This window comes from Streptomyces sp. NPDC053560, from assembly GCF_044544605.1.
Classification (GTDB): Bacteria; Actinomycetota; Actinomycetes; order Streptomycetales; family Streptomycetaceae; genus Streptomyces.
The window spans coordinates 223,456-278,339 of record NZ_JBITXI010000005.1 but is presented as its reverse complement, the minus strand read 5'-3'; the positions used below and the strand labels follow the sequence as shown (position 1 = coordinate 278,339).

Genomic DNA, 54,884 nt, shown 5'->3' with positions numbered 1-54,884 from the left:
GACCATCCCGCACGAGGCGAAGGCGGGTACGAAGGTCGGCGTCCTGACGGCGGGCAGCGGGCCCGGCCAGGTGAAGGTGCCCGTGGAACTCCAGGAGGGCCTGACCGAACCGACCTTCGGCGCCAAGCTCACCCGCGTGAGCTGACGGGTCGGAACCGGCCGGGAGGGGCCGCTCGCACCAAATGCGAGCGGCCCCTCCCGCGTTCGGGGACGTTCGGGATGTCCGGGACGTTGGGGGGAACAGGGGTGATTCATCCCGGTACGGCAGCCGGGCGGTAATGTGAAGCGGCGCTGCCGGGCCCGAGGGTCCCTCCAGAGCTCGTAGTCCCGGGGCGCGAGCCCCGGTCCCCGCACTCAGGTCGCTAAGGCCGCTAAGGCCATCAAGGTCACTCAGGAGCCCGTCATAGGTACCGCGTTGAACGCCCGGCCGGCCGCGGGCCTCCCACGTGCCGAAGCGGCGCCCTGGGTGAGGATCGTGGCGGCTCCGTGTGCGCTGGCGCTCGTGCTCGGGCTGTGGGGCATCCGCCGCGGGGGCAGCATCTGGCGGGACGAGGTCGTCACGTACGACATGGCCCACCGCAGCCTCCCCGACCTGTGGCACACGCTGCAGCACGTCGACGCCGTACACGGCCTCTACTACCTCTTCATGCACGGCCTGTTCGCCGTGTTCGGCGGCGGTGTGACGACCCTGCGACTGCCGTCCGCGCTGGCGATGACCGCGGCGGCGGCCGGGGTCGCGCTCCTGGGGGCGCGGGTGGCCGGGCGTCGCGCCGGTGTCGCGGCGGGGCTGGTCTTCCCGGTGCTGCCGCTGGTCCAGGAGTACGGGCAGGAGGGCCGCTCGTACGCGCTCGTCTGCGCGCTGGTCACCTGGTCCACGTACCTCCTCGTCCGCGCGCTCGACGCGAGCGCTGCCGTGGGGCCCGTCGCGCCCTCGTGGCTCGGCCTGTTCCGCGTGCCCGGGGCCGCGCGGCGCCGGTGGGCGGGGTACGCGGTCGTGACGCTCGTCGCCTGTCTGCTGCACGAGTTCGCGGTGCTGGTGCTCGCGGCACACGGCGTGACCGTCGTACTGGCCGGCGTACCGGGTGCCGCGCGCGCCGCGGTCCGCCGCACCTGGCTCGTCGCCGGCGGCGTGGTGGTCGTCGGGCTGGCGCCGCCGGCGCTGTTCAGCGCGGGCCAGTCGGCCCAGCTCAGCTGGATCCTGTGGCCCGACCCCGTGCAGCTGGTGACCTTCGCGGTGCTGGCGGTCGTGGGCGTGCTCTGCGCGCGCGTACCGGTACGGACCCGAGGGCCGGTGCGGCTGCGGCCGCTCGCCGTACCGCTGCTGCTCGTTCCGCAGGCCGCGCTGATGCTGCTCTCGCAGCTCAAGCCGGTGTACGTAGACCGCTACGTCCTCTACTACGTCATCGGCTTCGCCCTCCTGGCGGGCGCCGCGCTTGACCGGGCGCTACGGCCGCTGAGGGGCGGCGGCGTGCGGGACGCCGCGGGCGGTGGCGTGGACGGCATGGACGATGGCGCCGGGGTCGGCCCGGAGGACAGCGCGGGCGGCGGAGCGGGGGACGGCGTGGGGGACGCCGCGGGCGGCGGTGCGGGGGGTGGATCGGAGGTCGCCCGGGCGGCGGTGCGGGTGCGCCGGCGGACGGTGTGGACGCTGGTGGCCGTACTGGCCGGGTTGCTGCCCGTCTCCGTCCACCTGCGCGACCCGGAGAGCCGCAAGGACGACGCCACCGCCGTCGTCCGGGCCGTGCGGGAGGTGGCGAAGCCCGGCGACGGACTGCTCTTCATGCCGGCCCGGCGGCGGGTGTGGACGCTGTCCGAGCCGGAGCAGTTCCGCGGCCTGACCGACCTGGCGCTGTCCCGGTCACCGGCGGCCTCCGGATCCCTGTACGGCACGGAGGTGTCCGCCGACCGCATCGAGGCCCGGATGCGCGCCGGCGAGCGCATCGTCGTACTCGGCGACCCCCGTGGCGAGCCGGAGGACGAGAACTCCCGGGAGATCACCAAGCGCACGGTCCTCCGCGACGCCTTCGAGCGCTGTGCCAGCCGCGACGTCACCGGCGCCCGCGTCTCCGTCTACGCCCGCCCGGGCCACTGCAACGGCTGAAGCCCCCGGCCCGCCTCATCGACGGGGGCTCCTCCAGAGCGGCTCACCCATAGGCGCCCTCGCGGTCCTCTTCCGCGGGCGGCTCTTCCATGTCCCAGTCCCAGTCGGCCTCCGGGGCGGCGGGCTGCCCGGCGCCCGCCGCAGCCGTACCTGAGGAAACCGCCCCCGGACCGCCGGCGCCCCGGCCACCACCGGACTGACCGCCACCGGCCCGACCGCTGTCGGCCGCCCGCTCGGCGCTCGCCCCCATCCCGCTCGCCCCCGTGGCGCTCGGCCCGTCGGCCAGTACCTCCAGGATGGCCTCGCCGTACTTGGCGAGCTTGTTCTCGCCGACGCCGTTGACCGTGCCCAGCTCGGCGACGGTGGACGGCCGGGCCGTGGCGATCTCGCGGAGCGTGGCGTCGTGGAAGATCACGTACGCCGGGACGCCCTGCTCCTTCGCGGTCTGCCCGCGCCAGGCCCGCAGCGCCTCGAAGACAGGCACCAACTCCGCCGGCAGGTCCACCGCCGCCCGCTTGCCCTTCGCGGTCTTCGGCCGCGCCGCGCGCGCGGGCTTCTCCGGCTCCCGCCGCATCGGGACCTGGCGCTCGCCGCGCAGCACCTCGCCGCTCGTCCCGGTGAGTACCAGCGTGCCGTAGTCACCCTCGACGGCCAGCAGCTGCTGCGCCAGCAACTGCCGTACGACGCCTCGCCAGTCCGCCTCCCGCAGGTCGGCGCCGATTCCGAACACGCTGAGCGCGTCATGGTCGAACTGGATGACCTTGGCGGTCTTGCGGCCCATCAGGATGTCGACGATCTGGCCCGTGCCGAACTTCTGGCCGCGCTCGCGCTGGAGCCGGACGACCGTGGAGAGCAGCTTCTGGGCCGGCACCGTGCCGTCCCAGGACTGCGGCGGCGCCAGGCACGTGTCGCAGTTGCCGCACGGCTTGCTCTCCTGGCCGAAGTAGGCGAGCAGCCGCACCCGCCGGCACTCCACCGTCTCGCACAGCGCGAGCATCGCGTCGAGGTGGGACGCCAGCCGCCGCCGGTGCGCCTCGTCGCCCTCCGAGCTGTCGATCATCTTCCGCTGCTGGACCACGTCCTGCAGGCCGTAGGCCAGCCAGGCCGTGGACGGCAGGCCGTCCCGCCCGGCGCGGCCGGTCTCCTGGTAGTACCCCTCCACCGACTTGGGCAGGTCCAGGTGCGCCACGAAGCGCACGTCCGGCTTGTCGATGCCCATGCCGAACGCGATCGTCGCGACGACCACGAGGCCGTCCTCTCGGAGGAAGCGCGACTGGTGGCGCGCGCGGACCTGCGCGTCCAGCCCGGCGTGGTACGGCACCGCGTCGATGCCGTTCTGCACCAGGAACTGGGCGGTCTTCTCCACCGAGGCGCGGGAGAGGCAGTACACGATGCCGGCGTCCCCGGGGTGCTCCGTGCGCAACAGCTCCAGCAGCTGCTTCTTCGGCTCGCTCTTGGCCGCGATGCGGTACTGGATGTTGGGCCGGTCGAAGCTGGCCACGAAGTGCCGGGCCCGCTCCATGCGCAGCCGCGAGGTGATCTCGGTGTGGGTGGCTTCGGTGGCCGTGGCGGTGAGCGCGATCCGCGGCACGTCGGGCCAGCGCTCGTGGAGCATCGACAGGGCGAGGTAGTCGGGGCGGAAGTCGTGGCCCCACTGGGCGACGCAGTGCGCCTCGTCGATGGCGAAGAGGGAGATCTTCCCGCGCTCCAGCAGGCCGAGGGTCTGCTCCACGCGCAGCCGCTCCGGCGCGAGGTAGAGGAGGTCCAGCTCGCCGGCGAGGAACTCCGCCTCGACCAGGCGGCGCTCCTCCAGGTCCTGTGTGGAATTGAGGAATCCGGCGCGGACGCCGACCGCCCGCAGCGCGTCGACCTGGTCCTGCATCAGCGCGATCAGGGGAGAAATGACGACGCCCGTGCCGGGGCGCACGAGCGACGGGATCTGGTAGCAGAGCGATTTGCCGCCGCCGGTCGGCATGAGTACGACCGCGTCGCCGCCGCCGATGACGTGATCGACGATCTCCTGCTGGCTGCCGCGGAACGCGTCGTAGCCGAAGACCCGGTGCAGGACCTCCAGCGCCTCTCCGCCCGGCGCCCCACCGGTCCGCGCACCCTCGCCTCCGCCCGGGCCGGCGCCTGCGCCCGCGCCCCCCGGAGCTTCGTCCAGTCCACCGTCCACGTCGTTCATGTCTGGCAGCTTACGAGCCATGACCACCCCGCCGCTGAGCCTGTGGATAACTCCCGCCGAGCACACCGGGCGTTGGCCAAAGCCCCGTGAGCGAGGTCATAACCGGCGAGGTCATACCGGCCCAGGCCGACGGGCCCCGAACGAACCGAGGCGAGCGAACGTCCCGGTCACGGAACGCGGTCGCCCGACTCGCACTGGGTGGTAGCCACACTGGGCGGCGCGGTACGGCCCCCCGCGCCGTACCCCGCCGCCCTGTGTGTCCGCGGGGTCAGTGCCGCGGGTGGCGGGTGGCCCACTTGCGGTGGACCACCGTGTAGACGGTCAGGAGGCCGAAGGTCGACAGCTGCATCAGGCCCGAGAGGCCGGTGGCCGCGTCGACCGGAAGCAGGTAGATCATCGGGAGCCTGACGACGGCCTCGGCCAGCATGCCGATGCCCCAGACGCAGGTCATGACCGTGAGCGTGCGCCGGAAGGCCGGTTCGGTGGCCCAGCGTCGTTCCAGGTCGGCGAGCGCGCGCTGCGTGCGTCCCTGGGTGCGCCGTACGACCGCGTAGATCATCGGGCGTCCGGCCACCGCCGTACCGAGGAAGATCAGCCCGGCCAGGCCGGTCGGCACCGAGTCCTTGGCCAGGACGAAGCGCGCGTCACCGCTCACGAAGGACAGCAGCAGGCCGACGCCCCACACGCAAAGCATGAACGCCGCGAACACATCGAAGCGGCGGGGGAGGACCGCCACGTAGACCACGCGGAGCGCGGCGGCGACCGTCGCGCCCAGCATCGAGGGGTACACGTCGACGCCGCACGCCCGCAGGAGGTAGTACACGGCGATCGACAGGCCGATGTCCCAGAAGAGCGTGGAGAACATCTCCCCGAGACCGCTCCACCACCGCTCGCCCCCACGCGCGGCGGTCGCGGTCTCCTCCGTGCCGGGACCCTCGGGTGCCTCCGCTGCCGTGTTCGGATCCATGGTCTTCGCCCCCGTGTGCACTGTTCCGGCTCCTCGCTGCCTGTCGTGGTGAAGGGATGTGTTCATCGTCCGGCTTCGTTCCCGGGTCGGCCTTCGTGCCCGTTTCCGGCCTCGTCCGCGTCGCCGTGCCCGTGCCCGTCCGCGTGCCCGTCATCGTCGGCGATCCAGGAGCCGTGGAAGCCCGCGGGGACCGCGCGGGGCAGCCGGATCGAGGCGACCGGAGGTGCGGTGACGTGGGTGGCGTCCAGGACGAGCAGCTCGGAGCCGGTACCCGCGCGGTCGGTGACGATCGTCAGGAGCCAGCCCTCGTCCTCGGCGCGTGCGTCCCGGGCCGGGACGAACACCGCCTCGCCGGCCGCCCGGTCCGGGCCGACGTCGTGCGTGTGCCGTTCCCCGGTGGTCACGTCGTACCGCACCACCGCGCCGCTCGGGGCGTCCGAGGCCAGGTACAGGTACCGGTGGGCGCGCCCCACGTACCCGGCGTGCAGCGTCGGGAACTCGACCGAGAGGTCGTCCAGAGCCCCCTCGCCGACCGTCCCGGTCGCTGGGTCGAGCGTCCACCGGTAGAGCACCGATCCCGCCGTCCCCGAAACGGTCGGCAGGCCCGTCCCGGAGACAGGGGGCGCCTGGCCGGCGCTCTCGCCGCCGATCGCTGCCCACAGGCTGGTGAACGTGGCGCGGTCGTACCGCACGGCGTCCAGCACGATCCGTCCCGCCGCGTCCTCCCGGGCGTTGCCGACGTGGAACACGTAGCAGGGTTCGATGTCGAACCACCGCACCGCACCTTCGCCGGACCGCTCCATCACGCCCAGCCGGGCGCCGTACGCCTCGTTCCAGCGCATCGGCATGCCCTTGCCGCGCAGCGCCGCGTCGAAGGTGACGGGCAGGTCGAGCCAGATCACGTACCGCTCGGTGAGCGCGAAGTCGTGCATCATCGTCGGCGCCGGAACGTCGATCACGCGGCTGTGTTCCAGCTCCCCGGCGGCCGACATCCGGTGGTACGTGACGTACGGGGGCGTCGGCGCGTAGCCGAAGAAGTGCAGCTCTCCGGTGGCCGGGTCCTCCTTCGGGTGCGCCGTCATGGCGGTGCGCAGCCGGCCCCCGAAGTCCTCCGGCCCGAGCGTGTCGAGATCGGGCGTCACCCGGTGCGGCAGGCCGCTCTCGCACAGGGCGAGCAGCCGGCCGCCGTGCTCGATGACGTGCGTGTTGGCCGGGTTGGTCGCCAGGTCGCGGGTGCCGTCGGGGCGGGTGGCCGGGATGCCGGCGAGGTGGGTCGTGCGCACCCAGCGGTTCCGGTACCACTCGGCGCGGCCATCGGCGATCCGTATGCCGTGCAGCATTCCGTACCCGAGGAACCAGTGCCCGACGCCCCTATCGGGCAGCGGGTTCGGGCCGTTACGGAGGTAGCGGCCGCGCAACTCCGGGGGCAGCGTGCCGCTGACCGGAAGGTCGTACGCGTCGATCTCGTCCGGTACGGGTGTGAGGTGGCCCGAGAGGGTCAGTGGGCGGGCCTCAGCCCCCGAGGGTGCGCTCTCCGCCCCGTATCCGGCGGTGCCGGTTATCCGTGTCGTCCTGTCGGTCATCGCGTCGTCCATCCCCGTGGGCAGTCCCTCCGTGCGCGTGCCATCCGTGACTGTCGCCGCCTTCTGGCGCGTACCGCCGGCTGACGCTGCCTGCGCTCAACTTCGACATGTAGAAAGTGACATGTCGGATGGCACGTGTCAACTTCTATATGTCGCTGAGCTAGGATGATCGAGGCAAGGAAAAGGGCGGAGAGGCGCGATGTCGCTGCGGTACGCACTGCTGGGGCTGCTGGCCGATGAGGCGGGCAGCGGGTACGAGCTGACCAAGAAGTTCGAGCGGAGCCTGGACCGCTATGCCTGGCACGCCAAGCACAACCAGGTCTACCAGGAGCTCAACCGGCTGGCCGCCGACGGTCTCGCCGAGGTCGTCGAGGAGGGCGCGCGCGGCCGCAAGACGTACGCGATCACCGAGGCGGGCCGTGCGGACCTGCGGCAGTGGCTGCTGAACCCGCCCCGCACCCCCGTGGTCCGCAACGAGTTCGTGCTGCGGCTCTTTCTCCTCTTCGCGCTCGATCCGAAGGAGGCGCGCAGCGTGCTCGCGGACTACGCCGCGGCGGTCCAGCGCGACCTCGATGCCCTGACCGCGCTGGTCGAGTCCACGGGCGCCGATGTGCACGACGGCGTCCTGCCCGACCCGCTCGCCTTTGGGCACCTGGCCGCCGGCTTCGGCCTCCACATGCTCCCCGCGTCCCGCGACTGGGCCCGGTGGGCCATCACGCAGATCGACAACCAGGAGGGCGAGGGCGCCGGTCAGGGGGGCGAGAGCGGCCCGGAGGAGGGTGGCGGCGGGCGGTGAGCCGACGTTCGCGATGCTGGAGATCGCCACCGGCCACGAAGTGACCGCGCAGGACAGGGAACGGCCGGCCGTCCGCGCGCTCACCGAGATGGCCATCATGGTCGCCGCGCTGGACAACGACCGCCACTCCCTGTGCAAGGAGCTGGCCCGCGGGCAGACCGATCAGAACGTCTACAGCGTGCTGATGCACGACCAGGGGCTGCCGCTCCAGGAAGCGGTCACCGCCGCCACCCGTCTTCGGGACCGGGTGCTGCTGCGCTTCATGGAGGTGCACGACAAGGTGCGCCCGGGGGGCCGGACTGGAGCTGGCCACCTACTTGCAGGGGCTGCGGTACGGCATCAGGGGCAACGCGGAGTGGGGCCTCCGGGTGCCGCGCTACCCGAGTCCGGGGCACGTACCGGACCCGATGGACGAGGCTCCCCTGGAGTGGGCCGAGAAGCCGGCGGACGACGACCGCTCGGCACCAGGCGGACTGCCGACGGTGGCGTGGTGGTGGGACGACGCGCTGCTGGGGCTGTGAGGGCGTACGGCGGTCGGTGAACGGCTGACGCCCCCAAGGGCCAAGGACTGCCGGGGAACCGCCGGGGGGAGTTCCGGGGAGGACCCTGGGCGCGGTTCCTGGCGTCCGCCGCGCCTAGCGACGGCTCGCGAGCAGGACCGTCCACCACGGCCCCTCCCGGCCGCCGCCGGTGACGCCCACGCCGGCGTGCTCGTACGCGCACGTGAGCAGGGTCCGGCGGTGTCCGGGGCTGCGCATCCACTCCCGTACGACCGTGGCCGCGTCCGGCTGCCCCTGCGCCAGGTCTTCGCCGACGCGGCTCCAGCGGTACCCCGCTGCCGCGAGCCGGCCGCCGGGCCGGCGCCCGCCCGGGCCACTGTGCGTGAGGGTCTCCGTGCGGGCCATGTGCGCGCTCTGCCGCTGCGCCGCCCGCGTCAGCGCGGGGTGCTCGCGGACCGGGCGGCAGCCGGCCTGCGTGCGCCCGTCGTTGACGAGCCGCAGGACGGCCGACGAGGAACGGCCGCGGTCCGGAAGGGACGTGCGGTCCGCGGGTGCCGCGTGCCCGGTGCGGTCCGCGGCGCCGGCCGGGTACGGAGCGGCGCCTGCCGGATACGGAAAGGGCGCACCGGCGGCCGCCGGTGCGGTCATTGCCAGCAACAGCACCGCGAGGGGCAGGACCCGTTCGCGCCGCGAGGTGTTTCCTCGTCTTTCCGGCTGCCCGACCATTCGCTGCCGCTCCCGCTCCCACTCGTGCGCGTCACCGTCGTATTCGCCTCACAGCGTCACCCGCCGGTGCGGACTTCGCCACCGGACACACGCGAAAACGAAGAGTGGGTGAATTCCCGTGCTTTCACGAAAAGCGATTTTCGGTTGTCGGGTCATCGGTCCGGCGTGCTCGCCTCCTTCGAGGAAAGAAACACGGAAAAGAGAGGAACCGCATGAATGGTGTCGTCGCCACTAATGCGAAAATCCCAGCCGCTCATCCGTTTCCGCAGCTCATGCGGCCTCATCTGTCTGGAGGGTGACTTGGTAACCGAGCTGGTTGAGCTGGCTCACCAGGCGTCGGCTCTGCCGGGTCCGGCCGGTGCGTTCGAGGAAGTACTGGCCACCGAGGTCGGTGTACGGAATGTCGTGGATCAGCATGTGCCACATCGCAATCAGCACCGAGTGTTCCAGTGCTACCAGGGCGCGCCTCTTGCCACGGCGGGCGGCGATGCGTCGGTACCGGGCGGCAAGGTAAGTGTTCTTGGCTCGGGCTGCGGAGACTGCGGTCTGGCCCAGCACCGCCTTGAGCCACGGGTTACCGTGCCGGGTCCGCCCGGTGGGCTGCTTGCCGGCCGATTCGTGGTTGCCGGGGCAGACCCCGGCCCACGAGGCCAGGTGGGCGGCGCTGGCGAAGCGGGACATGTCGGCCCCGGTCTCGGCGAGGATCACCGGACGGTGCGCGCTCACGCCGGGAATGGTCGCCAGCAGGGCGAGTTCGCGGTGAAAGGGCTCCACCTGCGCGTCGATCCGCTCGGTCAGCCGGGCTTCGGTGGCGGTGCAGGCGTCGACCCGGTCCAGCATGGTCCGGGCGAGGAAGGCGTGATGGTCCCCGAAGCGGTCGGTCAGCGCCTCGACCAGGACGGACCGTTTGCCGCGCATGCTGCCCCGGGCCAGCTCCGCCAGGACCTTCGGGTCGCGCTGCCCGGTGACCAGCGCCTCCAGCATCGCCCGGCCGGACACGCCGAGGATGTCGGAGACCACAGACGACAGCTTGATCCCTGCGTCTTCCAGGAGCTTCTCCAGCCGCTGGGCCTCCCTGGTGCGTTCGCGGATCACTTCGGTGCGATACCGCGTCAGGCCGCGCAGCTGACGGATCGGCTCCGGCGGCACGAACGACGGGCGGACCAGGCCGTGCTCGACCAGCTCGGCAATCCACTCGGCGTCCTTGACATCGGTCTTGCGGCCCGGCACCGCCTTCATGTGGCGAGCGTTGAGCAGCCAGCACTCGATGTCGTGTTCCAGCAGGTAGAAGATCGGCTTCCAGCAGATGCCGGTGGCCTCCATGCCGGCCAGGGCGACACCCTCGGACTACAGCCAGTCCCGCATTGCCAGCAGGTCGCGAGTCATGGTGGAGAAGGTCCGGGTCTCCTTGCGGCGCCGCTTGCCGGGGCCGGGTACGCGGATCGTGACCTTCACGTCCGCCTTGCTGATGTCGATCCCCGCACAGCGTTCGTGCAGTACTTCCATTGCCCCGGCACCCCCTTCCGGCCACGGCCGCGAGCACGTGACCGCCCGGCAGGGGTCCGGCAGACGGGAGAATCTAATACGCCTGCTCGGAGCAACACTTCCGGGTGCCTGTCGAAGGGCCCCCAGCGTCCTACTAACCCTCGGGTTCGATCACGCCATTGTGGCTCGGCGTCCGCCGGACGGCCACGCACCCGATCCCCGCCGGACTGGGGTATTCGCCCGCGGCTTGCCCGCTCCCGGCAAGATCGCTGGAGCAGCGTAAGAACTCCCGTTCCATAGAGCGGATCCACCGGAACGACGCCCCAACCACCCATAGCGCCAAAGGCGGTTGCCAAAACGTTCCGTCGGCCACCCACGCCGAAGGCCCCGACCGGACGGGTCGGGGCCTTCGCGCTGGTGCCCCCGGCAGGATTCGAACCTGCGACACCCGCTTTAGGAGTTCACCCAAGTGGGTGCCGGGGCCTCTGTGTCGGACCGCTTCGGGGCCGCAGTGAACCGCCGGGGTTTGCCGTCGTCCGCCGCTGTTGATGTCACCGGGTGATGTCAGCCGTCACCATTCACATGGAACGCCGAACGCCGTTGGGCTCAGCTCGGCGCTGCCCCTCCCGCGTAGCCGACCAGCAGGTCTGCGATGACGTCGAGGGCGGTTGATGCCCATCTCTTCATCGTGCTTCTGGTCGTACTCATACGGTTTCCCTCCGAGCCAATCTCATCGTTTGCGGGGCCAGATAGAACGGCTGCCACGTACTTGAGGCTGACGGCGGCGGAGAGGAGCAGGACGAGACTCGGCAGAGCCGAGCTCAGCCCAACGACGTGTCGCCACGAGAATACAGCGCGGCAACCAGCTCGTCTGCTGACCAGAGCGATTACCTTCACGATGGTGCGGGCGGGGAGGTAGCTTTACCGGATGGACTGGGGCCCCTTTGCAAGCGTCGCTGTCGCCGTGGTGGGTGTAGGCGGTGTCATGATCGAACGTCGCCGTAGTGAACCTCACGGACGAGAACGAGTGAAAGCCGACCTCGAACTTCTGGCCCTTCTTCCTGAAGACAGTGAGATGGCCCCCGCCCTGCGCAGGCATATCGAGGAAAGCCTGCAGAAGATGATTGAAGTCGAAGACCGGAAGCGTCGTGAACCAGTCGGCGTCGTTCTCGGGCTACTCTTCATCGCGATCGCAATCGGGCTTCTTGTCGTTGGCTACGTTAACGGCGGCGCTTATTGGTGGCTAGCTGCTCCGGCTGCGGTCATCGGCACTTTTGGATCCGCTGGCTTGGCGCAAGATGTCACCAAACAAACGAGAGATGAGCGGGGAAGACCGACGTCACAGTAGCTCGGTGGTAGGTGACGGTCGCTCGCGGGTCAGTTCAGGAAGCTGTCGTGGCGGCAACCCACCGTGGGTTTGAACCCCACAGTGGCTATGGGCCAGCGTAGTCGCCAACGCTCGCTGAATGGGGCACGGTGACTAGTCAAGCTCTTCTAGTTCATCTAGCCAGCTTTGAGCGACCCCAACGAACCGCCCAACGATGACGCCATAGGTCACCACCTCCGATACCACCTCAACCATTGTGAGCTCACCATGGTTGGCTTCCTTCGCGACAGACTGTAGTCGGAAGGCCCCATCGAGAATGTCCCGAGACGCGGGGACAACGACATCTGGCCCTTCAAGCTCGACGAGCAGCTGAGCGCGCATCAGCTCGGTTACGTGTTCTCCAAGGATGCGGGCCAGCTCGGTCCGTCGACTTTCATCGTCTGGAGCTGTGCTGCTGTTCTTACACGCTTCGGACAAGTTGTGAGCGGCATGAATGAGGTCGGCGAACGCTTCTCGTCTAGCCTGGCGCCGCCACTGGGCGTGTTGCGCTCTGTGCTGAGCCCTCACCTGCCAGCGGGTTTGACGGCCTGACCAGACGGCAGCGAACCCTGCTCCTAGCGCGCCGACTAGAGCGCCGAGTAGCGCCGATATAACCGATTCCATGAGGGCATTGTCGTGTGATCGCGACTCTCTTGTTTGCCCCTTCCTGTGTTGAACTGAGGCGGTTCACTGGACAGAGTGCCCACGAAGGGCTCAGTTACGTAGCGGCAGCAGATACTCCGTCGGCCCCGCATCGGATATACCCCGCTTGCGTGTGGGGAGTGACGCCCGCGGCGGGGTGACGCTAGAGGCTTAGGCGCGACACGCTCCTTTGCCACGACGGTGCCGCGTCGAGTGGAACGTCTACGGGCCTTCGCCACATCGCGGCAGCAGGTGCTCCCCTTCAGCCACGTATCGGGGTGCGGTCCGCTCACGCTGGTGCATCCGTGACGGTGGCGGTACGGCGGCCCGCCCCCTGCCGGCGTTTTCGTTCGGACTGCTGAGCCGCCCCGCCCCCACCCCTCCCGTAGCTGGCCTTCTTCAGGACTAGGGCCTATGCGGCAGTCGGCAGTGCGCCTGTCACGTAAACCGCTCACCGGTTCCGCTCCTGCCCTTCATCACTTCCCACTTGCACTCTTCTCGCCGCCCCCGGGGCTCCTCGATGGGCATGCCCTGAGCACGGGCCGTGCTTTGGCGGCTCCCCCTGGGCTGGTGGCGGTTGCCTGCGATGGCCCTGGGGCCCGTTGGTGGAGGCGTTGGCCGGTGGGGATGATTGCTCGTTCCGGCGCTGCTTTGGGCGGGACAAAGCGTGAAGCGAATTACCCCGTGGCATCTTCGGTGGCGCGGGGCCGGGGGCCGGGCGGAGCGGGCCGGAGGCAGGAGCGGCGCCCGAGTCCCCGTGCCCGCGTCGGCCCGTGTGACGGGCCGGTGGGGTGTGATTCGTAGCGGCGGCTGGTCAAGCCGTTGGCCTGCGCGCCGGATGCCGAAGGCAAGAGCCCCCGCAAGGCCAGAGCCGCAAGCCGGGCGGTTCCCGGAGGGACTTCGCGGAGCTCCGGGCCGGCAAGGTTCATACGGCGGATGCTGGCCTTGATCGACGCCCATGGGCTTCAACGGCGAACCTCAGTGATCGGCGCCAGGTAGGCCCGGCAGGGAGCGGCACCCCCTAGCGAGAGCCCCTGAAGTGACCTCCAACCCCTCCTCCCCGCCCGCAGGGTGGGGAGCTTGATGAGGTAGAGAAACGTGTAACAGCTCCCCTCCCTCACCGTTCAACGCCGTCTTGTCGTGGCGGCGTACGCATGCTGCTCTAACTGCCGTAACTGATCAGCAGGAAGGCAGGGATGATGCACGAAGATCTGGCCTTGAATAAGCCGGGTGCGGCCGTACGCCAGAAGATCCTGGACCTGGAGCCCAACGGCTTCAAGCGGATGATCGCCAGATTGTCCCCCAAGTCTGAGATCCGCTCCTGGAGGGACGGACTGATCGGAGAGCGGGCAACAGCACGACGGCTCAGCAAGTTACGTTCGCGCGAGTGGCATGTCCTACACGCCATCCAATGGGCGAGCGGATCCGACATAGATCACTTGGCCATCGGCCCGGCCGGCGTCTTCACGATCAACGCGAAGCGGCACAAGGGCAAGACGGTCTGGTACGGAGATCACGCCATCACCGTGAACCGTGCTCCCACTCGGCACATCGCGATCAGCCAGCACGAGGCACGGCGCGTGGAAAAGGTTCTTGGTCGGCATTGTGCGATCCCTGTGCCCGTCCGCCCTGTTGTCGCGGTGGTGGACGCTGCCAAGGTCACCGTGAAGAACTCCGCTCCACCCGTGCTCGTCGTCGACGTTGCCGAGCTGGACCGCCTGCTGTCAGGAATGACGCCTGTACTGCCCCGGGAGGCCGTTGAGCGCATCTTCGAGGTGGCGCGCCAGCCCGGCACCTGGTCGTCGCATTGATCGGCTACGCGTCGAAGTCGTACTCAAGCACGTAGGAAGCGGAGTCGAGAGTCATCTCGTTGACCTCGACAGGTCGGCCTCCGTCGGCAAAGGCGGTCCGGCAGATGAGCATCACCGGTGTGCCCATTGAGAGGTTGAGCCGCTTCGCTTCGTCCTGGGAGGGCATGCGGGACCGCACTTCTTCGCGGAAGTGGACCGGCTTGGCTCCGAGCTCCGCTAGGCGGGCGTACGTACCGCCTGGTCCCGTGTCCTCCTGGGTAATAGCCGAGCCCGCGACCAGCTCCGCCGGCAGGTAGCTCGTCGCTAGTAGGACCGGTTTTCCCTCCAGGACGAATCGCCGGTTGCGGACGCAGACTGCCGACTCCGGGGTGATGTCCAGGACGCTCGCGATCCGCTCGGGCGTCGGCTCCTCAGTGACGGTGACCTGATCCACGGTGAGCTGTCGGCCTTCGGTGTCGGCCGACCAGATCGAGCGGCCTGAGCCCCACTGCTCTTGGGAGAGGCGCTGGATGCCGCGTCGTCGCAGAGGTCGGAACGCCCGAACGAATACGCCGGCGCCCTTGCGTGACTCGGCGAGCCCCTCGTTCTGCAGGACTCCAAGAGCCTGCCGGGCCGTCATCCGGGCCACGTCGTACTTAGCCATGAGGTCGTTCTCACCTGGCAAGCGATCACCAGGGCCGTACTCACCTGCCGTGATTGCCTCCCGAAGCGCGTCAGCAATGCGCTGGTACTTCGGCTGTCGAGCGCCGTTATTCGCGGTCATTGCGTCTCCCTCCTTTCATCCTCTCTAGACAGCCTAGGACATGCCTGCGTCGCTGCATCCGGGCCTGGTGCCCCTTCCCGCCACACGTGAACCTCTCTAGAGAGCTCTATTGACGTCTCTAGAGATCTGCGCTTCACTCGTAGATGTCTAGAGAGGCCGCCGGACGGGGTGGCCTCCCAGCAACAAGGGGTGTTCTATGCCTTCGTTCAAGATCGACACGTCGACCGCTGTGGTGTTCGTTGCGACCGCGCCGACCCCGAAGGTCGCCAACCGGAAGACGGGTGAGATCGCCAAGGACCGCGAGACCGGCGCCGACCTGATGACGGTGGGCCTGCTGGTCTCGGATGAGGGGGAGGGCAACCTCTACCAGGTCTCGGTGCCGCAGACGGGTGTCCCGGAGGGCCTGACGCCGGGTATGCCGGTCTCAGTGGTCGGGCTGAAGGCGCGGGACTGGGAGAACGAGTTCAATGGCGAGAAGCGGCACGGTATCGCCTTCCGCGCGGCGGCCCTCGCGGCGGGTGCCTGATCATGGCGGACCTGACCACGGTGCTGGAGGCCACTGGTGCTCTCGCCGGTGTCGGTGGCCTCGGCTACGCCAAGGGCCACGCTCCCCGCGTGTACTGGTCGCTGGTTGGGCTGCCGGTCACGATGGGCCGGTTCACCTTCAGCTACGGCACCACGATGGACGTGTGCGGGCTGACGGTGCAGCCCTCGAAGCTGCGGGCGTTCATGGTCCGCAACGTCGCACGCCGTGAGGTCCAGCCCGTACCACCGAAGGTCCGCCGGGTACGCGGCACTTCCACCGGCCTGATCGCCTCTCTCCGGCTCCCGGCCGGGCTGGAGCCTTCGGACGTGGCGGCGGCCTCCGAACGGCTCCGGCACGCCTGGGGCGTCCACTCCGTCACCGTGGTGGAGACCAAGCCCGGTGTGGTGGAACTGCGGATGACCGGCTACGACGTGCTGCGCCGGGTGAAGATGCCGCGCCGGATGCGGTCTACCGGGCCCATGGTGGTGCCGGTGGCTCTGCGGGAGGACGGCAGCACGTTCGTCCGGGATTACCGCAAGGTCCCGCACGCGCTGACTCTGGGGGCCAACCAGTCGGGCAAGTCGATGTATCAGCGGAACCTGATCACGGGCCTGGCGAAGCTGCCGGTGGGTCTGCTGGGCATCGACTGCAAGCGCGGGGTGGAACAGTCCGCCTACGTCCACCGGCTCTCGGCCCTGGCCACCACGCCGGATGATGCTGACCGGCTGCTGGAGGTCTTGATCACGGAGATGGAAGAGCGCTTCGACGTGCTCAGTGCTCATCACGTCTCGGACCTGTGGGGCCTGCCGGAGGAGGTGCGGCCGGATCCGCTGGTGCTGCTGGTCGATGAGGTGGCCGAGCTGTTCCTGACCGCCGCGAAGAAGGATGAGGAACGTCGGGACCGGATGGTCAAGCGGATGGTGCGGCTGGCTCAGATGGCGCGGGCGGTCGGCATCTACCTGGAGGTCTGCGGTCAGCGGTTCGGCTCGGAGTTGGGCAAGGGCGCCACCATGCTCCGCGCCCAGCTCACCGGCCGGGTCGTCCACCGGGTCAACGACAAGCAGACCGGCGAGATGGGCCTGGGGGATGTGTCTCCGGACGCGGTCATGGCCGCAACCGCCATCGCCGCTGACCGGCCCGGTGTCGCGGTGGCCGGGGACTCCTCTGGCGGTTGGTCCCGCATCCGTACTCCCGAAACTACTCCCGCCGAGGCTGCGGCCGTCTGCCGGGAGTACGCACACCTCGCCCCGCACCCGTCGTACCTGACCCCGTTCCGCCCGGTGCTGCCGGCCGAGTACGAGCCGACCGACGCGCCCTCGCTGATCAAGCCGCAGCCCGTCACCGAGTAGCACCCTCCTGATCTCTCCGGTTGGCGTGACTGTCTCGCGCCAGGTCCCTACCCCTCCATGCCTGAAACCGAGTCGAGAGGACCACGGCCATGGCCGCATCCCGACGCACGACCCGCAGCAAGGCTCCGAAGAAGTGCACCGACTGCGGCGGCAAGGGCGAGACCAGCGCCGCCGTCCGAGTCGGCCCGCGCGGCAAGAAGACCACCGACCATCAGCAGGCCGCGCTGTGCATGACCTGCTGGGGGTCCGGCACCGCCCCCAACTGACCACCCTGATCGGGCGGCACCGCACCGATCCGCCGCCCGGCCCCCGCTCTCCTGGAAGGAGGACGCGATGACCAAGCCACAGGCCGAACGCAGCGCGATCCTCGTTGCCGGTGCCGTGATCATGGCCTTGACGATCGCCGCGTTCTGGCTCTCCTACGCCCACCTCGCCTCGGTCGCCGAGTCCCACGGCCTCGCCGCCTCTCCGGTACGCCGCTGGGCCTGGCCGGGCACGATCGACCTGTTCATCCTGGCCGGTGAGGTCCTGATGTTCCGCGCCGCGCTACGGCACATGACCGACTGGTGGGCCATCGGCCTCACGGTCGCCGGATCGCTCGGCAGCATCGGGCTCAACGTCGCCGGAGTTGGCACCGACGCCCCGCTCCTGGACTACGTCGTGGCCGCCGTGCCGCCGTCCGCCGCGCTCCTGGCCTTCGGCGCCCTCATGCGGCAGGTCCACACCCTCGTCACCGACCCCGCCCCGGCGGCCGAGCCGATCCCAGAGCCGGTCACCGTCGAACGGACCCCGGAACCCATGCCGGCCGAACTGGTCGCGCCCGGACCGGAGCCTGCCACCGAAGAGGTGCCCCAACCCGAGCCAATGCCCGAACCGCTTCCCGAGCCTGCTCCGGTCGCGCCGTCGCCCCGACCCGCAGCCGCGGGCCCGACAGTTCCCCCAGCGCTGCTCGATCACGCCCGCAAGGTCGCCGACACCCACCAGGCCGCCACCGGCACCCCGATCGACTCCGCCACCCTCCGCACTCGGCTCGGTATCCCGCCGGTTCTCGCCGAAGCCATCTCCGCGCAACTCGCCTGAAAGGACGCCTGACATGCCCCGTCCGAACCGCTTCTACAACGTGCTCCGCTTAGGCCCGGTCAAGGTCGGCTCCCACTACGACGGCCGTGGACGTACCAAGCACACCGCCGCGTGCACCGTGCCCCGCTGCGGCTTCTCCGTCGACTACGACGACCGCGCCGCCGCCGAACTCGCCGCCCGCACCCACCGCTGCAACCCCTGACCCCGGACGGAGGCAAGGCCCATGCGCTTCCCAGACGCCCAGCTCCGCGCCAACCACCGCCCGGCCGACCTGATCCCGCCCGGCGTCCGCCCCGGTGAGGTGGTGGTCATCCAGGCCCCTCCGCGCTCCTACGCGGGCCCGATCCTGCTGACCATCACGCTCGCCCTCGGCGCGTCCGTGGTCATCGTCGTCCTCGCGATCGCGTTCCAGATCGCGGCCGCAGCCGCCGCAGCCGCCGTCCCCACCGTGGGCGGCGCCGGTATCTCGCTCAAGCTCGCTCGCAAGCGTTAAGCGGCCCCCGGGGCGGCCTCAACCGCCAAGTTTCCGCCGCCCCGGGCGCCTGACCCCTTCCAGATCCGCTGACCCGAAAGGGAGTCCTCATGATGCCCGAGACCCGCCCCGCCAGCACCCGGCTCTGCCCTGACTGCGACGGCTTCCCCACCGTGGCCATCACCACCGGCCAGCGCCGCCCCGACGGCTCCCGTCAGACGCTCACCGTCGTCTGCCGCACCTGCCAGGGCACCGGCACCGTGGCCCGTCGCGCAGCTGCTCGTGAGGTGGCCGCGTGAGTGACGCCGCCACCCTGGCGGGCCTGGACCCGACCACCTTGGGGGATCTCCTCCGGGTGGCCGGGTCCCCCGGTTTCGACCGGTGGGAAGAACAGATCCGCCGCACCGGCGGCTGCTCCGACCCGATTCACCTCACGGGGGCCACGAAGACGATCGACCGGGCTACCGGCACGGTCCTGCACGCCTACTCGACCGACGTCGAGCCCGGTGGGCGGCTCCGGGTGGCCTGTGGCAACCGCCGGGCCTCCCGCTGCCCGTCGTGCGCCTGGACCTACGCGGGCGATACCTACCACCTCATCCGCGCGGGTCTGACCGGTGACGAAGCCAAGGGCACCCCGGAGACCGTCCGCGACCACCCGCGGGTCTTCGCCACCCTCACCGCCCCGTCCTTTGGACCGGTGCACAACCGCCCCGACAACGGCCGCCGTCCCTGCCGCTGCGGCGTTCACCACCAGGCCGACGCCCCCGAACTCGGGACTGCGCTGGATCCGGAGCGCTACGACTACGCGGGTGCGGTGCTGTGGAACAACCACGCCGGTCACCTGTGGCGGTACGTCACCATCTACCTGCCCCGCGAGCTGGCCCGCCGTGCCGGCATCACACAGAAGGCGCTCAAGGAGCAGCTCCGGGTCTCCTACGGCAAGGTCGCCGAGTACCAAAAGCGCGGCGCGATCCATTTCCACGCCGTGATCCGCTTCGACGGACCCGACGGCCCCGACACCGCGCCCCCGGCCTGGGCCACCATCGACCTGCTCACCGACGCGCTCCGTGCCGCTGCCGCTCGCGCCGAGATCGTCCTCGCCCCTGTCTGCGACCAGCCGGAGCGTGTCCTGCGATGGGGCGCCCAGCTCGACGTCCGCCCCATCGGTGCCTTCGGCGACGGCGAAGACCTCACCGAGCAGGCCGTGGCCTCCTACGTGGCCAAGTACGCCACCAAAGCCGCCGAGACCACCGGCAGCGTCGACCGCCGCATCGGCGAAATGCACGAGTTGGACAAGCACCCCGACCTGCCCGATCACACCCGCCGCCTGATCCGAGCCTGCCGCGACCTGGATGAGCTCTACCCAGACCGGAAGCTGTGGCAGTGGGCGCACATGCTCGGCTTTCGCGGTCACTTCTCCACCAAGTCCCGCCGCTACTCCACCACCCTCGGCGCTCTCCGACAGGTCCGCGCCGACTACCGCGCCGCCCAGCAACGCGCCGCCCTCGGCCTGCCCGACCCCGATGACCACCCGGAGGCGACCACCCGCGTCCTCGCCCACTGGGCCTACGCCGGACACGGCCACACGCCCGGCGAATCCTGGCTCGCCGCCAACATCGCCCGCGAAATCCAAGCCAACCGCGACATCGCCCGCGAAGTACGCGCCCAACTCGACACCGAAGGAGACAACTGGTCATGACCACCGCCACTGACGAACTGCTGACGGTGCCAGAGGTCATGGCCCGGCTCAGGCTCGGCCGCTCGACCGTCTACGACCTGATCCGCTCGCATCGCCTGGTTTCCATCAAGGTCGGCCGCGCTCGCCGTATCCCCCGCTCGTCCCTCCGCGACTTCATCGCCGACCAGATTGCCGAGGCCGCCTGATGGCACAGCAGCGCAAGCGCAACCCCAACGGTGCTGGCACGATCACCAAGCGCAAGGACGGCCGCTACCAGGCCGCCGTGTACGTCCTCCAGCCGGACGGTACGCGCGCTCGGAAGTTCGCCTACGGCAAGACCTGGGCTGAGTGCGACGAGAAGCGGCGCAAGCTGCTCGACAAGGTCGCTAACGGCATCCCCGTGCCGACCCGTTCGGCGAAGCTCGCCGAGTGGCTTCCGTACTGGCTGGAGAACGTGATCAAGCCGCGCCGCAAGCTCAGTACTTACGACAAGTACGAGTCGCACGTGCGCCTGTACCTGGTGCCGATGATCGGTGCGAAGCGGCTGGAGTCGCTGGGCGTCGCGGACGTACGGCGCCTCCTGGTTCAGCTGGAGAAGAAGACCACGGCGGCTACGGCCAAGGAGGCGCATCGGGTGCTGCGGACCGCCCTGACGGCCGCCTGTCGCGAGGAGCTGATCACGCGGAATGTGGCCAGCCTGGTCGAGCCGCCACGCTCCAAGCCCCGCGAGCTGAGCCCGTGGACGCTCGATGAGACGCTGGACTTCCTCGGCGCCGCTCGGAAGGACCCGCTCTACGCAGCCTTCGTCCTGGCCGTCACGATGGGCCTGCGGCGGGGTGAGATCGTCGGGCTTCGCTGGACTGACGTGGACCTGGAGAAGCGCGTTCTCTATGTCCGTCAGCAGACTCAGCGGCGGCGCGGTGTGCTTTACGACGATGACCCCAAGGGCCGTCGTCGGCGTGCTGTTCCGCTGCCCGCTATGTGCGTCGCGCCCTTGCGGTGGCATCGGCTGCGGCAGGCGGCGGCGAAGGAACGTGCGGGGGAGAGCTGGGAAGAAGGTGGATACGTCTTCGCCACGCGCAATGGTCGGCAGGTCGAGCCGCGCAACATCTACCGGTCGTTCACTCGCGTCGCCCAGTCCGCCGGCCTTCGGGTGATCCGGCTGCACGATGCACGGCATGGGTGCGCAACTCTACTGACAGCGGCCGGAGTCGCGCCGCGAGTCGTGATGGAGATTTTGGGACACAGTCAGATCAGCATCACGATGGACGTGTACACACACGTTGTGCAGGACACCCAGCGGGAAGCCATCAGTCACATGGACCGATTGCTCAAGAGACGGCCTAGCGGTGACTGAGTACTGCTCTCTATGGCGATTGAAGCCCCCAGCCACGCATGGCTGGGGGCTTCAACCTATCTCTGCCGGAGAGACCGTTGACGCAGTGCAAGAAGCCAAACGTGTCCGCTTCGGAAACTCAGTGGGCGATCCAAGGCATGGCTCCAAGCATGCCGGTTGTTGTGACGCCGATCAGAGCGATCAGCTTGTACGGAACGTGGTCGACGATCAAACGGATGCCGCCGCAGCGGAGGTAGAAGATGGGGCCCGGCGTGGCTGGCTTGTCGAGTGGGAGCTGCTGAAGGTCAGCGGATGTGAGTTGGTGGTCGTCCTCGTGCCTGTTCATCAAGTCCCCTTTGTTGAGCGCGCCAGTGACGTCTTGCGCGCAGTGAGTGGTCTGCGTGTCTGACAGCGCGCTCACCATGAGGGAAGGAGTAGTTAGCCGCGCAAGTCTGTTGGTGTTCCAGTTCCTCTGTCTCGCGTAATGGCGGGGACCTGTGAACACCTGTTTCCTCCTGACCTGCGGGTTCTTCTGAGAAGCGGTCTCCGAGGGGCGGAGAGATTGCAAGGCACGGTGGTTATGCACGGCAGCCTCTCTCCGCCTTGTGACAACCTCAGTTGTCGGTTGAGCGGGAGCGGCTGGCTCAGCGACAACTAGAGTTGTCGCCGTGGATCAATGGGGATCGTCTAGTGGTGACAAGTCGGAAGCCGATGCCGAGGTCGTACGCAACCCGGCTTGGCATGAACCAAATGACCTAGAAATCGCGGATATAAAGGATCAACTGCGTACGTTGGCGCTTGCTTTGGCGAGGCGCATATCTGAGCGCAGTCAGGAGTGCATGGACAATGGCCATACGGCTCCGACTCAGGTGCAGCATTACGCTGACTACCACCTTGCCTGCCTGCACGGGCTCCGGTACATGCAAGATGCGGTTCAGGAGCTAGCTGCTGAGGCTGCGCGCATCAGTGGGGGGCTGGGCGCTACTTTTGGGCAACTTGGAGCGGCATGGGGCGTGTCCAAGCAGGCAGCTCGCAAGAAGTGGCCGGAAGCTGGTGAGGCGGGGTCGGCCGTGCCGGAGAGGCTCGCCGTGGAGATGTACGGCGGGAGCGCCGAGGTCGGCTGCTACATCAGGCCGTCTGTCTGGCGGTGGGTAGGCCATGGCTGCGACGGCAGCGATCACGTAAGTGAATACGTGTATGGCAACCCATGGGCGGCCCTGGCGGCGGCGCAGTCTTTCCTGCGGAGCCGCTTCGTAGGACTTGGGTGGCGCGATGGTGTTGACGTCCCGGATGCTCTTGGCCCCACCGGTCGTGAGTCTTGTTGGTGCGCCGGCCTCGACGACTGGCCCCTCTGAGAATCTGAGGCTGTCGACATGGTGGCGATCCGGTGGTGGCGTACTGACAGGCGGGCTGATGGCGCGTCCGTCGCAGCCTGTCAGGCGTGAATGCTCGTGGGAGTGCGCAATCGGCTGCAGGTGGCAGAGGGCGCGTCGTAAGGCGTCAGCAGTCTGCGCTGATGAGCCGCTTCCCGGTCGAGTGTCGCCGTTGATGTCAGATCTGGATGTCAAAGGGCTCCTACCGAGATCGGTAGGAGCCCTTTTCGCTGGTGCCCCCGGCAGGATTCGAACCTGCGACACCCGCTTTAGGAGAGCGGTGCTCTATCCCCTGAGCTACGGAGGCGGGCGGTCAGTGGTGGTGCGGTGCGCCCCGGACGTGGGTCGCGGCGGGCGGTGTACGCACCATCGGCTGGCCGTGAACAGGGTAGCGGATGGGGTCGCGCCCGGTCTCGCCGCTGGGTGGTCGGGGGTTTCTCCCGTTCCCGTGGCGGCGTGGCGCGGCCCCGTGGAGAGCCCGGGTCACACGGGGAAGTTCCAGCTGACCGTGCCGTCGACGGTGACGATGGCGGCCAGGACGACGAGGTCCGCGGCGCCGAGGGCCATGCCGAGGAGAGCGCGGCCGCGCCGGCCGGTGCCCCGGTGGAGGGCCACGGCGCCCAGCACCAGGGACAGCGGGCCCAGGACGAGGTTCATGACCAGCAGGCCGACGAGGCCGAGGATGAAGGAGGCCACGGCCATGCCGTCGGCCTGAGTTCCCTTGCGGCGGGCGCCGGACGAGACGTCGGCCGTGGTGGCGTCGGTGGTCGTCGCGGTGTCGGCCGTCGCCTTGTCGGTCGTGGTGGTGTCCGTGTCCGAGGCCGTGGTGGTGCCGGACTCGGGGCCGGTCTTGTCGGCGTCGGTGCGGGTCCCTGCGGACTCGGTGCCGGCGCGGTGGATGAGGGTGGTCATCGACGGGCCTCCTTCGCGCGGTGCTCGCGGACGGCGAAGATCAGCAGCCAGGCGGCGATCGCCGCGGCCGCGGTGAGCGTCGCGGCGAGCGGGAGGTGTGCCGCGGTGCCCACGAGCACTCCCAGGAGGAGCAAGGCTGCGACAAGGAAGATCATTTCTGGCCCTTCCGGGTGAGGTGAGTGGCCTTGATCGTTCGGTTGGGTGAACAATTGGTGTCACACTTGTTCACTGACTCACCAGTCTAGCGCGCCCCCGGGGTGGATCGCATCGGAGAACGGATGTTTACTGAATGGCATGAGTCACACCACCGGCGTCCGCCAGGCCCAGAAGCAGAAGACCCGACAGGCGCTCCTCGACGCCGGGCTGCGGCTGCTGGCCGACCAGAGCCTCAGCAGCATCGGGCTGCGCGAGGTGACGCGGATGGTGGGGGTGGCCCCCGCGGCGTTCTACCGGCACTTCCGGGACCTCCCCGACCTGGGTGTCGCGCTGGTCGAGGAGTCGCTCGGCAGCCTGCACGACGTGGTCCGCGCGATCCTCGCCGAGCAGCCGGACGCCGAGGAGCGGATCGACCGTACGGTCGCGGTCGTCGAACGCTTCGTCCGGGAGAACCCCGCGCACATCCGCTTCATCGCGCGGGAGCGGCACGGCGGCGTACGGGCGGTGCGCCGGGCCATAGCCGCCGAACTGGCCCGATTTGCCGCCGAGGTGGCGTCCGCGCTGCGGGCGCAGCCGGTGTCGGACGGCTGGAGCGACGACGATCTGCTGATGCTCGCCGAGTTGTACGTCGACCACCTCGTGATGACCGCTTCGGCGATCCTGGATGCCGCGGACGACGGCGACACGGCCGCCTGTGACCGGCTCGCCGAACGGGCCTGCAGGCAGCTGCGGCTCATCAGTCTGGGGCGACGGCACTGGCAGGACTGAGCCCCGAGCCCCGCTCCGCCTGGGGCTCAGCCCCCTAGGAAGGGCCCCAAGGCCGGGCCTTCCTGGGTTGTGGCGCCTACGCCCCTCCCTGGCGCAGGTGGTCAACTCCCTGGGTCAGGTGGTCAACTCCCTGGCTCAGGTGGTCAACTCCCTGGCCCAGGTGGTCAGCCGCGTCCGGGTGTCGTGATGCGCACCCGGAAGGTGTCCGCTGGGGCGTCGGCTCCGGCCACCGGTTGGCCGTCCTGGAGGACCGCGACGGAGACGCCGTCGGCGCGGAAGGTCTGGCCGGGGCGGTACGTGGCGTCCGTCAGGCCCGCGCGGACGTTCGGGTCCTTGCGGTAGCAGCCGGCGCTCTTCGGGGTGGCGTCGGAGACCCGGACCGGGCCCTTGCCCGACGGGATGTCGGTGGCCACGCGGTAGACCAGGACGCCGGGCCGGCACGCCGTGGGGTCGAGCGGGCCGGTGCGGCGTGCCTCGACGACGTAGGCGCGGTGCCGGGAGACGGGGACGACGGCGATCTTCGTTCCGCCGGGGGCGGCGGCCGCGGTGAGCCGGTGGGTGGTGACCGAGCCGGGGCGGTGCACGCAGTCCACCTGGCCCGGTGCCAGCCAGCCCAGCTTCCACTTGTGCCAGCCCAGGAAGTCGTTCTCGGGGCCCCAGTCCACGTCCATCGGGTCCCAGTGGCCCACCGGGTGCGGGTCGGCGCGCCGGTCCGTGAAGTACAGGTCGGGCAGGCCGAAGGAGTGCGCGTTCTCGTGGTTGAGGACCCGGTACGCGCTTCGGCCGGTCTGCCGGCTCCAGATGAACGACACGTTCCTGAGCTGCGTCCCGTCGCCCGTCTTCAGGCCCAGCGGGCCGCCGCTGAAGGTGACGGACCAGACGTTCTCGGTCGCCGGCGGGCCCGCCTCCGGCGTGACCAGCACGTTCACCAGGTCGTACGCGCGGAAGTCCACTTGGCGGTCGACGGCCCGCACGATTTCCTTGGCCAGCGCGTAATAGCCGTTGTTCGAAGCGGGGCTGAAGGAGGTGCCGCGCCCGATGCGGTACGAGGCGAGCGGGCGCGACATCCGGATCCACTTCAGGACGGGGGTCGAGCGGTAGTCGAGCCTGCCGTAGGAGCTGCCGCGGAAGAAGCGGGGGACGGCGGGGAAGAACTCGCCGTAGCGCTTGCGGGGGCTGATCCCGGCGCGTACGTCGGGGAAGTCGATGAGCACCGTGAGGGCCCGTACGCGGCCGGTGGCGCGGACGAAACCGGGCGGGGTGGCCGCCGCCTCGGACACCCCGGTCGCGGAGCCGGGGAGGGCGCAGCGGCCGGCGGGAAGGGCCGCGGCGGCGCCTCGGGGGCCCCGGGGAGGGCTCGGGCGGGTGACGGCTCCGGGCGCGTGCGGCTCGTCCGTGCGGTCGTCGGGGGTTCGGGGTCGGCCGTCAGGGGCTCTTCGTATGCCGTCCCCGTCGCCGTCCTCGTGCCGTGCGTCGCCCCGCCCCCGTAGGGCCGTACCGCGCCGCGCCTCCGGAGGCGGTGAAGCGGCCGGGCGGCCGTCGCCGTGCCGGCCGGCGCCACCGGGGCGGGTTCCCGTCGTGTCGAGGGCCGGCACGACCAGCGCGACCGCGACGGCCGTGGCGGCGAGCAGGGCGGACGGTATCTGCCTCATGTGCTCACCCTGGGGCGGCGAGCGGCCGCCTGCCCGCCGGGTTACGTCATCCGGTGCCGGCGGGTGTTCCCGGGTGGCGCGCACGCGTGGGGCAGGTCACACTCGGCGCGGGAAATAACCGGGGACGCTGTCCCCGTTTAACCAGTCGTCCGCACGAAGCGGGGACCCGCTCCCCGTTTTCGTCCGCGGGCCTGCGTGCCGCAGCACCTCAAGGCGATCCGCGCAGCACCTCAAGACGACGCCGTACGCCGTACCCGAAAGGAGTGAGCCGACGTGACCACCGCCTCCACCGCCGCCACGAAGACGTCCCAGCCCCGTATGCGGGCCGACGCGCAGCGCAACCGGGAGCGGATCGTGGCGGCCGCTCGCGAGATCATGGTCGAGCACGGGGCCGACGTCCCGCTCGACGAGGTCGCGCGCCGGGCCGGCGTCGGCAATGCCACCCTCTACCGGCACTTCCCGGACCGCGCCGACCTGATCCACCACGTCACGCTCTCCGTCATGGACCGCACGGCGGACCGTGCGGAGCGCGCGCTCGCAGCGGAGGACGACGCGTTCCAGGCGCTCCGGACCTTCGTGCACGCCGCCGTCGAGGAGCGCATCGGGGCGCTCTGTCCGCTCCTCTCCGACGGCGTCGACAAGGACCACCCCGACCTGCTCGCCGCGCGGGACCGCCTGGAGGGGGCCGTCGAGGCCCTCATGGGCGCCGCGCGCGAGAGCGGCCTGCTGCGCGCCGACATCGCCGTCGGTGACCTGATGGTCGCGATCACCCAGCTCACGCGGCCGTTGCCGGGCAACCGCTGCGCCGACTTCGACAGGTTCGTACACCGCCACCTTCAGCTGTTCCTGGACGGCCTGATGGCTCCGGCGAGGTCCGAACTGCCCGGCTCCGCGGCCACCTTGGACGGCCTCCGGCAGCAATGCCGGCGGTGACGAAGGCCGTCCGCTCCCCGTTCCGCAAGGCCGGTCACCGGTGACCCGGCACCCGTAGGCGGTACCCGCGTGGTGCACGCCGCTCCCACAGCTCACGCAACACCCGTTTCACGCCACGCCGTTGTGCGGCAGCGACACACGACCCCTTTCTTCCTTCTTCGCACCCTAGGTGGACCCACCCATGTCCAAAACCGTCCAGAACGTGGACCCGAGGCGCTGGAAAGCGCTCATATTCATCGCCCTCGCCCAGCTCATGGTCGTGCTCGACGCGACGATCGTGAACATCGCGCTGCCCTCCGCCCAGGCGGACCTCGGGATCTCCGACGGCAACCGGCAGTGGGTCATCACCGCGTACGCCCTCGCCTTCGGCGGACTGCTGCTCTTCGGGGGCCGCATCGCCGACCTGTGGGGCCGCCGCCGCACCTTCGTCATCGGCCTCGTCGGCTTCGCGCTCGCCTCCGCGCTCGGCGGCGCGGCGGGCAGCACCGCGATGCTGCTCGGCGCCCGCGCGCTGCAGGGCGTGTTCGGCGCGCTGCTGGCGCCGGCCGCGCTGTCGCTGCTCGCGGTGACCTTCACCGAGGCGCGCGAGCGGGCCAAGGCGTTCGGCATCTTCGGTGCCATCGCCGGTGGTGGCGGCGCCGTCGGCCTGATCCTCGGCGGCGTGCTGACCGAGTACCTCGACTGGCGCTGGACGTTCTTCGTGAACATCCCGTTCGCCGTGGTCGCGGCGGCCGGCGCGCTGCTGGTCATCCGGGAGCCCGCCGAGGGCCGCAACCCCTCCCGGCTCGACGTCCCCGGCGTCCTCCTGGCGACCGCCGGACTGGTCTCGCTGGTCTACGGCTTCACGCGCGCCGAGTCCGACGGCTGGAGCTCCGGCGCGACCGTCGGCCTCTTCGTGGCGGCCGGTGTGCTGCTGGTGGCCTTCGCGGTCGTGGAGTCGCGGGTGAAGTCCCCGCTGCTGCCGCTGCGGGTGGTCACCGACCGCAACCGCGGGGGCGTCTACGCCTCCCTCGGCCTCGCCGTGATCGGCATGTTCGGTCTCTTCCTCTTCCTGACCTACTACCTGCAGGTCGTGAAGGGATACACGCCGGTCACGACCGGTCTTGCCTTCCTTCCGATGATCGCGGGCATGATCACCGGCTCGACGCAGATCGGCGCGCGGCTGATGACCCGGGTCCGGCCGCGGCTGCTGATGGCTCCCGGCTTCCTGTTCGCCGCGCTCGGCATGCTGGCCCTGACCCGGATCGACCTGGACACGTCCTACCCGGCGCTGATCCTCCCCGCGTTCCTGCTGCTCGGCCTCGGCATGGGCACCGCCTTCATGCCGGCCATGTCGCTCGCCACGCACGGGGTGCGGCCGCAGGACGCCGGTGTCGCCTCGGCGATGGTCAACACCTCGCAGCAGGTGGGCGGTGCGATCGGTACGGCCCTGCTGAACACGATCGCGGCCGGCGCGACCACGGCGTACGCGACCGCCCACGCGGCCGGTGCGCGCTCCGCCGACGTCCTCCGGCTCCAGTCGATGGTGCACGGCTACACGACCGCCATCTGGTGGGCGGCGGGCATCCTGGTCCTCGCCTCGGCCATCGCGTTCGTCTTCGTCAACACCGGGCGGCCCGGGGCCGGTACGCCGGCCGCGAGCTCGGCGGACGGCGTGGACGCCGCGGAGGAGGTGCCGGTGCCGGTGCTGGCGCACTGAGGCAGTCGTGAAGAAGCACGCGTGAAGAAGGGGCGCCCCTCGGGGCGCCTCTTTCGCTGTGCGTGGTGCGTGCTTCGGTACGCGGCGTGCGCTGCGCTTCGGGGGCGAAGTTCAGCGCAGCCCGGGGGCGGCGTTCAGCGCAGCCAGGGGAGGTCGGCGCCGTGCGGCTGCAGACCGTCCGCCACGGAGCGGCAGATCTCGGCGAGCTGCCGTACCTGCTCGGGGGAGAGCCGGTCGAAGAGGGCGGCCCGTACGGTCGCGACATGGCCGGGGGCGGCCTCCTGGAGGACCTTCAGGCCCTCGTCCGTGAGGACGGCGTTCTGGCCGCGCTTGTCCGACGGGCAGTTCTCCCGCCGGACCCAGCCGTTCTTCTCCAGGCGGGCGATGGCGTGCGAGAGCCGGGACCGGGTGATCTTGGCGTTCTGGGCCAGCTCGGTCATCCGCAGCCGCCGGCGCGGCGCCCGGGAGAGCTGGACGAGCAGGCCGTAGTAGACATGCGGCAGACCGGCGTCACGCTGCAGCTGACGGTCGAGGTGATCTTCCAGGAGGATGGTGGCGTGCAGGTACGACTGCCAGGCGTACTGCTCCTCGTCGTTGAGCCAGCGCGGCTCACCCGCCATGTCGTTGCTCATACCATCCACTGTCTCATTGCTCCCGTACTTCTTGAAGATTTAACAAGAGTGACCGGGGGTGAAAGGGGCGACGGAGTGCGCCCTTCGGGGCCCGCGGGGACGCTTCTCCGGAGGGCTGCGGGGGCGGCTCTCCCGAGCCGGAAAACTCAGCCCTTCGGAGCCCGGGGGCCTCAGCTCTCCGAAGGAATCAGCGTGACCGCCTGATCCGCCGCCCACAGGGCTTCAGGGAGACCGGTGGCGGCGGCCACGTCCAGTGCGGTGTCCGTCAGCTTGATCGCGTGCGCGTCGCCGTGCGCGGCCGCCCGCTCGAAGGCGTCGGCCGGCTCGTCGGGCCGGGGAGGACTCAAAGCCGCGGTCGAGGTGCTCTGCGCCGCGCTCTGCGGGCGGCCGGTGCGACGGGGTGCGTAGGCCGCCGTCACCGCCGCGCTCGCGGCCCAGGCAGCGTGCAGGCTCGGGACCCACAGGTGCTCGGGCAGCGCCGGGAGCGTCCGCAGGACGGCGTTCGGGGCGGTCGCCGCGTGCACCAGCATCACCGGCTCGGCGGCCGCGTCCACCGCGTACCGGAAGGTGGCCGCCGCGACGACCTCGGAGAGCAGCGCACGCGCGTCCGCCGGCCCGGCCGCGGGGCGCAGCGCCGCCGCCGCGGCGGGCCAGCCCGGCGTCTCCGCCAGCTGGGTCAGCCGCTGCCGGATGCCGCCCTCCTGCTCCGGTACCGGCGGCACGTCCCACAGCGCGGTCTCCGGGCCCTCCTGGCCCGCGGGGGCCGGTACGTCGCCGAGGCGGAGGTGGCGTGCTGCCCAGTAGCCGAGCGCGTGGGCCAGCTCCGCCACGCGCGGCTCCTCCTCGCCGTCCTCGGTGAGCGTGCGGACGGCGTGCCCGACCCGGATGACCGGGTGCGTGGCGGCGCCCGCGATGCCCGGGAGCAGCCGCGGCCACCACTCGGCGAGCACCTCGCGCCACGGACGGCCGTCGAGCTGCCGGCCCATGTAGGCGGTCCAGTCGGTGACCCGGCGCGGGTCGCCCAGCGCCTCCCGCCAGTTCGTGTCGGTGATGGCGCTGTCGGCGCGCGGACGGTCCTCCAACCGCTCCTCGTAGGCGTCGAGCCAGCGGTGCACGGAGCCGGCCCGGCCGTGCCGGACCAGCGCCTCGACCGCCATCGGGCCATGGTTGCTGAGGTACCCGTGGAACTCCGGGCCGCGTGCGTGCAGCCGCTCCAGGGCCTCGTCGAGAGTGCCGTCGGTGGGGTGCGCGGAACCGCTTGTGGTGTCCATGTGCCGAGGCTAGGGAGGCGGGGGTGCGGTCGTAACGGACCACGGTCCCGATGCCCCTCGAACGGCCGCCCTACGTCGGCCGCCCTATGCCGCGGGGCGTACGCCTTCGTGGGGCGGGGCCGGCGCGGCACGAGGAATAGGCCCGCGGCGGCCCTTCGTTGAGCAGTGGTACGAGGTCGTACGGGGCGCACGCCGGCCCCTCCACCGCACATCGACGCCCCAGGAGGCGCAGCGATGCCGCTCACCGTGGAAGAACGTGACCAGTTGCTCGCCGAGCCGCACGTCGCCGTGCTGGCGGTGGACTCCGGGAGCGCACGCGCGCCGCTGGCCGTGCCGGTCTGGTACAGCTACCGCCCCGGCGGCGACTTCCTGATCTTCACCGGCCGGTCGTCGCGCAAGGCGCGGCTCATCGAGGCGGCGGGGCGCTTCTCGCTGGCCGTGCAGCGCGTCGCGCCGACGTACCGGTACGTCACGGCGGAGGGGCCGGCCCGGCTGGCGGCGGTCACCGCCGAAGAGGTCAAGCAGGTGGCCGAGCGGTACGTGCCCCCGGAGCGGGTCGAGGACTACGTCCGCCAAGCGCTCTCGGAGGGGCCCGAAGCCGTCGCCGTCCGCCTCACGCCGGAGCACTGGGTCTCGGCGGACGCCGGGCCGGCCTGACGGCGTACCGCCCCCTGGAGACCGCGGCCGGCTGCCAGTCCGTTCCGGGATCACTCGGATCACCCGGATCAGCCGTGAAATATCGAAATACCCGACAGAAGGCGTCGGGTATCGCCTTCAGGGTGGAGCCATGACGCATACGGCGCACGAGGCGCGGCGCGCGCAGGGACAGAAGAAGGCGGTCGGCTGGTCGGAGTTCGCGGCGGCGGAGCCCGCACTCGCGGAGTGGACCGAGCGGCGGTTCGGTGCGTACGCGCACCACGTGCTCGCGACCCTGCGGGCGGACGGCTCCCCGAGGCTGACCGGCCTGGAGGCCGACTTCCGCGGCGGCGAGCTGTGGCTCGGCATGATGCCGGGCTCCTGGAAGGCACGGGACCTGTGGCACGATCCGCGGTTCGCGCTGCACGCCAACCCGGGTCCGGGCGCGGACGCGGCGGACGGGGACGTGCGGATCGCGGGGCGGGCGGTGGAGGTCGGGGACGCCGAGGCGCTCGCGCGGTACGCGGCGGAGGTGGAGATGCCGCTGCCCTTCCACCTCTTCCGGGCGGAGCTCACCGAGGTGGTGCGCACGCACGTCGAGGACCCGCACATCGTGCTGGAGACCTGGCGCCCGGGCCGTTCTGTGCGGACCGTCCGGCGCGGGAACGACGACGCCCCGCCGACCGTGGACTGAACGCGGTCCGAGGGCCGGCGGGGCGGGCTGCACGAAGGACGGGGCTACCGCCGGGCCCCCGGGGAGCCGTGGGTGCGGAAGAGGTACATGGCGACGACGAACATGATCACGCCGAAGACCGCGCCCACACCGGAGGCCCTCAACGTGGTCGATGTCCCCGCCAGGCTGTAGAGGAAGCCCATCGTGGCCCCGAAGAGCACGCCGTACGCGAGCGCCCGCGCTTCGGTGATCATGCGGGACTGGCTGTGCATCAGGGCCAGCCCGAGGCCGGCGGTCACCACGGTGGCGATCAGGCCGAGCAGGAAGGCGTGCACGGCGCTCGATCCGGTGCTGTGGTCGAGCAGCCCCGCGTAGATGCCGTAGGCGACGCCGCCCACGAGGGGCACGCCGGTGGAGGCGGACAGGTGATGCCCGCGCGGGGCGGCGGCCGTGGTGGCTGTGGTGCGGGTGCGAGCGTGCGTCTGCATGACGGCTCCTCTCTCTCGCCCTCCTACCAGGAGGCACCCGGCCGTGGCCCCCGTCAACCGGAACAGCGGGGCCCGGGGCCGGAGCCTTTTGCAGCCCGCGGACGCGGCCCCTCAGTGCCCGCCGAGCCGGGTGCCCGCCGAGCCCATGCCCGTCGAGCCGGCGCTCGCGAAGTCAGCGCGCGCGAAGTCAGCGCTCGCCGAGCTCCTTCTCGTACCAGGCGACGTCCCAGTAGCGGCCGAATTTGTGGCCCACCTCGCCGTACGTGCCGACGTGGCGGAAGCCGAAGCGGGCGTGCAGAGCGGTCGAGCCGGGGTTGGGGAGCGCGATGCCCGCGTACGCGCGGTGCACGTCCTCGCCCTCCAGGGCCTCGAAGAGCGCCTTGTAGAGCAGCGTGCCGATGCCCCGGCCGGTCGCCTCGGGGGCAAGGTAGACCGTGGTCTCGACGGAGGTGCGGTACGCGGGCTTCGGGCGGAAGGGGCTGGTGGTCGCGTACCCGAGGAGCCGGCCCTGTCCCTCCGGCGCGGCCTCCCGGGCAACCAGAAGGCGGTGAGGACCGTCTTGGGGGTGGGAGAGCAGCCAAGGACGGCGCTCTTCGGGGGTGAACGGCTCGGTGTCGAATGTGATCGCCGTCTCACGGACGTAGTGATTGTAGAGGCCCGTGAGGGCATTCAGGTCGGCCTCGACGCCCGGCCTGACCTGCACTTCCCCGCATCCTGACATGCTCTGGCCCCCCTCGGTGGGACCGCAGGGTACTGCATGATCAGAAAAACGAGGGGTTGTCGTGGGAATTCTGTCCGGTTTCCAGCCGTTGTTTCCATCAGACGGGGGCACCCGGCCCGCAGACAGCAGGGATCAGGTGTCCCGGCCGCCACCATCCCGCGACCGACTCATCGCAGAGGGAGCACTCGCATGGCAACCCGTGCCGTCGCCCGTCGTCAGCCCACCAAGAGCGGTGCTGACGGGGCTAACAGCGTTCGCGCCGTAGGCGGGGAGATCGCCGACCGCGACCTGGTCGGCATGTACCTCGACGAGATCGCGCGCACACCCCTGCTCGACGCCGCCAGAGAGGTCGAGCTGTCACAGACGATCGAGGCGGGTGTCTACGCCCGGCAGATCCTGGACGGCGAGGTGAGCGACGGGAACGCCGCCGGCGCGACGCCCGAGGAGCTGCAGGCACTGGTCGACGAGGCCGAGAAGGCCAAGGACGTCTTCATCCGTTCCAACCTCCGCCTGGTCGTAGCGGTCGCCCGCCGCTACCCGCGCAGCGGTCTGCCGCTGCTGGACCTGATCCAGGAGGGGAACGCCGGCCTGGTCCGCGCGGTCGAGAAGTTCGACTACGCCAAGGGCTTCAAGTTCTCCACGTACGCGACGTGGTGGATCCGCCAGGCGATCACGCGGTCCATCGCGGACCAGTCCCGTACGATCCGGCTGCCCGTCCACCTGGTCGAGGAGCTGGGCCGGATCCGGCGCGTGCAGCGCGAGTTCAACCGCGAGCACGGCCGCGACCCGGAGCACGCGGAGATCGCCGCGGAGCTGGGCGCCAAGACGGAGCGGGTCAGCGACGTCCTGGACTGGGCCCGTGACCCCGTCAGCCTGAACATGTCCGTGGACGACGAGGGCGAGACGCAGTTCGGCGACCTGCTGGAGGACACCTCGGCGGCCTCGCCCGAGCAGTCCGTGCTCACGCTGCTGCGCAGCGAGGAGCTGGAGGACCTGATCGACCGCCTCGACGGCCGCACCGCCTCGATCATCAAGGCGCGGTACGGCATAGAGGACGGCCGCGAGCGGACCCTGACCGAGGTCGGCAAGCAGCACGGCCTGACCCGCGAGCGGATCCGCCAGATAGAGAAGCACGCGCTGCTGGAGCTGAAGCGCATGGCGCACGACACCGGCTTCGACGCCGCGGCGTAATCGCGGCTAACGCGGTAACGCTTCTCCCGCCTACGCCTGCCCGTCACGACGGGACCCCGATACCGGGTCCCCGACATAAAACCGGGACCCCGGTAGCGGGTCCCCCCTGTACGAGCCCCGGCGCCCTCCCCCGAGCGCCGGGGCTCTTTGCTGCCCACGGCCGCCACGGTCGGGGCCCGGCGCCTGGCGCCCGGCCCCGACCGCGCCTCCGGCTCGCCGCCCAGCCGCCGTCCGAGCCCCGCTCGCCCGCGCCCCGCCCCGCCTGGTCATAGGGCCCCGTAATCCCCGTCGTGCCCGTTTGTGTCTGTCCTGTGTCCGAGTCTGTTTACTTTGCGGAAATCCGGACGTATTCTGCGAGTGAAACCACACGTTCGGGCAACGGGCGGACAGAAACGGAACGGACCCAGGTCGCATGTACGCAGCGGAACGCCAGCAGGAGATCCTGCGCCTCGCCCGGGACAGCGGGCGGGTCGACGTCCTCTCCCTCGCCGAGGAATTCCAGGTCACCGCCGAGACCGTACGGCGCGACCTGAAGGCACTGGACCGCGCCGGACTGGTCCGCCGGGTGCACGGCGGGGCGATACCGGCGGGCCGACTGGACTTCGAGCCCGACCTCGCCGAGCGCGACACCGTCGCCGCCGACGAGAAGGACCGCATCGCCCGGGCCGCGCTCGCCGAGCTGCCCGACGACGGCAGCGTGATCCTGGACGCCGGCACCACCGCGGCCCGGCTGGCCGGTGAGTTCCCGCTGGAGTCCGACGTCACCGTCGTGACCCATGGCCTGCCGGTCGCGGCCCGGCTCGCCGACCACCCCGGGCTCACCCTGCACCTCGTAGGCGGCCGCATCCGGCACCGTACGCGGGCCGCCGTCGACGACTGGGCGCTGCGCGCCTACCGCGAGATCAACGCCGACGTCCTCTTCCTCGCGACCAACGGCTTCTCGCTGGAGGGCGGCCTGACCACGCCCGACCTCGCCGAGGCCGCCGTCAAGCGCGCGGTGATCGCCGCCGCCCGGCGGGTCGTGCTGATCGCCGACTCGTCCAAGTTCGGGCAGCAGCACTTCGCCCGCTTCGGCGACCTCTCCGACGTCGACCTCCTGATCACCGACACCGGGCTCAGCCCCGAGAACGCCCTCGCCATCGAGCGCGCGGGCACGGAAGTAGTACGCGCATGATCCTCACCGTCACCCCCAACCCCAGCCTGGACCGCACGTACGAGGTGCCCGCTCTGGAGCGCGGCGCCGTGCTGCGGGCCGGCGCCGACCGTGTCGACCCCGGCGGCAAGGGCGTCAACGTCTCCCGGGCGGTCGCGGCCGCCGGGCACGAGACGCTCGCCGTGCTGCCGGTCGGCGGCCCGGCCGGGCAGGCCCTCGCCGACCTCCTGGTGGCCGAGGGCATAGAGGTCGCGCCGGTCCCGGTGGCCGGGGCCACCCGTTCCAACATCGCGGTCGCCGAGCCCGACGGCACCCTCACCAAGATCAATGCGGCCGGCCCCGAGCTGTCGGCGGCCGAGTCCGAAGCGCTGCTGGAGACCGTACGGGAGCGCTCGGCGGGTGCCGCCTGGATCGCCTGCTGCGGCAGCCTGCCGCGCGGGCTGGCCCCCGAGTGGTACGCCGACCTGGTCGCCCGCGCGCACCGGGCCGGGGCCCGGATCGCCCTGGACACCTCAGGCCCGTCGCTGACGGCCGCCCTGCGCGCCCGCCCCGACGTGGTGAAGCCCAACGCCGAGGAGCTGGCGCAGGCCGTCGGCCGTCCGCTCGCCACCATCGGCGACGCGGTCAAGGCGGCCGAGGAGCTGCGCGCGCTGGGCGCCGGCGCGGTGCTCGCGTCGCTCGGCGCCGACGGACAGCTGCTGGTCGACGCCACTGGCACGTATTACGGCACCGCCGAGGTGGATGCCGTACGCAGCAACGTCGGCGCGGGCGACGCGTCGCTGGCCGGGTTCCTCGCGGCCGGCGGTACGGGTACGCGTGCGCTGGCGGAGGCGGTGGCGCATGGCGCGGCGGCGGTACAGCTGCCGGGCAGTGTGATGCCGGCGCCGGAGGATCTGCGGCCGTCCGATGTGACCGTCACGGACGCGGTGCCGATGGACCGGCCGTTGACGGAGGCCGTGTCATGAACGGTTCTGCACGCCGGGGTCACCCGCCGTTCGTTCGTCCTCAATCGCCGGACGGGCTCGATTTTGCCCGGTCCGACAGGGAAAGCACCCCCCCTCTTCGTCCCAGTCCCAAAGGGAGCCCGCGATGAGTGAGCTGATCACCGCGGACCTGGTCGATCTCGACCTGTCCGCCGACACCAAGGAAGCGGCCGCCAGGTCGCTGGCCGAACGGATGGTGGCGGCCGGTCGCGTCACCGACCTGGAGGGATTCCTCGCGGACGTCGCCGCGCGTGAGGCCCAGATGCCCACAGGGCTGGACGGCGGCATCGGCATCCCGCACTGCCGCAGCGCCCATGTCACCGAGCCGACGCTGGCCTTCGGGCGCAGCGCCGCCGGCATCGACTTCGGCGCGGCGGACGGCCCGGCCGACCTGATCTTCCTGATAGCCGCCCCGACAGGCGGCGACGCCGACCACCTGTCGATCCTCTCGACGCTGGCCCGGCACCTGATGGACGCGGAGTTCACCGGCGCGCTGCGGTCGGCGGACGACCCGGCGCGGGCGGCCGCGCTGGTACGGGGAGACGAGCCGGAGGTGGCGCCGGAGACGGAGGCCGAGGCCGCGAAGGCGGCAGAGGCCCCGCAGCCCGAGGCGGCACCGGCGGCCCCCGCTCCGGCGGCCCCCGCACCGGAAGAGCCCGCGGCGGAAGCCCCCGCGCAGCCCAACGAGACCCGCCCCTTCCGCATCGTCGCCGTCACCTCCTGTCCCACCGGTATCGCGCACACCTACATGGCCGCCGAGTCGCTGACGAAGGCGGGGGAGACGGCCGGCGTGGAGCTGGTCGTGGAGACGCAGGGGTCGGCCGGGTTCACCCGCCTCGACCCGGCGGTGATCGCGGCCGCGGACGGCGTGATCTTCGCGCACGACGTGGAGGTACGGGACCGGGGCCGGTTCGCCGGCAAGCCGGTCGTCGACGTCGGCGTGAAGGCCGGCATCAACCGTCCCGCCGAACTGATCGCCGAAGTACGGGAGAAGGCCGCGCGCGGCGAGGTCGGCGCGCCGGCCGCGCGCCCCGATGCGCCGATGGACCGCGACGCCGAGGAGCACGAAGGCTTCGGCACCCGGCTGCGCAAGTGGCTCATGACCGGCGTCAGTTACATGGTGCCGTTCGTCGCCGCCGGCGGTCTGCTGATGGCCCTCGCGTTTGCCATCGGCGGGTACACGATCAACAAGGCACCGTCCGTCGCCGAGCACTTCGTCTGGACCGAGACCGGCAGCTGGGCCGCGCTGCTCTTCCAGATCGGCAACGTGGCCTTCACCTTCCTCGTGCCCGTACTGGCCGGATTCATCGCGTACGGGATGGCCGACCGGCCGGGGCTCGTGCCCGGCTTCGTCGGCGGCTCGATCGCGCTGACCATCGACGCGGGCTTCCTCGGCGGCCTGATCGCCGGTCTGCTCGCGGGCGCGGTGGTGATGGCCATTCAGCGGGTCAGCGTGCCCGCGCCGCTGCGCGGCATCATGCCGGTGGTGGTGATCCCGCTGATCTCCTCGGCGGTGGTCGGATTCCTGATGTTCCTGGTCATCGGCAAGCCGATCGCCGCGCTCCAGAAGGCGCTGACCGACTGGCTGTCCGGCCTGACCGGCGCCAACGCGATCATCCTGGGCGTGATCCTCGGCCTGATGATGTGCTTCGACCTCGGCGGCCCGCTGAACAAGGTCGCGTACGCCTTCGCGGTCGGCGGCCTGGCCAACCCCAACGACGGCAGCCTGAAGGTGATGGCGGCGGTGATGGCGGCCGGCATGGTCCCGCCGCTGGCGATGGCGCTGGCGACGACCGTGCGCGGCAAGCTGTTCACCAAGGCCGAGCGGGAGAACGGCAAGGCCGCCTGGGTGCTGGGCGCTTCCTTCATCACCGAGGGCGCGATCCCGTTCGCGGCGGGCGACCCGCTGCGCGTCATCCCCGCCTCGATGGCGGGCGGCGCGGTGACCGGCGCGTTGTCGATGGCCTTCGGCTGCACCCTGCGCGCCCCGCACGGCGGCATCTTCGTGGTCCCGCTGATCGGCCAGCCGCTGCTGTACCTGGTGGCGATCGTGGCCGGAGTGGCCGTCAGCACGGCCCTGGTGGTCGTCCTGAAGGGGCTGCGGAAGACCGGTACGGAGCCGGCCGCCCCGGCCACCGAGGGCGCGGAGCAGGCCGCCGGGGACCGCAAGGAGCCGGTCGCCGCCTGATCCGGCGGTAACGCCACGGGCGGTCACCCGCCCCCTCCAAAGCACACCACCCCGCTGCCAGTGCCCGGCAGCGGGGTGGTGTTCTTCTCTGTCAGCGCGCGGTCGGCCCGGTCAGGCGGAGCTGCCGGCCTTCCACTGGTCCCACGACATGTTCCAGCCGTTGAGGCCGTTGTCGGGCTTGACCGTCTCGTCCTTGGAGTTCTTCACGACGACCACGTCACCGATGAGGGAGTTGTCGAAGAACCACTTGCCGGGGGTGTCGCCGTTGGCGCCCTTGACGTCCCGCAGGCCCACGCAGCCGTGGCTGGTACCCGCCTGGCCGAAGATCGAGGGCGAGCCCCAGTAGTTGCCGTGGATGAAGGTGCCGGACGCGGAGAGCCGCATGGCGTGCGGCACGTCCTTGATGTCGTACTCGCCCTTGCCGTCCTTCTTGGTGAAGCCGACCGTCGAGCCGTCCATCCGGGTCTCCTTGAACTTCTCCGAGATCACCATCTGACCGTTGTAGGTCGGGTTCTCGGGGCTGCCGCCGGAGATCGGGATCTTCTTGAGGGTCTTGCCGTCCCGCTCGACCGTCATGGTCTGGGTGTTCATGTCGACGGTGGAGACCTGCGAGCGGCCGACGGTGAAGGTGACCGTCTTGTCCTGGACGCCGGTGACGCCGTTGGCGCCCTCCACGCCGTCCAGGTCTATCTTCATCGTGACCTTGGAGCCGGCCTTCCAGTAGTCCTGCGGGCGGAAGTCCAGGCGCTGGTTGCCGAACCAGTGGCCGACGACCTCCTGGCCGCTGCTGGACGTCACCGTGATGTGCGACTGCACGGCCTTCTGGTCGGTGATGGCCTTGTCGAAGTTGAAGGAGACCGGCATGCCCACGCCGACGGTCTTGCCGTCGTCCGGGGTGAAGGTGCCGATGAAGCTGTTGGCGGGCGAGACCGTGGTGAACGAGGAGTTCTCGGTCGCGGCGCGGCCCTCGGAGTCCTTGGCCTTCGCGGCAAGCTGGTACTTGGTACCGCGCTCCAGCTGCGCGTCCGGCTTCCAGCTCGAGCCGTCGCCGGATATGGAACCGTCGATCTTCTCGCCGGTGTCGGTCCTGGTGAGCGTCACCTCGGTCAGCTTGCCGCCGCTGACCTTGACGTTCGTGCCGTTGATGCTGGCTCCGTTGGAGCCGTCCTTCGCCGAGACCTTGATCTTGGCGTTCGAAGCGTCCTTGGCTGCCGCGGCGTCGGCCCCGGCCTGTCCGTCCTTGTTCCCGGCTCCGGTGGCGTCGCCACCGCAGGCGGTCATGGCCAGTGCGCCGGCCGCGAGCAGTGCGGCCGCCGCGAGGCCGCGCCGCAGCGAGCGCGCGGAGCGCGAATTGCGGGGCTGTGCGGGCGCGGCGTTGTCCGGCGTTGTCACGAGCTGCTCCAGGCAAGAGTGTTGGTCCACTGTTCTTAAACAGCGACTGTGAGCCGTTTTGGTTGCAGCTCTCCATATGTTGTGACCGATGTCACACGTGTGGGGGAAGTGGCTGGTCGGAAGGTCCGGCCAGCCACTCGCGGAGCTGCGTACCGTGTTCGTCCAGCCGCGGCGGCGCGGTGGGTTCGGCCACCGGCGTACGGGAGAGCCGCAGCGGGCTGCGTACCTGCGGTACCCGGTCGGCGCCGACCGGAACGACAGGATCAAGCCCCAGATCCGACGCGAACTCGACCGCCTCGCTCAGGGTGTTGACGGGCCCGCACGGCACCGATACCGCGCTCAGCCGCTCGGTCCAGCCCCGCGGGGTGTCCGCGGCCAGCCGCGCCTCCAGCTCCTTGACCAGCTCCGAACGGTGCACCACCCGGTCCGGGTTGGTCGCGAAACGCGGGTCGTCCGCCAGCTCGGGCGCGCCGAGCGCCGTGGCCAGCGCCCGGAACTGCCGGTCGTTGCCCACCGCGACCGCCAGCAGCCCGTCGCGGCAGGCCAGCGTCTCGTACGGCGCGATGCTGGGGTGCCGGTTGCCCATCGGGGCCGGGTCGCGGCCGGTGGCCAGGTGGCCCGACGCCTGGTTGACCAGCGAACCCAGCAGCGAGGAGAGCAGGTTCACCTCGACGTGCTGGCCCTCGCCCGTACGGTCCCGGTGGCGCAGCGCCGCCAGGATCGCGGTCGTGGCGTCCTTCGCGGTCAGCACGTCCACCAGCGCCACGCCGGCCTTCAGGGGCGGCCCGCCGGGTTCACCCGTGATGCTCATCAGCCCGCCGACCGCCTGCACGACGAAGTCGTAGCCGGGCAGGCGGGCGCCCTCGCCCGAGCCGAAGCCGGTGATCGAGCAGTGCACCAGGCCCGGGTTGGCGGCGAGCGAGGACGCCGGGTCCAGGCTGTACTTGGCCAGCGCGCCGGGCCGGAAGTTCTCGATGAGGACGTCGGCCCTGGCCGTCAGTTCGCGGGCGGCCTCGGCGTCGTCCGGCGCGGAGAGGTCCAGGGCGAGGCCGTACTTGGAGCGGTTGGCGGCGTCGAAGTACGCGGCGGTGCCGTCGGCCGCGAACGGCGGGCCCCAGGACCGGGTGTCGTCCCCGGCGCCGGGTCGTTCCACCTTCACCACCCGGGCGCCCAGATCGGCCAGGGTGGCGGCGGCCAACGGCCCCGCCAGCACCCGGCTGAAGTCGGCGACGAGCACCCCGTCGAGCGGCTTCGGCAGGTCCGTACGATCCACGCGCACTCCTCCGTCGGGTTTTCGGCTTGTCCGGTGGTCCAGTTGTCGGGTGGGCCGGTTGTCCGGCTTTCCCGTACGGCTGGGCCGGTTGTCGTATCGAGTGAGTGGTGCGCCGCCATGCTCGCGGACGATCTTGGCCGGACGGAACCCGCCGATGCGTCCAACGCGCCCCGCCGGACTCCACCGTGCAGGAGTGGTGCGGACATACCGGTGAAACAGGCGGAAGCCGGGGTGCCGCGCCGCGGGCCGCCGGATCATTGCGAGGGCGGTTCGGAACCGTGGCCGGATTCGTGCGGTGGCGTCGGCGTTTCTTGAGGGGGGCACACCTGATGCGGTGGGATGAGGGATGGTTGTGGCGTGATGCGGGAAGGACCCTGAGTGATGCGGGAAGGTCCGGTAGTGATGGGAGATGCATCACTACAGGGCCTAAGTCCTATAAAAACCTGTCATAAGTATCGAGGCGTGGTGTCTACTGATCCGCGTCAGCCGCCGGGGCCCAGCGCGCCGGCGCCGCGCCCGTACGTCATGGAGGACCGGATGCTCCCCTCCGTCTCGACCCTGCAGCAGATCGGCCTGGCCGTCCTGTTGCTCGCGACGCTCGCCTGGGCCGTCGGACTGGTCAGAACCGTACGCAGGGACCGCCCCGCGCCCCAGCCGCCGGGCACGGCGCAGCGGCTGCTGAAGGCCGTACCGCGGCAGGTCGTCCCGCCGTCGGAGAGCGTCGAGCTGACCGCGGCGGAGCGCGAGGCGTTCGCCGGACTGGTGCGCGAGCTGACCAGGCGTCACTGAGTCGGCCCACGAAGCCGCTGCCGGATGAGCGGCCGTCAGCGTGCGCTCGGGAGGTCGGCAGCCTTCGGGTGAGCGGCCGTCAGTCGACCGGGCCGAGCTTGAGCAGCGCCAGTGATGCCAGCATCTGGACCGCCACCGAGCACACCGCGCGCAGCGTCGGCAGGTGGTGCTGGCCACGGATGAGCAGCACCGCCAGCGCGCAGCCGAAACCCCAGGTCGTCAGCGCCACCGCCTGGGCGACGGGATGGTGCTCGGGGAGAACGAAGGCCAGCAGCAGCCGCGGCAGATCCGTCACCCAGAACACCACGACGAACAGGCTGACCGTCGGACGGAGCCGGCCGTTGCCGCCGAGCGTGCGGGCCATGGCGTGCGTGACCAGCCCCAGTCCGAGGCTGGCGACCAGCACGCCCGCCTCGGTGACGCCGGCGAGCTGCCACACCACCTCGCGCGGCCCGGTCCGCCACTGCGACCGGAACGACCCCGAGGCCAGCAGCCCGAGCGCGCCGCCGAGCAGCGTCAGAAGCACCGCGGCGCTGCAGGCACCGCGGTCGCGTGCCTCGTCCAGCACCTCGACGGGGCGGTACCACAGCCCCAGGACCAGCCGGTGCCACCACAACCGGCGCCGGGTGGCGGGCTGCTCCGCGGGGGCCGGCTGGACGAGTGTGGGCGGCGGTATGGACATAAGGCCGTTTCTACCACCGGGATGCGCGCGGCGATCCGGCGGGAGCGGTGGGTGCGGCGCGGCGGCTCCCGGCTGCCGGGCGCGCCGAGCGTCGGAGGCGGGCGCCTGAGGGGGCGTGAGGAGCCAGCGTTACGAGGGAGCCTGATGGGCCGCCACGAGGGTGATGCCACGGTGGGGCCTGAAAGGCGCTCAGGGCCCTCAGGGAGCCCCGTAGAGATCGTCGTACGAGGGGAAGACGCCGCCCGGCCCGTCGACGCTCTCCGCGGCCAGTACGGCCTTCACGACGGCGCGAGTCAGCATGTCGGCGCCCGCGGCCAGGATCTCGTTGACCGCGCCGGCCTCCGCGTGCACGGCGAACGCGGGGTCGGCCGCCGCGCTCTCCGGCACCACCGGCCGGTCACCGGTGGCCAGCGCGAAGACCGTGTCGCCGTCCGACAGCAGATGGACCGGGCGCACGGCCCGGGCCAGTCCGTCGTGCGCCGTTCCCGCCAGCTTCTGCGCCTGGGCGCGGGTGAGGGCGGCGTCCGTGGCGACGACGGCGAGGGTGGTGTTCAGCGGCGGGCGTGCCGACGCCGCCGAGCGGGCCGCCGACTCCGCGCGGGCCGCGGCCAGCCGCCGCACCGCCGCCGTGTGACTCTCGGGCGCCGGCGGCCGTGCCTCGCCCTCGTACAGCCGCCCGTAGAGCATCCCGGTCACCGGGTCGACCGGCGAGCCGGCGGCGTTGGCCACCGCCAGTACCGCCACCGTCACCCCGGAGGGCAGGACGGCGCTCGCCGTGCCGACGCCGCCCTTGAGGCCGCCGGCCACCGCGCCCGTCCCCGCGCCCACGTTGCCCTGCGGCACCGCGGCGCCCGGAGCGCTACGGTGCGCCGCCTCGACGGCCGCCCGGCCGAGCGCCGCGTCCGGGCGGGCCCGCCAGTCGCCGCCCCGCCCGAGGTCGAAGAGCGCGGCGGCCGGCACCACCGGTACCACCTGCGCGGGCTCCGGCCCCACCTGGAAGCCCCGCCCGTGGTCCTCCAGCCAGGCCGCCACGCCCGATGCCGCGTCCAGCCCGAAGGCGCTGCCGCCGGTCAGTACGACGGCGTCCACGCGCTGCACCAGATTGCGCGGGTCCAGCGCGTCGGTCTCCCGGGTGCCGGGCCCGCCGCCCCGGACGTCGACGGCGGCGACCGCGCCGCCTTCGGGGGCGAGGACGACGGTCGTGCCGGAGAGGTATCCGTCCTCGGTGCGCTGCGCGTGCCCGACCCGGAGGCCCGGTACGTCCGTCAGCGCGTCACGGGGGCCGTGCGGGGTGCGGGCCGGGGCGCCGGGTACGTCAGCCATGCGTCATGCGTACCACGGGGTCGCGGCGCGGGGCAGGCCGCACCGGGCGGGGCTCAGCGGCCCGAGGGGCCCATCACGATGACCGGGTGCTTGGCCGGGTCCAGCGTGCGCAGCAGCTCGCGCATCTTGTCGGCCTTGAGGCTGACGCAGCCCTGGGTCGGGCCGTCGTGGTCGACGTGCAGCCAGACGCCGCCGCCCTTGGCCGCGCCCTCGGGGCGCCGCGTGTCCAGCGGCGAGGAGCCCGCGACGCGGTTGTAGTCGATCGCGATCACGTAGTCGAACGCGCCGGCCAGCGGCTCGCCCTCCACGCCGGATCCGTTGGCCACGAAGGAGGAGTTGTGGTCGTACGGCAGCTTCGTGCCACGCGGCGGAGCCAGCTTGCCGCCCGCGTCGCTGAGCGTGAACACGCCCTCGGGGGAGCGCAGGTCGCCGTAGTGGTGGTCCTTCGTCCAGCCCTTGGCGGCGTTGTGCGCCGGCCAGGCGTCGCCCGCTGACCACTTCTCGGAGTCCTTGGCGCGGGTGTAGAGCGTGACGGTGGAGTCGTGGGAGTCGGTGTCCTCGCCCGTGACGACCAGGACCTGCTGGGACTTGGCCGGAATACGGTCCCGCATCGACGCGTCGAGCCCGGGGATGTGGCCCGGCTCGGAACGGACGGGGGAGCCCTGCTTCAGCCCGGTCGGCCGCTGCTTCGACGACGTGCCGGCGGTGGGGCTGTCCTGTGCCGTGACGGAGGTCCCGTCGGGGCGGTGATCGTCCCCCGAGGCGGGCCAGGCGCACAGCGCGGTGCCCACCAGCACCACCACGGCCGCACCACCGGCGGCCTTGCCGCGTCGGGACAGGCGTATTCGCTCACTGGGCTGGGCGTGCCGGCCTGCCATGGTGTGACAACTCCTCGCGCGACGGCGCTTGCTGGGCATAAAAAGGGGCAATACGTACCCTACCCTTCCCGGGGCGCGCTCAGTCTCCCCGGGCCCTTGCTTCCACCTGATCCGCACATCATGCCCTGAGGCGCTCGATGCCCGCGGGACGCGGACATCCCCCGGCGTGCGACGGACAGTTGGCGCGCGTACTGTACGGCGGCCCCGGCGGTCGCTGCCTCCCGGACACCGGGGGATGACCGGATCCGGCCCTCCCCGGAAGCTCCGCTTTCCGGCTCCGGGTGAGCCACGGCTGCGGGTGGGGCACCATGGACAGGGGGAGCGCGGAGAAGCGGCAGGAGCGAGGACGTGACCGACACACCCATGCCCGCACCCCGGCCCGAGGGACCGGCGGGCGGCCCCCCGGAGGAGCGTGCGGACATCGCGGGCCGCCCGGACCTCGACCGGCTGCTGCGCCGCTTCTACACCGCCGCCTTCGCCGATCCGCTGATCGGCCCGCACTTCACCGAGGTCGCGGGCACCGACCTGGCCGCCCATCTGCCGGTGATCACCGACTTCTGGGAGCGGGCGCTGTTCCGCACCGCCGACCACCGCCGCGAGGTCTTCGGGGTGCACGCCGGGCTGCACCGCGCCCGGCCGCTGACCGCCGCGCACTTCGGGCGCTGGGTCCAGCTGTGGCGGGCCACCGTGGACGGCCTGCACGCCGGGCCGCGCGCCGAGCGCGCCAAGAACCAGGGCGAGCGACTGGCGGTCTCGATGCTGCGCAGCCTGTACGGGCGGGCTGCGGACACCGGCGGCGGCCCCGGCGGCTTCATACCGCTGGCCGCCCTGCGGCTGCGGGGACCGGGGGCGGCCGTACCGGGCGGAGCGGTACCGGGGGCGGCGACGCCGTGACGGAGCCGGTGTCGTCGTGAGCCGCGTGGGCCGGACGGTCAGGGCCGCGGGGCGCTTGCCGCGTCGCCCGTCCCGCCCGTCGCCCGGGGCGCCGTCCGCGCCGCCGGCACCGACTCCACGATCGAGGGGAACGCGGGCGTGGACAGCACGCGCGTCAGCCGGAAGTCCGCCGCCGACAGCAGCGTGGCGTACTCCTCGGCGGTCCGCTCCCTGCCCTCGACGACCGCCATCATCGCCACGTCCATCGCCTTCCCGTAGTGCGGCGCGTTGCCGGGCGGCAGTACGGAGTCCACGATCAACAGCCGGCCGTGCGCCGGCACCGCGTCCCGGACCCGCCGCAGGATGTCCACGCACGCCGCGTCCGACCAGTCGTGCAGCACGTGCTTGAGCACGTACACATCGCCGCCCTCCGGCACGGACGCGAAGAAGTCGCCCGTCTCGGCACGCCAGCGGCCCGCCAGCTCCGGCACGTCCAGCACGTGCCGGGCGATCGCCGGCGCCTGGTCGTGGAGCACCCCGGAGACCGAGGGGTGCAGCTCCAGGACGGCACGCAGCAGCCCGCCCCGCCCGCCCCCGACGTCGACCACCGTGCTGCCCTCGGGGAACGGGTAGCTCTCCGCGACCGGCCCGTCCACCGGCCCGGACAGGGACGCCATCCCCGTGTCGAACAGCTCCCGCGTCCCGGGATCGGCGGCCAGGAACTCGAAGAGCGGCGCCCCGAAGATCCGGTCGAAGGACGGCCCGGCGGTCCGTACCGTCTCCGCCAGCGCCGCCGACGACCGCCGGAACGTCTCGTCGGTCATCATCAGCACCGCGTCCCGCAGCGAGTGCGGCACATCGGAACGCAGCGGCCGCGCGCCCGGCGTCAGATGGAAAGCCCCGGTAGCGTCCTCGCGGAAGATGTCCCGGGTGGCGAGGTAGCGCAGCAGACGCCGCAGGTGGGGAGCGTGCGTGCCGGTGGCCTCGGCGAGCTGCTCGACCGTACGCGGCCCTTCCGCGAGGTGGTCGGCGACGCGGTACTGCACGGCGGTGCGCAGCGCGGCGGAGAACAGATGCCCCAGCGCGTGCTCGATCAGAAAGGCGACCGGGTCCTCCGGCGCCCTGCCGTCGGCGGGGTTCGCCGGACGGCCGGCGAGCGGGACCGTGGGCGCGGCCATGGGCCGCTCCGTGGACCGGCCGGCTGAAGATGTGGTCAACGTCCGCCTCCCGTCACTCACATGAACCGGGCTGAGTCGTCCCGTATCGAGGGTCCACCGTGGCAGCGCCGGGCCCGTCTGTCACCGACGCCTCCCGAACACCCTGCGAACTCCGGCCACCCACGGCCTCGTCACCGCGGGGCCCGGCAGGTGACCCGCGGCACCCGCCGGACGCGCCGGGTCCGCTGTCCCGGTATGGCCCTTCCGTGATCGAATACGGCACATGAGCGATCGCGCGCGAGAGATGGTCCTGGCCCCGCTCGACGCCCGCATGGCGGACCTCGAAGCCCTCTACGAAGATCTCCACCGGCACCCGGAGCTGTCCTTCCAGGAGACCCGCACCGCCGCCGAGGTCGCCCGGCGCCTGAAGGCCGACGGCTTCGACGTGCTCACCGGCATCGGCCGCACCGGCGTGGTGGGCGTCCTGCGCAACGGCGACGGACCGACGGTCCTGCTGCGCGCCGACATGGACGCGCTTCCCGTGACCGAGCAGACCGGCCTGCCGTACGCCTCCACCAATGACGGCGTGATGCACGCCTGCGGCCATGACGTCCATGTCACCTGCCTGATCGGTGCCGCCGGGCTGCTCGCCGCCGGACGCGACCACTGGTCCGGCACCCTCGTCGCGCTCTTCCAGCCCGCCGAGGAGGACGGCGGCGGCGCCCAGAAGATGATCGACGACGGGCTCTACGACAGGGTCCCGGTGCCGGACGTGGTCTACGCCCAGCACGTCGCGCCGCTGGGCGCGGGCCTGATCGCGTACCACGACGGCGCCTGCATGGCCGCCGCCGACAGCCTGCGGATCACCTTCCACGGCACCGGCGGCCACGGCTCCCGCCCCGAGACCACCGTCGACCCGATCCTGATGGCCGCGGCCTTCGTGCAGCGCGTGCAGTCCGTCGTCGCCCGCGAGACCGCGACGCGGGAGCAGGCCGTCGTCACCGTCGGCTCCTTCCACGCGGGCGACGCCCCGAACGTCATCCCCGACCACGCCACCGTCCAGCTCAGCATCCGCACCTTCGACGAGGAGGTGCGCGCCCGCGTGCTGGCCGCCGTGGAGCGCATCGCCCGCGCCGAGGCCGCGGCGTCCGGTGCGGCGCGCGCCCCGGAGACCGAGACCATCGCCGGCTTCCCCGTCACCCGTAACGACTCCGACGCGCTGCGCGAGGTCAACGCGGCCTTCGCCGGGCTCTTCGGCGAGCAGGCGCTGTTCCCGTACGACCCGGCCTCCGGCAGCGAGGACGCCGGCGTGCTCGCGACCGCAGCGGACGCCCCGCTGTACTACTGGTGGCTCGGCGGCTGGGACCCGGCCGCCTTCCGCAAGGCCCTGGAAGCCGGCCGGATCTCCCAGGACATCCCGTCCAACCACTCCGCACGGTTCGCCCCCGTCCAGCAGCCCACCCTGACGATGGGCACCCGCGCCCTGGTGGCGGCCGCCCTGACCGGGCTGGGGAGGGAAGTGGCGGGGGACTGAGGGCGGGGCTCCCATGGGGGAATCCCGCGGGAGTGTTCCGGTGGGGGGCCCGTGGCGCGTTGACCTTGCCCTTGGGGCAGAGCCCAGCCTCGGTCGTGGAAGGCGGCCGGGCGGTCGAGCGACCGGCCGGCCGGCGGGCCAAGGCCCTGCCCGACTACGGCCAGGACCAGGGCCAGGGCCAGGACTTAGGCCAGGTCCAGGTCCAGGTCCAGGGCCACGGTTGTGGCTGCGGCGAGGCACGGGGGAGGGGCGACGGATGGTGGCGGACGGTCTGCTGACGATCGGGGCGTTCGCACGGGCCTCCCGGCTGTCCCCGAAGGCGCTGCGGCTCTACGACGAGCTGGGCCTGCTGCGCCCGGCCCGCGTCGATCCGTTCAGCGGATACCGCTTCTACGCCCGGGACCAGCTCGAACGCGCCCGCTTGGTGGCGTGGCTGCGCCGCCTGGGCATGCCGCTGGCCCGCATCCGGACGGTGTGCGACCTGGCCCCCGCCGAGGCCGCCGCGGAGATCGCGGCGTACTGGACGGGCGTCGAGGCGGACACCGCGGCCGGACGTGACCTGGCCGCCTTCCTCATCGACCAACTGCGAGGAAGGGACCCGGCCATGACCCACGGGACGATCACCGGCATCCGCTACGCGGCCCTGTCGGACACCGGACTGGTACGCGAGGGCAACCAGGACACGGCGTACGCGGACAGCCGCCTGCTCGCGGTCGCCGACGGCTTCGGCGCGGACGGCGCGGCGGCCGGCACCGCCGCCATCGAGGCGCTGCGCAGCCTGGGCGACGCCCCGGCTCCGCAGCCCGGCGACATCCTCAACACCCTCAGCGAGGCGGTCGGGCGCGCCCACCGTGCCGTCGCGGAGCACAGCGCGGGCGAGGACAGCGGCACCACCCTCACCGCGATGTTGTGGACCGGCTCCCGGCTGGCGCTGGTGCACGTCGGCGACTCCCGCGCCTACCTCTTCCGCGACGGCGGCTTCTTCCGCATCACGCACGACCACACCCTCGTCCAGTCCCTCGTCGACGAGGGCCGGCTCACCCCGGAAGAGGCGTCCGCGCACCCGCAGCGGTCCCTGCTGCTGCGGGCGCTGAACGGCCGGGACGGCGAGCTCCCCGTCGCGGACATGAAGCTGCACGACGCCCGGCCCGGCGACCGCTACCTCCTCTGCTCGGACGGTCTGTACGGCGTGGTCCGGGACGCCGACCTGCGCGGCGTCCTGGCCTCCGGGGGCACGCCCGACCAGGCCGTACGCGACCTGATCGGGCTCGCCCGCGCGGCCGGGGCCCCGGACAACGTCAGCTGCGTCGTCGCGGACACGCTCCCGGCCACGGACCTGCGGACGGAGGGCGGCGAGGTCAGGCCAGGCCCTTGAGCATCCCGTGCCAGTAGAACTGCGGCAGTCCGTACCGCTTGAGGAACCACATGTCCGTCCGCTCCTTCGTCGTGTCCAGGAACGGCACCGAGGGAGCGGGCTTCAGCTCGTAGTCGAACTCCGCCAGCAGCATCTTGTGGCGCGCGGTGACCAGCGGGCAGGACGTGTACCCGTCGTACCGGGCCCGGAGCGGACGGCCGCGCAGCGAGTCCCGGAGGTTGGCGACCAGCACCGGGGCCTGCTTGCGTACCGCCGCGCCGGTCTTGGACGTCGGGAGGTTCGCCACGTCCCCGAGTGCGAACACCTCGGGGTGGTCCGGGTGCTGCAGCGTCGCCGGATCGGCCTTCACGTATCCGAAAGGCGAGTCCGGGTCGGCCAGCGGCCCGCCGGCTATCCACTCGGGGGCCGCCTGCGGCGGCACGGCGTGCAGCAGGTCGTAGGAGATCGTCTCCTTGTCGCCGGTCGCGTGGTTCACGATCACGGCCTCGCGGGCCGCGCCGTCCACGGACACCATCTCCGACCGCAGCCGTACCTCGATGCCGTACCGCAGGGCCACGTCCTCCAGCACCCGACCGAACTCCGGCACCTTGAACATCGCCGTCTCGGGCAGCACGAGCACGACCCGTATCCGGTCCAGCACGCCGCGCTTGCGCCAGTGGTCGGCCGCCAAGTACGCGATCTTCTGCGGCGCGCCGCCGCACTTCACCGGCCCGGCCGGCATCGTGAACACCGCCGTGCCGCTCTTCATGCCGCGGATCAGCTCCCACGTGAGCGGCGCCAGCTCGGGGATGTAGTTGCTGCTCACGCCGTCGTGGCCGAGGGCCTGCGCGAGGCCGGGCACGCCGTCGGGGTCCAGCCGCAGCCCCGGCGCGAGCACCAGCCGGTCGTACGAGACGGTCCTGCCCGAGGCCGTGCCGACCGTACGGGTCGCCGGGTCGACGGACACCGCCGACTCCCGCAGCCAGTGCACACCGGCGGGCATGACCTCGGCCTCGGTGCGTAACGACGCCCGCAGCGGCGCCTGGCCGCCGCCGACCAGCGTCCACAGCGGCTGGTACCAGTGCGTGCCGGAGGGCTCCAGCACCGCCACGTCCGGTGCTCCGGCCCGCCGCAGCCTCGCGGCCACGGTGATGCCGGCGGTGCCGCCACCGACGATGACGATGCCGTGGTGGACCCGGGAGCGGTCCTCGGACGGGGACTCGGACGGGGAGGGGGCCCCGTGCGGGTGGTGGGGTGAGGTGGACATCTGCGCCTCCTGAGTCGGTGAGCGGTGTGCACCGCCGGACCGGGACCGGAAGCCCGCCCGGCGGGTTGCCCACAGGCTCTCAGGGGCAGGGTGGGAGGGCGAGGCCACACCAGGACGCTCCGCGGCGGCTCGGGGCGCAGGTGCCGCGGGGCTCCGCAAGGTCGATGGCCGGGGCATCCATCGCACGTTCAATGAACGTTGATCCATGGCCGCCACGCTGGCCGCATGTTGCGCCGCGTACCCTCCGAGCCCGCTGATCCGGGCCTCGCCCCGCAAGCGATGAAGGTCGCCCTGAGCTGGACCGGTGAGCCGGGCCGCTTCGACGAGCTGACCCACGAGCAGCTCATCGACCAGTCCGTACGGGCCGCCGCCGCCCTGGCCCGCTCCGGCGTCCGCACCGGCGACCGGGTGGCCGTCCATCTGCCCCTGGTCCCCGAATCGGTGATCGTCACGCTGGCGTGCGGCCGGATCGACGCGGTGCGCAGCACCCTGCCCGTGTCGATGCGGGCTCCCGAACTCGCCGAGCGGCTCAGGAGCTCCGGGGCGAAAGTCGTGATCACCGCCGACGCCGGCTTCTGGGACGGCGCCGTGCGTCCGGTGAAGCCTGTGCTGGACCGGGCCCTGGCGCGCGGCGGCACGGACGTACGGACGGTGCTCGTCGTGAGCCGCTGCCCGCGCCCCGTCGCCTGGCAGCCGGGCCGCGACCGCTGGTGGCACGAGGCCCTCACGGCCGACTGAACCGGCCGTACCCTGGAGGGGTGAGTGAGACAGCGGACGCCGCAACCGAGAACGAGGGCCGCCCGAGCGCGGGCGAAAGCCGGCCGGGGGCCGCCGCGTTGATCTTCGATGATCCGCTGGACCAGCAGTCGTCCGACGACACGGACCGGGGCTGGGGAGAGCGTCCCCGAGCGGGTGGCGGAAGCGCCGCCGACCTGGCGCGCTTCCTGGACGAGAAGCCGCCCCATCACCTCTGACGGCTCCGCGGAGCCGCGACGGAGGCTCTCCGGAGCCGCCGCTTCCGCGGCTGTCCGGAGAGCCGTCTCCGTGGCGTGGAACGGCCGTACGCGTCAGTTCTGCGACTTCTCCGTGGAGACGGGGCCGGAGGCGGGCCCGGGGATCGCGTTCGCGCCCGTGACGGGCTCCGAGCCGTTCCGCTGGCTGACCAGCGCGTCGCGGATCTGCACCAGCAGCTCGACCTCGGTCGGGTCCACCGGACCCTCCTCGACCGGGTTCTTGGCCTCCTGGCGCGCCTTCCACTTGTTCATCGGAAGGATCATGAGGAAGTAGACGACCGCGGCGGTGATCAGGAACGTCAGCGCGGCGCTGAGCACCGAGCCCCAGAGGATGTAGATCCCGTCGGTGAACTCGCCGGTCTTCTTGTCGACGGGGCAGGTCGTCAGGCAGGTCTTGTAGTGGTCCAGGTTCTGCGACCCGAGCGCACCGACGATCGGGTTGATGACGCCCTTGACCACGGCGTTCACGATATTGGTGAACGCGGCTCCGACCACGACGGCAACCGCAAGCTCGACCACGTTGCCGCGCAACAGGAATTCCTTGAATCCCTGCAGGACGCCGCTCTTCTCGTCGCTCACCTGACAGCCTCTTTCCACACGTACTACGGACGCCGAGCCCGTCCGGGGCATCGGCACTACTTACGAAACGGCAGGGCACGGCCGACCGAGCGGTCACAACGGACCGGCGGATGGACGGAGCGTGAGTACGGGTCAGCATGGCGTTACCGCCGTACGGGGCGAAATCGCCACATTGCGACATCGCGTGGCTGCCCCACCGTTCTTCACAGTTTTGCTTGCCATGTGCGTATCGGCCAGTAGAACGGAATGGCTGAAACCGCCCTCGGCGCGGGTTTCGCCGGCCGGTGGGGTGAGCGCCAGAGCGGCCGCGATGGCCGCCAGGCCAGCGAAAACGGCGTACCGCCGGGTTTTCGGCAGGGGTGCGCGCCAGCGTCGCGCACCGCTGATGCGGAATGGCTCGAAGTGTGGAACCTCACACAACGGGGGTGTGGGGAGTGGGCGGTTGGTGTATGGAGAAGGGGTCATTTCGGTCACCGCCGGAGAAAGGGGATCACACGCCCGGCGTCGGTGCGCCGGGTCGTCGGACGGGATCACCCTGACCGAAATCGGCGGAGGCCGTCGGGGCCTGTGGACGGGCGGAGCGGCTACCCGCCGGTTGTGGACATCCCCGTCACCCGCGAGGGTGAGCGCCGCGCCGTCAGGGCAGCTCGATGCCCAGTTCCCGGTCGCCGTGGGCGGTGCCGCAGTCGCAGTCGCGCGACGTGGCCGCGGGCAGTGCGGCCACCGCGTCGAAGAGGACCTCGCGCAGTCGGCCGATGTTCTCGGCGAAGACCCGCAGGACGTCGTCGTGGGAGACGCCTGCGCCGGCCTCGGCGCCCGCGTCCAGGTCCGTGACCAGGGTCAGCGAGGTGTAGCAGAGCCCCAGTTCGCGGGCCAGGACCGCTTCGGGATGGCCCGTCATGCCGACGACCGACCAGCCCTGCGCGGCGTGCCAGCGGGACTCCGCGCGCGTCGAGAAGCGCGGGCCCTCGATGACGACGAGCGTGCCGCCGTCGACCGGCTCCCAGCCGCGCCCACGCGCCGCGTCGGCGGCGACCCGGCGGCCGGCCGGGCAGTACGGGTCGGCGAAGGCGGTGTGCACCACGTTCGGGATGCTGCCGTCCGGCAGCGGCACCCCGTCGAAGTACGTCTGCGTACGGGTCTTCGTGCGGTCCACGATCTGGTCCGGTACGAGGAGCGTGCCGGGCCCGAACTCCGGGCGCAGGCCGCCGACCGCGCACGGGCCCAGGACCTGGCGGACGCCGGCCGCGCGCAGCGCCCACAGATTGGCGCGGTAGTTGATGCGGTGCGGCGGGAGGTGGTGGCCGCGGCCGTGCCGGGGCAGGAAGGCGACCTGCCGACCGGCGATCTCCCCGAGGAAGAGCGAGTCGCTGGGCGGTCCGTACGGGGTCTCGACCGTGACCTCGGTCACCTCGTCGAGGAAGGAGTAGAAGCCCGAACCGCCGATAACGCCGATCTCCGCGTCCGCCATGCCGGGCAGACTACCGCCCCGCGTACCGGAATCGGCCGTGTCCGGCGGAATGCCGAGGACCCCGCCGTCGGGCGACGGCGGGGTCCTCGGGGAGAGCTGTCAGGCGGCGGAGCTGCTGCTCGACGTGGTCGAGGAGGAACTGCTGCCGGAGGTGGTCGAGGAGGAGCTCGACGACTTGCTGTCGGAGCCGCTCGACGAGGAGGACGAGCTCGACGTCGAGGCCGACGCCGGGCTGCTGCTCGAAGAGGAGCCGCGGCTGTCGTTCCGGTAGAAGCCGGAGCCCTTGAAGACGATGCCGACCGCCGAGAAGACCTTCTTCAGACGGCCCTGGCAGTTCGGGCACTCGGTGAGTGCGTCGTCGGTGAACTTCTGGACGGCCTCAAGGCCCTCGCCGCACTCGGTGCACTGGTACTGGTAGGTCGGCACTAGTCTTCCTCCTGGCACTCTCACTCAATGAGTGCTAACGACGATCCATAGTGCAGTATTCCGGCGCGTCAGTCCACT

Annotated in this window: 54 protein-coding genes, 1 tRNA gene and 2 pseudogenes (2 of these 57 only partly in view); 32 read left to right on the top strand and 25 right to left on the bottom strand. The window is 71.4% G+C overall.

Annotated elements, in window-relative coordinates; translation table 11 throughout:
- Positions 1–145, top strand: the 3' portion of a protein-coding gene (locus ACIGQF_RS13895) for a hypothetical protein (protein WP_399709447.1). The gene continues 2,726 nt to the left of window position 1, outside the view; the window shows 145 of its 2,871 coding nt (coding positions 2,727–2,871); the start codon falls outside the window, past its left edge; its stop codon occupies positions 143–145.
- Positions 146–475: 330 nt separating this feature from the next.
- Positions 476–2,101, top strand: a complete 1,626-nt coding sequence (locus ACIGQF_RS13890) for a hypothetical protein (RefSeq protein WP_399709444.1) — start codon at positions 476–478, stop codon at positions 2,099–2,101.
- A 43-nt stretch (positions 2,102–2,144) separates the two neighbouring features.
- Here ACIGQF_RS13890 and recQ read toward each other — a convergent pair whose 3' ends face one another.
- The 3 genes from recQ to ACIGQF_RS13875 form a co-directional block, all read right to left on the bottom strand.
- Positions 2,145–4,286 carry a DNA helicase RecQ gene (recQ, locus tag ACIGQF_RS13885; protein ID WP_399709441.1) on the bottom strand — a complete coding sequence of 714 codons (2,142 nt, stop codon included), beginning with the start codon at positions 4,284–4,286 and terminating at the stop codon, positions 2,145–2,147.
- Positions 4,287–4,554: 268 nt separating this feature from the next.
- Positions 4,555–5,253 (bottom strand): VC0807 family protein, encoded by a 699-nt coding sequence (locus ACIGQF_RS13880; RefSeq protein WP_399709438.1) that lies wholly within the window; start codon positions 5,251–5,253, stop codon positions 4,555–4,557.
- A 62-nt stretch (positions 5,254–5,315) separates the two neighbouring features.
- Positions 5,316–6,836, bottom strand: coding sequence for a carotenoid oxygenase family protein (locus ACIGQF_RS13875; RefSeq protein ID WP_399709435.1), 1,521 nt, complete (start codon positions 6,834–6,836; stop codon positions 5,316–5,318).
- 199 nt (positions 6,837–7,035) lie between these two features.
- Here ACIGQF_RS13875 and ACIGQF_RS13870 point away from each other — a divergent pair, with 199 nt between their 5' ends.
- The 3 genes and pseudogenes from ACIGQF_RS13870 to ACIGQF_RS13860 all read left to right on the top strand — a co-directional run bounded on the left by ACIGQF_RS13870 (position 7,036) and on the right by ACIGQF_RS13860 (position 8,153).
- Positions 7,036–7,632, top strand: a complete 597-nt coding sequence (locus tag ACIGQF_RS13870; RefSeq protein ID WP_399709433.1) for a PadR family transcriptional regulator — start codon at positions 7,036–7,038, stop codon at positions 7,630–7,632.
- A 13-nt stretch (positions 7,633–7,645) separates the two neighbouring features.
- A pseudogene (locus ACIGQF_RS13865) lies at positions 7,646–7,816 on the top strand (terpene synthase family protein); the annotation flags it as partial.
- Between the two features lie 133 nt (positions 7,817–7,949).
- Positions 7,950–8,153 (top strand): hypothetical protein, encoded by a 204-nt coding sequence (locus ACIGQF_RS13860; RefSeq protein WP_399710163.1) that lies wholly within the window; start codon positions 7,950–7,952, stop codon positions 8,151–8,153.
- Positions 8,154–8,267: 114 nt separating this feature from the next.
- Here ACIGQF_RS13860 and ACIGQF_RS13855 read toward each other — a convergent pair whose 3' ends face one another.
- Together ACIGQF_RS13855 and ACIGQF_RS13850 are read right to left on the bottom strand one after the other, a co-directional pair.
- Positions 8,268–8,780 carry a CAP domain-containing protein gene (locus tag ACIGQF_RS13855; RefSeq protein WP_399709431.1) on the bottom strand — a complete coding sequence of 171 codons (513 nt, stop codon included), beginning with the start codon at positions 8,778–8,780 and terminating at the stop codon, positions 8,268–8,270.
- 348 nt (positions 8,781–9,128) lie between these two features.
- Positions 9,129–10,364: pseudogene (locus ACIGQF_RS13850) on the bottom strand (IS110 family transposase).
- 964 nt (positions 10,365–11,328) lie between these two features.
- Between ACIGQF_RS13850 and ACIGQF_RS13845 the strand changes: the two are divergent.
- Both ACIGQF_RS13845 and ACIGQF_RS13840 read left to right on the top strand, forming a co-directional pair.
- Positions 11,329–11,691: a hypothetical protein gene (locus tag ACIGQF_RS13845; RefSeq protein ID WP_399709428.1), complete on the top strand. Its 363-nt coding sequence runs from the start codon at positions 11,329–11,331 to the stop codon at positions 11,689–11,691.
- Between the two features lie 1,856 nt (positions 11,692–13,547).
- Positions 13,548–14,162 carry a nuclease-related domain-containing protein gene (locus tag ACIGQF_RS13840; protein WP_399709426.1) on the top strand — a complete coding sequence of 205 codons (615 nt, stop codon included), beginning with the start codon at positions 13,548–13,550 and terminating at the stop codon, positions 14,160–14,162.
- A 4-nt stretch (positions 14,163–14,166) separates the two neighbouring features.
- On the opposite strand, the gene ACIGQF_RS13835 is transcribed toward ACIGQF_RS13840, so the two are convergent.
- A complete protein-coding gene (locus ACIGQF_RS13835) occupies positions 14,167–14,925 on the bottom strand; it encodes a GntR family transcriptional regulator (RefSeq protein ID WP_399709423.1) in 759 nt (252 codons plus the stop codon).
- Between the two features lie 196 nt (positions 14,926–15,121).
- On the opposite strand from ACIGQF_RS13835, the gene ACIGQF_RS13830 reads away from it, so the two are divergent.
- From ACIGQF_RS13830 to xerC, 10 genes are all read left to right on the top strand, one after another.
- Positions 15,122–15,451: a hypothetical protein gene (locus ACIGQF_RS13830; protein WP_052869381.1), complete on the top strand. Its 330-nt coding sequence runs from the start codon at positions 15,122–15,124 to the stop codon at positions 15,449–15,451.
- A 2-nt stretch (positions 15,452–15,453) separates the two neighbouring features.
- Positions 15,454–16,800 carry an FtsK/SpoIIIE domain-containing protein gene (locus tag ACIGQF_RS13825; protein WP_399709420.1) on the top strand — a complete coding sequence of 449 codons (1,347 nt, stop codon included), beginning with the start codon at positions 15,454–15,456 and terminating at the stop codon, positions 16,798–16,800.
- 89 nt (positions 16,801–16,889) lie between these two features.
- A complete protein-coding gene (locus ACIGQF_RS13820; RefSeq protein WP_399709417.1) occupies positions 16,890–17,066 on the top strand; it encodes a hypothetical protein in 177 nt (58 codons plus the stop codon).
- 67 nt (positions 17,067–17,133) lie between these two features.
- The gene (locus ACIGQF_RS13815) at positions 17,134–17,880 is read left to right on the top strand and encodes a DUF2637 domain-containing protein (RefSeq protein ID WP_399709414.1); all 747 of its coding nucleotides are present in this window, start codon (positions 17,134–17,136) and stop codon (positions 17,878–17,880) included.
- A 13-nt stretch (positions 17,881–17,893) separates the two neighbouring features.
- Positions 17,894–18,082, top strand: a complete 189-nt coding sequence (locus ACIGQF_RS13810; protein ID WP_356336992.1) for a mobile element transfer protein — start codon at positions 17,894–17,896, stop codon at positions 18,080–18,082.
- Between the two features lie 21 nt (positions 18,083–18,103).
- Entirely contained in the window at positions 18,104–18,373 is a 270-nt protein-coding gene (locus ACIGQF_RS13805; RefSeq protein ID WP_399709411.1) for a hypothetical protein, read from the top strand.
- A gap of 89 nt (positions 18,374–18,462) precedes the next feature.
- Positions 18,463–18,651 carry a hypothetical protein gene (locus tag ACIGQF_RS13800; protein ID WP_399709409.1) on the top strand — a complete coding sequence of 63 codons (189 nt, stop codon included), beginning with the start codon at positions 18,463–18,465 and terminating at the stop codon, positions 18,649–18,651.
- Positions 18,648–20,051 carry a replication initiator protein RepSA gene (gene repSA, locus ACIGQF_RS13795; RefSeq protein ID WP_399709406.1) on the top strand — a complete coding sequence of 468 codons (1,404 nt, stop codon included), beginning with the start codon at positions 18,648–18,650 and terminating at the stop codon, positions 20,049–20,051. Before ACIGQF_RS13800 ends, repSA begins: the two co-directional genes overlap by 4 nt.
- Positions 20,048–20,236 (top strand): helix-turn-helix domain-containing protein, encoded by a 189-nt coding sequence (locus ACIGQF_RS13790; RefSeq protein ID WP_399709403.1) that lies wholly within the window; start codon positions 20,048–20,050, stop codon positions 20,234–20,236. The genes repSA and ACIGQF_RS13790 overlap by 4 nt, the downstream gene beginning before the upstream one ends.
- Complete coding sequence (gene xerC, locus ACIGQF_RS13785) at positions 20,236–21,387, top strand: tyrosine recombinase XerC (protein ID WP_399709400.1); 1,152 nt, start codon at positions 20,236–20,238, stop codon at positions 21,385–21,387. The genes ACIGQF_RS13790 and xerC overlap by 1 nt, the downstream gene beginning before the upstream one ends.
- Positions 21,388–21,505: 118 nt before the next feature.
- Here the strand turns inward: xerC and ACIGQF_RS13780 are convergent, their stop codons facing one another.
- The 3 genes from ACIGQF_RS13780 to ACIGQF_RS13770 all read right to left on the bottom strand — a co-directional run bounded on the left by ACIGQF_RS13780 (position 21,506) and on the right by ACIGQF_RS13770 (position 23,651).
- Positions 21,506–21,790, bottom strand: a complete 285-nt coding sequence (locus ACIGQF_RS13780) for a hypothetical protein (protein WP_399709397.1) — start codon at positions 21,788–21,790, stop codon at positions 21,506–21,508.
- Between the two features lie 1,180 nt (positions 21,791–22,970).
- Positions 22,971–23,046 (bottom strand) — tRNA-Arg (locus ACIGQF_RS13775).
- Between the two features lie 176 nt (positions 23,047–23,222).
- The gene (locus ACIGQF_RS13770; protein WP_399709394.1) at positions 23,223–23,651 is read right to left on the bottom strand and encodes a hypothetical protein; all 429 of its coding nucleotides are present in this window, start codon (positions 23,649–23,651) and stop codon (positions 23,223–23,225) included.
- Positions 23,652–23,945: 294 nt separating this feature from the next.
- On the opposite strand from ACIGQF_RS13770, the gene ACIGQF_RS13765 reads away from it, so the two are divergent.
- Entirely contained in the window at positions 23,946–24,575 is a 630-nt protein-coding gene (locus tag ACIGQF_RS13765) for a TetR family transcriptional regulator (RefSeq protein ID WP_399709391.1), read from the top strand.
- A 164-nt stretch (positions 24,576–24,739) separates the two neighbouring features.
- Here ACIGQF_RS13765 and ACIGQF_RS13760 read toward each other — a convergent pair whose 3' ends face one another.
- A complete protein-coding gene (locus ACIGQF_RS13760) occupies positions 24,740–26,227 on the bottom strand; it encodes a M6 family metalloprotease domain-containing protein (RefSeq protein WP_399709388.1) in 1,488 nt (495 codons plus the stop codon).
- A gap of 318 nt (positions 26,228–26,545) precedes the next feature.
- Here ACIGQF_RS13760 and ACIGQF_RS13755 point away from each other — a divergent pair, with 318 nt between their 5' ends.
- Positions 26,546–27,160, top strand: coding sequence for a TetR/AcrR family transcriptional regulator (locus tag ACIGQF_RS13755; protein ID WP_399710138.1), 615 nt, complete (start codon positions 26,546–26,548; stop codon positions 27,158–27,160).
- Between the two features lie 181 nt (positions 27,161–27,341).
- Positions 27,342–28,859: an MFS transporter gene (locus tag ACIGQF_RS13750; protein ID WP_399709385.1), complete on the top strand. Its 1,518-nt coding sequence runs from the start codon at positions 27,342–27,344 to the stop codon at positions 28,857–28,859.
- Between the two features lie 134 nt (positions 28,860–28,993).
- Here ACIGQF_RS13750 and ACIGQF_RS13745 read toward each other — a convergent pair whose 3' ends face one another.
- Positions 28,994–29,491, bottom strand: coding sequence for a MarR family transcriptional regulator (locus tag ACIGQF_RS13745; RefSeq protein WP_361558554.1), 498 nt, complete (start codon positions 29,489–29,491; stop codon positions 28,994–28,996).
- Between the two features lie 170 nt (positions 29,492–29,661).
- Positions 29,662–30,762, bottom strand: a complete 1,101-nt coding sequence (locus ACIGQF_RS13740; RefSeq protein ID WP_399709380.1) for a questin oxidase family protein — start codon at positions 30,760–30,762, stop codon at positions 29,662–29,664.
- A gap of 234 nt (positions 30,763–30,996) precedes the next feature.
- On the opposite strand from ACIGQF_RS13740, the gene ACIGQF_RS13735 reads away from it, so the two are divergent.
- On the top strand, positions 30,997–31,419 hold the full coding sequence (locus ACIGQF_RS13735; RefSeq protein ID WP_399709376.1) for a pyridoxamine 5'-phosphate oxidase family protein: 423 nt from the start codon (positions 30,997–30,999) through the stop codon (positions 31,417–31,419).
- Positions 31,420–31,549: 130 nt separating this feature from the next.
- Complete coding sequence (locus tag ACIGQF_RS13730; RefSeq protein ID WP_399709373.1) at positions 31,550–32,092, top strand: pyridoxamine 5'-phosphate oxidase family protein; 543 nt, start codon at positions 31,550–31,552, stop codon at positions 32,090–32,092.
- A gap of 44 nt (positions 32,093–32,136) precedes the next feature.
- Here the strand turns inward: ACIGQF_RS13730 and ACIGQF_RS13725 are convergent, their stop codons facing one another.
- Together ACIGQF_RS13725 and ACIGQF_RS13720 are read right to left on the bottom strand one after the other, a co-directional pair.
- Positions 32,137–32,559, bottom strand: coding sequence for a hypothetical protein (locus tag ACIGQF_RS13725; protein WP_399709370.1), 423 nt, complete (start codon positions 32,557–32,559; stop codon positions 32,137–32,139).
- Between the two features lie 187 nt (positions 32,560–32,746).
- The gene (locus ACIGQF_RS13720; protein WP_399709367.1) at positions 32,747–33,280 is read right to left on the bottom strand and encodes a GNAT family N-acetyltransferase; all 534 of its coding nucleotides are present in this window, start codon (positions 33,278–33,280) and stop codon (positions 32,747–32,749) included.
- A 189-nt stretch (positions 33,281–33,469) separates the two neighbouring features.
- On the opposite strand from ACIGQF_RS13720, the gene ACIGQF_RS13715 reads away from it, so the two are divergent.
- From ACIGQF_RS13715 to ACIGQF_RS13700, 4 genes are all read left to right on the top strand, one after another.
- Positions 33,470–34,471: a sigma-70 family RNA polymerase sigma factor gene (locus tag ACIGQF_RS13715; protein ID WP_361558571.1), complete on the top strand. Its 1,002-nt coding sequence runs from the start codon at positions 33,470–33,472 to the stop codon at positions 34,469–34,471.
- A 412-nt stretch (positions 34,472–34,883) separates the two neighbouring features.
- Positions 34,884–35,645, top strand: a complete 762-nt coding sequence (locus ACIGQF_RS13710) for a DeoR/GlpR family DNA-binding transcription regulator (RefSeq protein ID WP_361558574.1) — start codon at positions 34,884–34,886, stop codon at positions 35,643–35,645.
- The gene (gene pfkB / locus ACIGQF_RS13705; protein WP_399709362.1) at positions 35,642–36,589 is read left to right on the top strand and encodes a 1-phosphofructokinase; all 948 of its coding nucleotides are present in this window, start codon (positions 35,642–35,644) and stop codon (positions 36,587–36,589) included. Before ACIGQF_RS13710 ends, pfkB begins: the two co-directional genes overlap by 4 nt.
- 124 nt (positions 36,590–36,713) lie before the next feature.
- Entirely contained in the window at positions 36,714–38,795 is a 2,082-nt protein-coding gene (locus ACIGQF_RS13700) for a fructose-specific PTS transporter subunit EIIC (protein WP_399709359.1), read from the top strand.
- Between the two features lie 111 nt (positions 38,796–38,906).
- Here the strand turns inward: ACIGQF_RS13700 and ACIGQF_RS13695 are convergent, their stop codons facing one another.
- Positions 38,907–40,187, bottom strand: a complete 1,281-nt coding sequence (locus tag ACIGQF_RS13695; RefSeq protein ID WP_399709356.1) for an Ig-like domain-containing protein — start codon at positions 40,185–40,187, stop codon at positions 38,907–38,909.
- Between the two features lie 91 nt (positions 40,188–40,278).
- A complete protein-coding gene (locus ACIGQF_RS13690; protein ID WP_399709353.1) occupies positions 40,279–41,466 on the bottom strand; it encodes a CaiB/BaiF CoA transferase family protein in 1,188 nt (395 codons plus the stop codon).
- Between the two features lie 459 nt (positions 41,467–41,925).
- Here ACIGQF_RS13690 and ACIGQF_RS13685 point away from each other — a divergent pair, with 459 nt between their 5' ends.
- On the top strand, positions 41,926–42,249 hold the full coding sequence (locus ACIGQF_RS13685; protein ID WP_361558586.1) for a hypothetical protein: 324 nt from the start codon (positions 41,926–41,928) through the stop codon (positions 42,247–42,249).
- Between the two features lie 79 nt (positions 42,250–42,328).
- Here ACIGQF_RS13685 and ACIGQF_RS13680 read toward each other — a convergent pair whose 3' ends face one another.
- From ACIGQF_RS13680 to ACIGQF_RS13670, 3 genes are all read right to left on the bottom strand, one after another.
- Positions 42,329–42,931, bottom strand: a complete 603-nt coding sequence (locus tag ACIGQF_RS13680) for a YIP1 family protein (protein ID WP_399709348.1) — start codon at positions 42,929–42,931, stop codon at positions 42,329–42,331.
- A 198-nt stretch (positions 42,932–43,129) separates the two neighbouring features.
- Positions 43,130–44,254, bottom strand: a complete 1,125-nt coding sequence (locus ACIGQF_RS13675; protein ID WP_399709345.1) for a P1 family peptidase — start codon at positions 44,252–44,254, stop codon at positions 43,130–43,132.
- 53 nt (positions 44,255–44,307) lie between these two features.
- Complete coding sequence (locus ACIGQF_RS13670; protein WP_399709342.1) at positions 44,308–45,132, bottom strand: L,D-transpeptidase family protein; 825 nt, start codon at positions 45,130–45,132, stop codon at positions 44,308–44,310.
- A gap of 348 nt (positions 45,133–45,480) precedes the next feature.
- Here ACIGQF_RS13670 and ACIGQF_RS13665 point away from each other — a divergent pair, with 348 nt between their 5' ends.
- On the top strand, positions 45,481–46,026 hold the full coding sequence (locus ACIGQF_RS13665) for a group III truncated hemoglobin (RefSeq protein ID WP_399709339.1): 546 nt from the start codon (positions 45,481–45,483) through the stop codon (positions 46,024–46,026).
- Between the two features lie 38 nt (positions 46,027–46,064).
- On the opposite strand, the gene ACIGQF_RS13660 is transcribed toward ACIGQF_RS13665, so the two are convergent.
- Positions 46,065–47,183 (bottom strand): methyltransferase, encoded by a 1,119-nt coding sequence (locus tag ACIGQF_RS13660; RefSeq protein WP_399709336.1) that lies wholly within the window; start codon positions 47,181–47,183, stop codon positions 46,065–46,067.
- A gap of 262 nt (positions 47,184–47,445) precedes the next feature.
- On the opposite strand from ACIGQF_RS13660, the gene ACIGQF_RS13655 reads away from it, so the two are divergent.
- On the top strand, positions 47,446–48,696 hold the full coding sequence (locus tag ACIGQF_RS13655; RefSeq protein WP_399709333.1) for an amidohydrolase: 1,251 nt from the start codon (positions 47,446–47,448) through the stop codon (positions 48,694–48,696).
- Between the two features lie 256 nt (positions 48,697–48,952).
- Positions 48,953–50,071, top strand: coding sequence for a MerR family transcriptional regulator (locus ACIGQF_RS13650; protein WP_399709330.1), 1,119 nt, complete (start codon positions 48,953–48,955; stop codon positions 50,069–50,071).
- Here ACIGQF_RS13650 and ACIGQF_RS13645 read toward each other — a convergent pair.
- Entirely contained in the window at positions 50,055–51,317 is a 1,263-nt protein-coding gene (locus tag ACIGQF_RS13645) for an FAD-dependent oxidoreductase (protein ID WP_399709327.1), read from the bottom strand. The genes ACIGQF_RS13650 and ACIGQF_RS13645 overlap by 17 nt on opposite strands.
- 225 nt (positions 51,318–51,542) lie before the next feature.
- Between ACIGQF_RS13645 and ACIGQF_RS13640 the strand changes: the two genes are divergently transcribed.
- Together ACIGQF_RS13640 and ACIGQF_RS13635 are read left to right on the top strand one after the other, a co-directional pair.
- Positions 51,543–52,055, top strand: a complete 513-nt coding sequence (locus ACIGQF_RS13640; RefSeq protein ID WP_399709324.1) for an AMP-binding protein — start codon at positions 51,543–51,545, stop codon at positions 52,053–52,055.
- Between the two features lie 20 nt (positions 52,056–52,075).
- Positions 52,076–52,291 carry a hypothetical protein gene (locus ACIGQF_RS13635; RefSeq protein ID WP_399709321.1) on the top strand — a complete coding sequence of 72 codons (216 nt, stop codon included), beginning with the start codon at positions 52,076–52,078 and terminating at the stop codon, positions 52,289–52,291.
- A 93-nt stretch (positions 52,292–52,384) separates the two neighbouring features.
- On the opposite strand, the gene mscL is transcribed toward ACIGQF_RS13635, so the two are convergent.
- From mscL to ACIGQF_RS13615, 4 genes are all read right to left on the bottom strand, one after another.
- Positions 52,385–52,960, bottom strand: a complete 576-nt coding sequence (gene mscL / locus ACIGQF_RS13630; RefSeq protein WP_399709318.1) for a large conductance mechanosensitive channel protein MscL — start codon at positions 52,958–52,960, stop codon at positions 52,385–52,387.
- A gap of 586 nt (positions 52,961–53,546) precedes the next feature.
- Positions 53,547–54,380, bottom strand: a complete 834-nt coding sequence (locus ACIGQF_RS13625; RefSeq protein WP_399709315.1) for an S-methyl-5'-thioadenosine phosphorylase — start codon at positions 54,378–54,380, stop codon at positions 53,547–53,549.
- Positions 54,381–54,479: 99 nt separating this feature from the next.
- Positions 54,480–54,806, bottom strand: coding sequence for an FmdB family zinc ribbon protein (locus ACIGQF_RS13620; protein WP_361558621.1), 327 nt, complete (start codon positions 54,804–54,806; stop codon positions 54,480–54,482).
- A gap of 68 nt (positions 54,807–54,874) precedes the next feature.
- Positions 54,875–54,884: the 3' portion of an MFS transporter gene (locus ACIGQF_RS13615; protein ID WP_399710136.1), read on the bottom strand. The gene runs 1,211 nt beyond the window's last position; 10 of the gene's 1,221 nt are visible here — the last part of the coding sequence; the start codon falls outside the window, past its right edge; its stop codon occupies positions 54,875–54,877.

Bases quoted from the DNA above. Each gene is read 5' to 3' on its own strand.
- ACIGQF_RS13815 (WP_399709414.1), top strand. From the start codon at position 17,134: ATGACCAAGCCACAGGCCGAACGCAGCGCGATCCTCGTTGCCGGTGCC.
- ACIGQF_RS13700 (WP_399709359.1), top strand. From the start codon at position 36,714: ATGAGTGAGCTGATCACCGCGGACCTGGTCGATCTCGACCTGTCCGCC.
- ACIGQF_RS13755 (WP_399710138.1), top strand. From the start codon at position 26,546: ATGCGGGCCGACGCGCAGCGCAACCGGGAGCGGATCGTGGCGGCCGCT.
- ACIGQF_RS13710 (WP_361558574.1), top strand. From the start codon at position 34,884: ATGTACGCAGCGGAACGCCAGCAGGAGATCCTGCGCCTCGCCCGGGAC.
- mscL (WP_399709318.1), bottom strand. From the start codon at position 52,960: ATGCCCCGGACGGGCTCGGCGTCCGTAGTACGTGTGGAAAGAGGCTGT.
- ACIGQF_RS13825 (WP_399709420.1), top strand. From the start codon at position 15,454: ATGGCGGACCTGACCACGGTGCTGGAGGCCACTGGTGCTCTCGCCGGT.
- ACIGQF_RS13870 (WP_399709433.1), top strand. From the start codon at position 7,036: ATGTCGCTGCGGTACGCACTGCTGGGGCTGCTGGCCGATGAGGCGGGC.
- ACIGQF_RS13835 (WP_399709423.1), bottom strand. From the start codon at position 14,925: ATGACCGCGAATAACGGCGCTCGACAGCCGAAGTACCAGCGCATTGCT.
- ACIGQF_RS13875 (WP_399709435.1), bottom strand. From the start codon at position 6,836: ATGACCGACAGGACGACACGGATAACCGGCACCGCCGGATACGGGGCG.
- ACIGQF_RS13805 (WP_399709411.1), top strand. From the start codon at position 18,104: ATGCGCTTCCCAGACGCCCAGCTCCGCGCCAACCACCGCCCGGCCGAC.
- ACIGQF_RS13720 (WP_399709367.1), bottom strand. From the start codon at position 33,280: ATGTCAGGATGCGGGGAAGTGCAGGTCAGGCCGGGCGTCGAGGCCGAC.
- xerC (WP_399709400.1), top strand. From the start codon at position 20,236: ATGGCACAGCAGCGCAAGCGCAACCCCAACGGTGCTGGCACGATCACC.
- ACIGQF_RS13845 (WP_399709428.1), top strand. From the start codon at position 11,329: ATGATCGAACGTCGCCGTAGTGAACCTCACGGACGAGAACGAGTGAAA.
- ACIGQF_RS13760 (WP_399709388.1), bottom strand. From the start codon at position 26,227: ATGAGGCAGATACCGTCCGCCCTGCTCGCCGCCACGGCCGTCGCGGTC.
- ACIGQF_RS13750 (WP_399709385.1), top strand. From the start codon at position 27,342: ATGTCCAAAACCGTCCAGAACGTGGACCCGAGGCGCTGGAAAGCGCTC.
- ACIGQF_RS13730 (WP_399709373.1), top strand. From the start codon at position 31,550: ATGACGCATACGGCGCACGAGGCGCGGCGCGCGCAGGGACAGAAGAAG.
- ACIGQF_RS13680 (WP_399709348.1), bottom strand. From the start codon at position 42,931: ATGTCCATACCGCCGCCCACACTCGTCCAGCCGGCCCCCGCGGAGCAG.
- ACIGQF_RS13770 (WP_399709394.1), bottom strand. From the start codon at position 23,651: ATGACCACCCTCATCCACCGCGCCGGCACCGAGTCCGCAGGGACCCGC.
- ACIGQF_RS13880 (WP_399709438.1), bottom strand. From the start codon at position 5,253: ATGGATCCGAACACGGCAGCGGAGGCACCCGAGGGTCCCGGCACGGAG.
- ACIGQF_RS13640 (WP_399709324.1), top strand. From the start codon at position 51,543: ATGTTGCGCCGCGTACCCTCCGAGCCCGCTGATCCGGGCCTCGCCCCG.
- ACIGQF_RS13645 (WP_399709327.1), bottom strand. From the start codon at position 51,317: ATGTCCACCTCACCCCACCACCCGCACGGGGCCCCCTCCCCGTCCGAG.
- ACIGQF_RS13780 (WP_399709397.1), bottom strand. From the start codon at position 21,790: ATGGTGAGCGCGCTGTCAGACACGCAGACCACTCACTGCGCGCAAGAC.
- ACIGQF_RS13855 (WP_399709431.1), bottom strand. From the start codon at position 8,780: ATGACCGCACCGGCGGCCGCCGGTGCGCCCTTTCCGTATCCGGCAGGC.
- recQ (WP_399709441.1), bottom strand. From the start codon at position 4,286: ATGAACGACGTGGACGGTGGACTGGACGAAGCTCCGGGGGGCGCGGGC.
- ACIGQF_RS13830 (WP_052869381.1), top strand. From the start codon at position 15,122: ATGCCTTCGTTCAAGATCGACACGTCGACCGCTGTGGTGTTCGTTGCG.
- ACIGQF_RS13675 (WP_399709345.1), bottom strand. From the start codon at position 44,254: ATGGCTGACGTACCCGGCGCCCCGGCCCGCACCCCGCACGGCCCCCGT.
- ACIGQF_RS13820 (WP_399709417.1), top strand. From the start codon at position 16,890: ATGGCCGCATCCCGACGCACGACCCGCAGCAAGGCTCCGAAGAAGTGC.
- ACIGQF_RS13745 (WP_361558554.1), bottom strand. From the start codon at position 29,491: ATGAGCAACGACATGGCGGGTGAGCCGCGCTGGCTCAACGACGAGGAG.
- ACIGQF_RS13655 (WP_399709333.1), top strand. From the start codon at position 47,446: ATGAGCGATCGCGCGCGAGAGATGGTCCTGGCCCCGCTCGACGCCCGC.
- ACIGQF_RS13840 (WP_399709426.1), top strand. From the start codon at position 13,548: ATGATGCACGAAGATCTGGCCTTGAATAAGCCGGGTGCGGCCGTACGC.
- ACIGQF_RS13765 (WP_399709391.1), top strand. From the start codon at position 23,946: ATGAGTCACACCACCGGCGTCCGCCAGGCCCAGAAGCAGAAGACCCGA.
- ACIGQF_RS13735 (WP_399709376.1), top strand. From the start codon at position 30,997: ATGCCGCTCACCGTGGAAGAACGTGACCAGTTGCTCGCCGAGCCGCAC.
- ACIGQF_RS13725 (WP_399709370.1), bottom strand. From the start codon at position 32,559: ATGCAGACGCACGCTCGCACCCGCACCACAGCCACCACGGCCGCCGCC.
- ACIGQF_RS13790 (WP_399709403.1), top strand. From the start codon at position 20,048: ATGACCACCGCCACTGACGAACTGCTGACGGTGCCAGAGGTCATGGCC.
- ACIGQF_RS13625 (WP_399709315.1), bottom strand. From the start codon at position 54,380: ATGGCGGACGCGGAGATCGGCGTTATCGGCGGTTCGGGCTTCTACTCC.
- ACIGQF_RS13810 (WP_356336992.1), top strand. From the start codon at position 17,894: ATGCCCCGTCCGAACCGCTTCTACAACGTGCTCCGCTTAGGCCCGGTC.
- ACIGQF_RS13650 (WP_399709330.1), top strand. From the start codon at position 48,953: ATGGTGGCGGACGGTCTGCTGACGATCGGGGCGTTCGCACGGGCCTCC.
- ACIGQF_RS13670 (WP_399709342.1), bottom strand. From the start codon at position 45,132: ATGGCAGGCCGGCACGCCCAGCCCAGTGAGCGAATACGCCTGTCCCGA.
- ACIGQF_RS13660 (WP_399709336.1), bottom strand. From the start codon at position 47,183: ATGGCCGCGCCCACGGTCCCGCTCGCCGGCCGTCCGGCGAACCCCGCC.
- ACIGQF_RS13800 (WP_399709409.1), top strand. From the start codon at position 18,463: ATGATGCCCGAGACCCGCCCCGCCAGCACCCGGCTCTGCCCTGACTGC.
- ACIGQF_RS13715 (WP_361558571.1), top strand. From the start codon at position 33,470: ATGGCAACCCGTGCCGTCGCCCGTCGTCAGCCCACCAAGAGCGGTGCT.
- ACIGQF_RS13740 (WP_399709380.1), bottom strand. From the start codon at position 30,762: ATGGACACCACAAGCGGTTCCGCGCACCCCACCGACGGCACTCTCGAC.
- pfkB (WP_399709362.1), top strand. From the start codon at position 35,642: ATGATCCTCACCGTCACCCCCAACCCCAGCCTGGACCGCACGTACGAG.